Consider the following 57,671-nt stretch of genomic DNA (forward strand, 5'->3'; position numbering starts at 1 on the left):
TCCTCACGCGGCATTTTTCTCTTGTAAGGAAGATTACAAAAGAGATATTCCGGGAAGGATCATCGGGGTTTCTCAGGATATGTACGGAAAACGTGCATTGAGAATGGCTTTACAAACGAGAGAGCAGCATATTAAAAGAGAAAGAGCAACTTCAAACATCTGTACTGCTCAGGTTCTTTTAGCAGTTATGGCCGGAATGTACGCTGTTTATCACGGTCCGAAAGGATTAAACTATATCGCTGACCAGATTCACTTTAAAGCAAATGCACTAAAAGGCGGATTGAAAGCTTTAGGTTATCAAACCGTTGAAGAGCCAATCTTTGATACGGTAAAAATCGTGATGGCAGAAGATGAGAAAGCAAGATTGATGAGAATGATGCTTGATCACAAATTAAACCTAAACTATTTCACAGAAGGGGTAATCAGCATTGCGATTAACGAAAGTACAACGTTGGAAAAACTGAATGTTTTGATGGCTTCTTTCGCTCAGTTCAAAGACAAGCAGACTTTCAAATTAGAAATAAAAGAAGGATACAGCATTCCTGAAGAAAATCTTAGAAAAGATGAGATTTTGACGGAAGAAGTATTCAACAAATACCATACAGAGACAGAATTGATGCGTTACATCAAACGTCTTGAAAGAAAAGATTTATCATTAACTCATTCGATGATTTCTCTTGGTTCTTGTACAATGAAACTGAACGCTGCGACTCAAATGTTGCCCCTGTCTTGGGATAATTGGGGAGCTGTTCATCCATTTGTACCTGTAAATCAGGCAGGAGGTTATCAGGAAATGATCAAAGAATTAGAGAAAGATCTTTCTGAAATTACTGGTTTTGCAGGAACTTCTCTTCAGCCAAACTCTGGCGCGCAGGGAGAATATGCAGGATTGATGGTGATCAGAGAATATCACATCTCAAGAGGTGAAGGTCACAGAAATGTGGTGTTGATTCCTCAGTCTGCACACGGAACCAACCCGGCTTCTGCAGCAATGGCAGGAATGAAAATTGTTGTCGTTAAAAACCTTGAAAGCGGAGAAATTGATTTCGAAGACTTCAAAGCGAAAACTGAACAGCATTCTGAAAACCTTTCTTGTGTAATGATCACTTATCCGTCAACTTACGGATTCTTTGATGCTAACATTAAAGAAATCACGCAATTGGTTCACGATCACGGCGGACAGGTTTACATGGACGGTGCAAACATGAACGCTCAGGTAGGATATACAAGTCCTGGAAACATCGGAGCAGACGTTTGTCACCTGAATCTTCACAAAACTTTCGCTATTCCTCACGGAGGTGGAGGTCCTGGAGTTGGTCCGATCTGTGTTGCGAAACACTTAGTTCCTTTCTTGCCTACCAATGCTAACATTAAAGTAGGTTCTAAAGAAGCTATTGAAGGAATTTCTGCAGCGCCTTACGGTTCTGGATTGATCTTAAATATTTCTTACGCTTACATCAAAATGTTGGGAACTTCAGGTTTGAAAAAAGCTACTGAGCACGCAATTTTAAATGCAAACTATTTAAAAGAAATCTTAGCAGAACATTTCCCTATTTTATATTCAAATACGGAAGGTAGAGTAGCGCACGAGTGTATCGTAGACTTCCGTCAGTTCAAATCTTTAGGAATTGAAGTGGCTGATGTTGCAAAGAGATTGATGGATTACGGTTTCCACGCACCTACGGTTTCTTTCCCGGTAGCAGGAACTTTGATGATTGAACCTACAGAATCTGAAAGCAAATCTGAAATCGACCGTTTTGCAGAAGCTCTTATCGCCATCAAACATGAGATTGATGAGATTGCTAACGGCGAAGCAGATCAGGCAAATAACGTATTGAAAAACGCTCCTCACACTGAACAATTGGTAATTTCTGATTCTTGGGATAAACCGTACAGCAGAGAGAAAGCAGCTTATCCTCTACATTGGGTAAGAGATCACAAATTCTTTGCTTCAGTTTCAAGAGTTGATGAAGCTTACGGAGACAGAAACTTGGTTTGTACTTGTGAGCCGATTGAAGCTTATATGTAATTAAAAGTTTTTTTATATAATTAATCCCTTTCAGTTTTGAGAGGGATTTTTTTATTATTAGGATCAGCTTTTAATATAGATTTTATAGGTAAGTTTTTAAATTAAAACGTTGAAATTCTGCTTAAGCATGCAACTAATTCTGGTAAACTGTATACGCCATCATTTATAAGAATACATTTATCTTTATTTCCAAATGAGTTAGCAGTGTATATTTTTTGATTATCAATGATAAATAGTACTTTGTTTTTGTTTCCGAAAGAATTTGCAGAATAAACTTTTTGACCATCTATAACAAGCACTATTTTGTCTTTATTTCCAAAAGAATTTGCAGAATAGACCTTTTGACCATCAATAATAAGTATCATCTTGTTATTGTTTCCGAAAGAATTAGCGGTATATATTTTTTGATTATCAATAATAAGTACTACTTTGTCTTTATTTCCAAAGGAATTTACAGAATAAATTTTTTGATTATCTATTATAAAAATTACTTTATCCTTGTTTCCAAAAGAATTTGCAATATAAATTTTAGTCATATTTATTTATTTTAATTAATTTTTGGTTTCAGTTGATAAAATATTGGAAGTTACTTGTAAAATATTTTCAATGTTTTTTCTGTTTTTACCCATGTCGAAAGCACCGCCAAACATCATACCTGTTTTTGGAGAAGATGTTATTGATACTTTCGTTAAGCTATCAGAAATTATTGTAAGCTGGATTGGAATATTTTCTCCCCAGCTGAATAGACTTACTCCTGCTTTTACTAGGATTCGTCCAGATAATTTGTCTGCGTTCTCAATTTTCATTCCATTAATTTTAGGAATGGCTTTGCATAGTGCATCAAATACTTTTTCTTTATTAAATGGAAATTCACTTTCTCCATTATGATCTAAAAATGCCATAATTTATTATTTAAATATTTTCGTAAATATGATTACTAAATATTTAAATTCCTTACGGGAATCCATAAAAACATTTAGATATAATAAATCCCTTTCAGTTTTGAGAGGGATTTTTTTGGGTAGAAATTGTTTTGAGTTGTGTTTAAGGTTTGGAACTTTGCGAAAGTGGGGCAATGGGGGGTATATATTTTCAATTTTGCGTAAAATGTTGAACCAAAGAACAAACGTTGAACTTTGCAGTTTAGCCTCACTATTATAGCGGAAGTAGTTTTATTTCCCACTCATATTTTGCTCATAAAAATCTGTAAATTTGTTTATAAGTTCATCTAAATTTTCTCTGTTAAATTCTCCAAAACCTAAAGTCATAATGTGTCCTTCGGTATTATTTGATAAAATACGGTTGAAATTTTCGATATAAGTATGAGCGTGTCCTTGCGATTGTAATTCCGCATTTATCATTTTCATCCAATATTTTTCGTCTTTTTCGTCTATCGAGTAAGTTAAATAGGGTAGAATAAAAGGAACAAATTTATCATATTGCTTATTTTTGTGTGGATTTAAATTGTCATTTGGCCAAACCCTGAAATTTTCATGTAAGTTTAAATTTTCAGATTTAACAATTGTAGCTGTTTCATTTTTCGCAATTTCTGAAATAATTTCCCCCTTATTTTGAGCATATAACCAAAACCAAGCTAAATCCCAAGCTGTTGCACCTTTGTGATTTATTAAGTTATAAGGATGAAATATTGAGTCTATTGCAACATAACCTTTTCCATTTCCGACTGTGTTTCTAATAATTTCTATTAAATCATCGTGATTGGAAATTTTTTGCATCGGATTTCCATTTATAAAGCCATAAATATAATTTGATGTCCAATTTGAAGGTTTATAATATTTGTTGTTACTGATATCTTCGTTATTTTTTTCAGATCGTGAACTCAATTTTTCATTCTCGTTTAATTCATTCTCTTTTTGCTGTTTGGTTTTGAAAAAGTCAAAAATTCCCATATTTGTCGATTGTTGGTTTACTATTTCTGCTAAGATTTGTCTTCACGCAGTGCATAAATCCAAACTATAATCAAATATAAAAAAAAAAAGTCTTCCGAAAACGGTTAATTTGTTATAATCAATTTTAATTAATTCGAACATGAAACAAAAAGCATGAGAAAGGCAACTTAAATTAGATATGTTTTTCTCCTATTAATCGTACTAACAATCTGGTTGATTAAACAAAAATTTTACCCTTTTGTCTGATGTTTTATCGTAATTGATTGATTTATAGTGTTCAGCAGGATGGTGCAGGATGCTCATTTTTCTTGATGTGGGTAGTTTAGTTTAAACAAAATTAATATTACATGAACAAGAAAACTTTACTCATTAAGCAAGCTTTTAAATCTTTATTGCTTTGTGGAATTACCTTATCGACTGCAGGTATAGATGCGCAGACACTGGCATTTCCGGAAGCTACCGGTTTTGGTAGATATACTACAGGAGCAAGAGGAGCAGCAAACCCTCAAATCTATTTAGTTACCAATCTTAATGATAGCGGTGCAGGTTCTTTCCGTGATGCGGTGAGCCAGCCGGGAAGATTTGTCATCTTTAAAGTGGGAGGAATTGTTAATTTACAATCGGTTGTAGCTGTTGCTGCCAATACTACGATTGCGGGACAAACCGCTCCGGGAGAAGGGATTTTGTTTTTAGGACCTAGAGTATCATTTTCAGGATCGAGTAATACCATTGCCAGATATATGCGTATCCGTTATGGCGGAACGTCGCAAAATCAGGATGCATCGGGAATTTCCAACGGTGCGAATATCATTTTGGATCACATGACGTTTACCTGGGGAACAGATGAGGTTTTCTCTATCAACTGGGATAATAATGGCACTAGTCCTGATAATATTACCATTCAAAATTCAATTATCGGACAGGGATTACATCGTCATAATCATTCTGCGGGAGGTTTGATGCAACCGTCTGCCGGAGGGAAAATCAGTTTAATCGGAAATTTATATATCTGTAATAAAACTCGAAATAATAAAGTAAAAGGAATCAACGAGTTTGTAAACAATGTAGTTTACAATTGGGGGAATTATGGAAATACATACGGGCACACTCAGTCTGGAGAAGCGTACATTATGGGCGGTGATTCTGCGGGAAGTTCTTTTGTAAATATCATCAACAATTATTTTATTGGGGGTCCGAATACGAACGGCGCAGTAACTACGCCTTTCAGTGTAGGAAATGCCAACTTTAATTTATATGGTTCAGGAAATTATTTTGATAATAATAAAAACGGAGTTTTAGATGGAGCACTCGTTCCTTCTGATTTAACTGGATTTCCTGTTGGAGATATAACGGCAATACAGTCGACTTCTTATGATTATCCGATGAAGAACCCGACACTAACGGCTCAGGGAGCATTTGATAATATCATTGCAGGCGTGGGAGCATCTTATCCGAAACGTGATCAGGTAGATGGTCTGATGATTTCAGATCTTCAGTCGAAAGGAACAACTGCTGCGTATGTGTATGTGCAAACTGATTTAACCACTCAATTTGGGTTTACCAATGGTGGTGCAGGTCATATTTACGGTGCTCCGGCTCCGTTAGATACAGACAATGATGGGATGCCCGATGCATGGGAAACTGCAAACGGATTGAATCCAAATGTTGCAGATGCATTAAACGTAAGCACAACAAATGCTCCTTATCTGAATATTGAGGTTTACATTAACGGTTTACCTAATACACCTGCTCCGGATTTTGTTATCCCACCATCAGGGGTGAATTTTACGAATGCTTTGACATCGGGAACTCCAGCTACTAGTTCTTTAACTGTAAATTGGAGTGATAATGCAACGAATGAAACCAATTATGTATTAGAACGTTCTCCGAATGGAACTACGTTTACAACCATTGCAACATTGCCTGCGAATACAACAAGTTATAATGAAACAGGTTTAACACCGAATACTCAGTATTATTACAGAGTCAAAGCGACCAATGCTACCGATTCTTCGGTTTATACAGCAAATGCGTCCATCACTACACCACCAGTTCCATCAGCTCCTACAAAAGCAACCACTCCAACACCGACAAATGGCTTTAATGATGTGCAGTTGACGAATGGAAATTTATTGTTAAAATGGACGGGCAGTACCAATACCACCAACTACACCGTTCATTTTGGAACAGATCCACAGAATTTAACAAATGTTGCAACAGTACCTTATTCCGCGACACCATCATATCAGTTAACTAATTTAAATACATCTACCAATTATTACTGGAGAATTGATTCTTCAAATGCATTAGGTTCTATAACGGGAGATGTCTGGAGTTTCCGTGCATTGACGCCGAGTCTTGTCGGAAACTGGCCATTCTCAGAAATTCCTTCTTCTGGTGAACAAATTGCAGACGTTACTTCTTACGCCAATAACGGAACCTTAAATGTTGCTTACGATAATGCGAATGTAAGAGTACCGGGAAAAGAAAACTATGCCCTTGATTTGGCAACATCCCCGAACACGCCTTACATAGCGAGTATTCCGCATCAGGATCAGATTTTATTTAATACGAATTCATTTACGGTTTCTTACTGGATGAAAGCTCCGGCAAGTATGATTCCGTCTTCTTCGGCAACCAGTCTTTATGTTTTGTGCAAAGGTTCATTTACAAAGAATCTTACGACAGGAGCAACAGGTAAACGTTTTAATGTAGAAATCAAAGGCGGTCAGTTGAGATATGCGATTGATGATGACGTTACCAAAAAGGAAATCACCTCGCCAATTGCCAATTATTTTACCAACAATTGGGTACACGTAGTGATCCAAAGGGATATTACCGCTCATAAAATGAGAATTTACACCAACGGAGTTTTGAGTTCTGAAGGAGATGAAACTGCGGTTACCGGAATTGGTGAAGCAAGTGATTTAGTGATCGGGAATATCGGGGAACTTGAATTTTTGGCAAGTACCAATGCTCCGGCTCCTTACAGAGGTGCATTTGATGAGTTGAAAATGTACAATTATGCCTTATCTCCAACGGAAATTTCTGCTTTGTACAATCAGGCAGTATTGGGCAATGCAGAATTCAGCATCAGTAAAAATGTGGGAAGCGTATATCCGAATCCAGTAAAAGACCAACTGTTCATTAAACTTCCTGAATATAAAAAATTAAGCTTAACGGCAACCGTAATGGACATGACCGGAAAGGTGATCATCAAAGAAAAGTTGAATGCCAACGGAAACGGAACTTTCAACCTGAATATGGGTGGCAGAAAAGTATCGGGAAATTATATTCTGAATGTTTCAGGAGACAACCTTAACAGCAACTTTAAAATTATTGTTCAGTAAAAAATTAGAGCACACTTAGTTTATTTCATATTACATTAGAAGATCCTTTCATTTATTTGAAAGGATTTTTTTGTTTTTACGCTTTTGAAACCACCCGTCTTTCATTCTGAAAAATCCGCCCCTCCGTGGTAGGGGAATTGTTGCGGCGCATGGATAGAGTTAAAAATTCCCCTCCTTTGGAGAGGTGGCGAAAATTGGAAAAATTTTTGACGGGGTGGTTTTGCTTGCTGATATGATAAATCCGATACTTTTATTTCTCAAATTCATATTCGTTTAAGACATCGTTTTACCTGTTTTCTTGGATTAAAATTGTTTTTTTTGAGTTAAAAACCCTTTTCAAAGTACATTTCATTCTATTTATTGAATCTGCTTATATTTCAGAAACAGTTGTAAAGTGTTGAAATGTAGCAAATTGTACTTGATTGCCTCTTCCGTGTGGTTGATTGCTTCTTCGAAGTGGTTGATTGGCTCTTCGAAATGGTTGATTGTCTCTTCGGAATGGTTGATTGCCTCTACGAAATGATTGATTGTTTCTCCGAAGTGCTTGAACGTTCTTACGAACTGATTGATTGCCTTAACTGAAGGCTTGACTACTATTTCTAAACGGTTGAAGCGGTTATCGAACTACTTAAATGTTCTAACTTACAACTTTACCGGTTTTCAGATCAGCAATTTGTTTGATAAAGGTGAGATGTATTTTGGATTTGTTGTTTGTGGAATCTTGCACATTAGCTGCATGATTGTTTTTAAATATCATCATTTTGTTTTTCTTAGGGCAGATAAGAGAATGTTTTTGAATGGAAGGGGACTGGAGTTTTTTTTAAATGACAAAACCTCGCTAGGGCGAGGTTGCTTATGTTAAAAAGTTTTTCATTTATTGCAACATGAGCTAGACGCTCGTATTAGCTGAGGAAAAGCTTATAAGTAAATGTTATTTAATCTCCTCTTTTTTTAATCTTATCATATTCACCATAAGTATCAACTTCTTGTGCATGAACTCTGATTGAATTTAAGTTTGAATTTATTCCTTTTTCCTCATAAAATTGCTCTAATGTTTCTATCGTAATCCATCTGCTTCCAGCTATATTATTAACAAAAAGTTCTTCAAAAATACTACCTTTTATACTTTTGTCTTTGATAGATTTCCGAGTTAATTTCCCATCCCTATCAAGTAATGCTAATGTTTGACATAATGGAATATGGTAACCAGATGTTATTAGTTTACTATCGCTATGCTGCAGTTTTGCTGTTGGTCTTAAGAATGCCGCACAGTATGGAAATCTATATTCATCACGTCTTTCATCAGGCCCCTCGCAAAAACTAGAATCACAAATGTGATTTTTCATTTTTGTTAACTGTGAACGCATATTACTAGAAGCTGATTCATATAAAGTATTATTATTCCAAGCCTTATATTGCATATGTGCGAATCTAACGGTTTCATTTTCCATGTTAAAATGTTCATATACTAAATCCACACCTAAAATTGTTTCATCATTATCAGGATGTAAAAGCCGTAATCTTAATATTTTATCTTTTGTAATTGCATAGTCCTTGTAATGATCATTTTCATAAATAGGTTTTCCAAAAAAATCTTCTCTAGATCTTAGATAAAAATCATGATTCAGACTTTTATGTTCAGATTGAGTTCTTGGAGTAAAGTATTCTTTAGCGGCTACCAAACCAAACTTTCTTTTTTTAAGAAAAGTATTGTTTTCGATTTTGGTTTTTAATATTTTTTCGAGATTATCTAATTCTTGTTGGATTAGTATAATTGGATCTATAGTTTGCTCTTCATCTGAAATAGCTTCTGCCATTTCCTTGTAGTATTTTACTATTTCATTTTCATTTTTTGAGACTAACAGACTGATTATTGAGTCATATAAATTTGGATCTAAATCATGTATTATGCTAAAAGCAAATTCATATGTTATTGGTATAGTAGCATTTTTAGCAAGAGTGACTGATTCTCTTATAGCGTTTACAGTTTGAAATGCTAAGTCTCTCCTTTCGTCTTCGGGAATTTCTTGATTTGAAAAATAGTCGTTTGACATATCATATGTTTTTGAAGTTACTCTTAGAAATATTGTATACTTTAATCAATATAAATTTCTCAGTTTAATAAAACAAAAGTGTCATGTCAAATCTGCTTTAGAAATAACAAATCTAATATAGGCGACACTTTAAATATTTCATTAACAGAATTTATAGTTTAATCCTAGAACTCTATGTTACTTTTAGAAAATTCTTTTAATTTAAAAAAGGATCTATTTTTAATCTTGCCTCAATAAGTTTTGGTAATTTCTCTTTTGCTAAACTCAATTTTTCATCTGATACTACTTGGTTGTTAGATTTTTTATAAAGTTTAGCAAGATTATATTCTCCTATTCCAATGCTGCTATTTGCCATATTGGCATAGATTATTAAATTTTCTATTAAATCAATAGTTTTAGAAACTAAATTTATATCATTTGATGTTATCGCAATTGCTGTTAATCTATCCATTTCGGACCAATACGATGTGATATTTGGAAGTGTCAAATACCTTTCAACTTGATTATTAAGACCATAAATCCCACATAGATAAGCAATAACTTCATTTTGATCTCCAAAATGTTTATCATTATCATCCTCAATTTTTGTCACTTTACGTCTAACCATCAATGTTAAAATAGAAGTCAATGAAGCTATTAGTATTAGCTCCTTATTGTTTTTTAAGATAGATCCAAAATTATCATCTGTAATAGTGTTTTTTTCTCTTCTCCAAGTACTCCTTTTCCTCGCAACTTAACAATAGGTCTATCGGGAAAGATATATTTAGAGGAAGCCAAAATTGATACTCGGTAGCTTTCTTCAGGATTCAAAGAATTTGTTTTTAAATCTATCTCTTGTTTTAATATACTATCCCTTATAGATATGGGAGATTCAGAATTAACTCTATATTCTTTAATAGATGCTGGATTAACATTAATTTTACAAACTACATCCTCAGCGATTTCATTTCCTGTGTTTTCAATAGTAATATGATAAATATTTAATTTCTCAGTTTGACTTTCGAACGGTAATATTTTTTCAACTGAATATTGAATTTTGGGTTTTTTATTTTGTATATAATATAAAATAATTCCTCCAATAACTGTAACGGCAATTGATATCAGAGCGGTTATAAATCCTGTTTTAAGGTTTTTTAAATCCATGGTTATAGTTTGATTATGAATTGAATATCATATAAATTTGCATCTTTGCTTTTAACTATATGATATTTTGTTAAAAATAAATAAATATTCAATCAAAAGCAATTTATTTCAAACCCAAATGAAAAAAGCCAAAGTTCTCACTTCAGCTTCAATCATAAAATCATTATGTTTCTATCCCGTAATTTTCAAAGATTGTATCAACCCATCACGAAACTCAAAATGATATTTCAAAACGAGAGGGCTTCCGGGAAATGTTCCTGAGATCTCTGCTGATAGGATGTTTTCGCTATAGTCTAATGACTTCATAGTGGCTTTGTATTCTTTATTGGCTTTATCAATCCAGTTTTCAATTTCAGCTTTTCCAATGTGGGTTTTGCCTTCATCAAATACCTTCGCATTTTCAGTAAAACAATTTGCGTAAGCTGCACTGTCAAATTCGTTTTGTGCTTTCACTAATTCTGAGATAATGTTGGGTAAATTCATTTTGTTTGTTTTAAATTGTTGTTTTTTATTTTTAACGCAAGGATAGACAAGGTTTTTTGATCTGTTTTGTGTTTTTAAGATAGACCAGGGCGTAAACTTATTGAAGAAATACGATGATTTATCAATTTATTATTGTGATTGATATTTTAAAAGTCTGTTTAGAAAAATTCATCAAAATTAATTTCCCCATCCCTAAAGGGTGTAGTTTTGATGAATTTTACAGAAATTTTCCACCATTTAGGGTTCGGGAAAGAAAATTTATTTTCTATTGTAAGGGTAGACACAGCTTCTAATTAGTGAGTAGTCTTTTAATCACGGATTCTCGATACATTTTTCTTCGAAAAACACTCGAATTGACGAAGGTTTCAAATGTTGTAATTTTCAACCATCAACCATCAACCATCAACCATCAACCATCAAACGGTTGGCACGGTTCCGCCGTCGATTACAAATTCAGTTCCGGTTAAATAGCTGGCTCTTGGTGAAACAAGAAAACCTACCAGTTCGGCAACTTCTTCAGGTTTTGCGGGTCTTCCGAAAGGAATTCCGCCAAGGGCAGTCATGACGCTTTGGGTGGCTTCTTCGATCGTGGAGTTGCTGCTTTCAGCGATGCGTTCCATCATTCTTTCGGATGCGGAGGTCAGAATCCATCCGGGTGAAACAGTTAAGACACGGACGCCTTTTGGAGCAACTTCGTTGGATAGGCTTTTGCTGTAATTGAGCAAACCTGCTTTGGCGGCGGCGTAGGGAAGTGTGCTGTCGTATAATGGTAATCTTGCCTGAATGGAGGAGACGTGAATGATCACACCTGTTTTCCTTTCAATCATTTGTGGGAGAAAGCCACGGTCTAAACGGACTGGTGACATGAGGTTAGTTTGAAATGATTTTAGCCAGTCATCATCTGTGAGTACAGAAAATCCGCCGCCTTTGGTTTCCGAACCACCGAGGTTGTTGACGAGAATATCGAGCTTCCCGAATTGTTGAAGGACTTCATCAACTACTTTCTGAGTTCCCTGAGCGGTGCTGAGGTCTGCGGAGATAAAATGAAGGTTTGATTTTTCTTTTTCGGGTCGATTTCTTGCGGTGATGATGACGGTTGCTCCTGCGTTAAGCAGTCTTTCTGCGATGGCCTTTCCGGCTCCTTTTGTGCCGCCAGTGACAAGAGCCATTTTGCCTTTCAGTTCGTTGTTGAAATTAAATTGGTTTTCCATTTTGTTAATTCTTTGGTACAAATTTCTGAAGTATCACCCAATCAGGCAATAACGGAAAATCGAATGGCATAGGGATAATTTTTCCCCCTATTGTACATTTTCGAACATTGGGCTAATTTTACAGTATGCATGAGAGAAAAATTCCCCTGAACTTAAACTGCGGTCTCGACCTGATTGGCGAGGTGCTTTACGGTAAATGGAAAATCCGTTTGCTATGGTTTATCAATGAAGGTCATCTGCGCCCCAGCGAACTGCAGCGTAAAATTCCCGATGCCTCAAGGCGTGTTTTGAATATTCAGCTGAAAGAACTTGAGGAACATGAGCTGGTTTCGAAGAAGATTTATGCACAGGTTCCGCCGAAAGTAGAATATTTTCTTACTGATTTTGGTAAAACGCTGATTCCAGTAATTTCTGTGCTGGGAAATTGGGGAGATCAAAATGAGGAGAGATTGCGGGAGGTGATTTTGGGGAGAATGGGGAAGGGGAGTGAGTAAGAGCTTGCAAGCTTGTATTGGCTTATTATTTTCTCTGTTTTAAATAGTTTAACAGATCAATAATATGCTGCTGGGTGTGACCAGAAAAAATAAATTGAAAATACCAAAGTCCGTCATCAAGGCTATTGTTTTCTATTCTCCATTTTATTTGTAATAGATCAAGGATAATATCTGATAGATCGTCTATTGCATCACCGATTGCAATGTTATCTTCTTTATCAGTAATCATTAAATCAAGAGCAATATTGTAAAAACCAAAGTCTGGAAAATTACTTTCAATATTCTTTCTTATATCAGCATATTTGTGTCCATTGTATTCGAAATAATCAGTATTGTCATGTTCATAGTTAATGTTAAAGTATAAACTGTAAATAGTTATCAGAGATTTTTCCAAAGATAGATCTCTTTCATTTTTATTAATTGTTAAATCTGGCTCTAGTCCAAATTTTACGATTTGGTCTATCGTATGAATCAGTTTTGTTATCATTATTATTTCTTCTGATTTAGAATTTTTAACTAAATATCAATTCCATTTAATTTAAAAAATGCTTCGTCATGAAATATTTTTACACCTAAATCTGAATCAAGATTAACTGAAAAATAGGCATTCTTTTCATCGTCTTTAATGAAGAGTATATTATCAGTTAAAGTAACATGAAGTTTTCTACACAGATATAACTCAGTAGCTTTCAGATCTTTTGTATTCAAACTGTAAAGTCTCTGATAATGTTTATCCTGATATGCAACAATAAGTATGTTTTTGTAAAATTTTAAATATTTACAGCCGAGAGACATTCCCATATTATTAAGTGGTGGTTGCCATGACACGAGAAAATTATCTTGTGTGAACATTACCAGATCTTTGCCTACACTGTTAAATTTCCACCAAGCAAGATTATCTAAATATCTGTCACAAAAATTTATGATAATTTCGTTTTCTGTTCCGAAATTATCTTTCCACTCAATTTTATCTGAAGTAATTTCTGCATCAATATTCTGGTGAAATAATTCATCGTCAATTAAATTTAGTATTTCATTCATTTCAATTAAACTTATTTTGGATAGTGAAAACATTATAATGTTTACAATAAATTAAAAAATCACTCTTTTATTTCCCTTCATCCCAATAATAAGAATCCGGATAAATTCTCGCTCCAAAAACCGCAGTTCCTACTCTCACAATTGTTGCTCCTTCTTCAATCGCAGTTTCTAGATCACCACTCATTCCCATGGAAAGCTCTTTCATTTCTACATTCGGAATATTTTGTTGGATGATTTCCTGCTGTAAATTTTTCAGGATTTTAAAACATGGTCTTACTTTTTCAGTTTCTGCACTGAAGAGTCCGATCGTCATCAGACCCTTGATTTTTAAACTATGAAATTTAGAAACTTTTTCAACCAGATCAATGGCAGAATCAGGATGAATCCCGAATTTACTTTCTTCATCAGAGGTATTTACCTGTATTAAAACATTCATCGTTTTTCCTTCCGCCGAAAGCTTTTGATGAAGTTTCATGGCGAGTTCAAAGCGGTCGAGAGATTGCAGACAACTTACGTCACACTTTAAAATATCTTTAATTTTATTGGTTTGAAGATGCCCTATAAAGTGATTTTCATGCGGAATATTTCTTAAATCTTCATGCTTTTCTTTCAGTTCCTGGACTTTATTTTCGGCAATTAATGTCTGCCCGTTTTCTAAAGCTATTTTTATTCTTTCTGCCGAAACAGTTTTGGTTGCCAGTGACAATTTCACTTCATCAACGTTTCGACCAGCTTTTTCACAGGCGTTTTTTATTCTGTTGTTGATGATTTCTAAGTTGTGTAGAATATCTTCTTTCATTTTAGACTTTGTGTTTAGCTTCCAATTTGTTAATCAATGCTGATTTGATTAAGGTAAAAGTATAATCCTTAGCTTCAGCAAATGAAATTTCATATCTCCTATCAATATTACTTAAATCTTCCGGAAATTTTGCGAGAAGACTGTCGTAAAAAGAATCCAGAAATTCTTGTGAAGGCATTTCGTATTTTATCTTCAGTTGAAAACGTCTGATAATAGCGGTATCAATGATTTCAGCGTGATTGGTGGCGCAAAGTAATAATGCATTTTCGGGATAATAATCAATCAGCTGAATTAAAGTATTCACCAATCTTCTCATTTCACCCACATCTTTATCATCACTTCCCCTCGCTTTCCCGATCTGGTCGAGCTCATCAAGGAAGAGAACGGAGCGTTCTCTTGCAGCTTTATCGAAAATCATTTTGATGTTTTGTGAAGTTTCACCGATTCTTGAAGAGACGATATTACTAAGGTTGAGGATGATGATATTTTTGCCCAAAGCATTTGCAATCGCCTTTGCAGTCATGGTTTTTCCGCAGCCTGAACTGCCTTCGAGAAGAATTTTATTGTTAACGGGAAGTCCGTATTCCTGCAATTCTTTAGCGTAGGTTTGTTCTTTGATGAGCTGTACAAACTGCTCTTTATTTTTAGGTTCAAGGAAAACATCATTGAGCGTTACTTCTTCTTTGTCTTGAATAATAAGATTGTACAGATTCATATTTTGCTTTGTTTAAACTTTTGTTGTGACAAAGATAATTCTTTAGAATATTTTGGTTGATAGGTGTTTTTTTTAAATATTGTCACTTCGAGTAGATTTTGAAAAAATCGTATCGAGAATTTTTCGATTTTATGATTGTAATTCTTTCACTGGTTCTTAATAGATTTTTCATTATTTTATAATGAAAAACACTCAAACTGACGGAGTTTTCCAAGAAAATCATTATCCGAAAAATTAAAGAAAAAATCCTTTTGCCAATCCTGAGTTTTAGTGGCTTGTTTGTTTTCGGGAGCATTCCAAGTTGGATAAACTCTGAAACCTCGCTTTCCATCTTTAGAAAGGGTAGTGAGAATGTTTTTTTGAATAAGAATTTCCTTTGAGAAGAAGAAGAATCCGGATTGGTCATCATTATCACAGAAGATAATGTAAAAATCAAAAGGATCTTCGGAAGTGAATGGTTCGGTTTGTTTGCTTTCAGGATTTCTTTTCCATAAAGTCACAAATTGTCCGATTTTCTTAGGAGTGATTTTAGCCTTTCTGAATTTAATGCTGAATTGATTTAATTGGAAACTGTGACCAAAATATTCTTCACATTCAGAATCTGGCTGGAGATGAGAAATGATTAAGTTGAGCTTAGAAAAAACTGAATTTTGAAGTTGCTCGAGTTCTGTAATCATTTTGTTATGTTTTTTTGCGCTGCTTTACTCCGGTTGAGTAAAACAGCGGGCAGTCATTGAGACTGCAAACATAAATAATACTAACTAATAAATTTGCTTTATAAGCTACTATTTTTTAGTTAATAATTATTGATTTTCTTTCTTTACAGTTGCGATGTAAGATGAAACTAATACTGCACATGTTGTTAATCCGATAATTGCGATCATAATTTTTGAATTTTTATTTATTTAAATATTTATTGCGAATTCTATAATGCAATATTACAGCTTTCGATTTGAATGTCAAATAAAAATATTATGATGTATATCAGTGTTTTATGTATGTTTAAATGCGTTTTTGGATGATTTTGCTATTGTTGTTTTGGATGGTTCTAGTGTGATATATTATGTATTTTAATTATTTAATTCGTAAAAAAATGTGAATATGTTAATGTTTATGTATTTGTTGTTTTCAGGTTGACAATATCAAGGAAATGAAATGTAAAGCATATTAAATGTTTGAAACATTAAAAGCACCAATTTTTTAACATCAATTTTCACTACTTAACTCTTGGTTTTCCAAATGGGTTGTAAGAAATTCCCACATTGAAATAGAAAGACGGTTTGGCATTGGCATCAAAAATAAAATCTCTCGGAGATTCATTCTTTTCAAAAATTCTTGATGATGGCGTGGCTCGGATTCCTGTTTTTAAAGTTCCGATAAAGTTTCCTCCTAAATTGTGTTCATAGATCGCTCCGGAATTGATTTCCAATTGTCTGAATTCATAAGTTTTCCCTGATTGATAAAGGTAAAACGAAGTATTATCCATCTCAGTTCCAAAAGAAATTCTGCCGTTTGAAAAAATGTCTTTTCTCACTAAAATTTTCTTAGGCAAGATAATATCCGCAACCCAACCGTTGTCAAATTTATGTTCGTAGGTGAAAATCGGAAGTGCTGGAATTGGAGTGCTTGGATCAACAAAAATTGCAACTCCCAAAGTCATTTTAGTTTTTGCATTGGCTTTTAAAACCAAACTTCCGGTCACCATTCCTCTGATTCTTTCAAAATGCTGATCGCTTCCGTCAATCGATGCAGTGGCAGAAAAAATGGCGATTTTATTAAATAATTTGGTGAAATGCGTCACATTTACGGCTTCAGAATGATAATGGAAATTTCCTTTGCTGACATTTTCCTCAGAAAACAAATTGATATTATTTTCTGCATTGATGGACGTAAATCGATAATTTAATGATGCACTCAACAGCCATTTTCTGTTTTTAATAAAATAAACATTGGCATTTGCTTTTACCTGCTGAAAAGATTTGAATTTGTTTTCGGGCAAATCATTTCCATAGAGTTCAGGAGAAAATTTGTAAGGCGTAACTTGTGTAAATTCAATATTTAAATCTCTCGCTTGCGGAAATTTATCGGTTACAAAAGCAATTACTTTATTAGGGATACTGTCTTTTTTCTGAGCCGAAACCATCGTTGCAGCAGGAATAAGAGCGAAAGTGATTAGATTTTTTTTTAAGGTTGTCATAGAAATTTACTTGATTGCGTTGATGGTAGATTGGAAAAAATTGAACATGAATATTCTGTCGTAAAATGTTTCTATGGCATTGAGTTGAATGAAATTAACATACTTTTCAACTTGTGAAACACTTTCTTCTTCCACAAAAACAAACCATAGTTCTTGAATTTGGTGATGGTTTTTAAAAAGTTCAGATTCATAAATATCTAAAGCATGAGAATGCTTCATGTCATAAAATAAAATCCCTTTTTTAACTCCGTTTTCCTCGATGATATTGATCGGATGGTGGATATAATCAATCACTTTCAGGCTTTGATTATAAGACTCTATAAAATGATGAAGGTCGATCAACTGGATGACTTTTTCTTCCTGCTGAGAATCGGTCATAAAATAACACTCTTGTGTTATTTGCTCTGTGAGTTTCTGAAAAACGTTTAATTCCATGTCTTTAATAAATTTTACAGGACAAAGGAATAGAGAAAACGCTTTGGTAATCGGTTTTTTATACCAACTGCCTTACAAATTCTACCAAATACCACATATTAAAATTTAGTATAATAAAGTGAAGGGTTCGTATAATAATAAGCGATTTAAAGCCGTTATTAGTTATTTTTGCTATTCAGTGAAAATGTAATCTTGAACACATGAAATTGTACTCTAAAGATTTAAAAAATAATTTTGTGATTGATTTTTTAGTGGAAGATCGGTTCAGATTTTTGCGGCATCTGTCTTTTATTATTTTCTTTTTTATTTTACTCTACTTTGCTCAGTTTTGGCAGTTTTATGTAGATTCGGTTCACTATTATATATTGGGAACAGTTTACATTTCATTGTTGACGATGGCGTATATTAATATGTATGTGCTGGTTCCAAGGTTTTTCTTCCGTACTTATTACATTCTGTATTTTGTGTTATTAATCTTAATGGGGGTTGTGGGACTGAACATTATTTCATACGTGATGAGTTTTTTTGTTGATTTTAAAGTTGATGAATACGATGATAAGAGAGGTGGCTTGTATGAAGGTGTTTTGATGTGTATTTCCATTATTTTGGTGACCACAACAGTGAAATTGCTCCAAAAATGGATTAGAGACAGTGTAAGAATTGCTGAACTGAACAGCCTCACCTTGAATATGGAGCTCAATGAGCTTCGTAATCAGATTAATCCGCATTTTTTGTTTAATATGCTGAATAATGTGAAGGCTTTGATAAGAACCGACCCGGAAAAAGCAACTACCGTTATTATGAAATTGTCTGAATTTCTTCGATATCAACTCTATGAAAACAATGAAGAAAAAACAATGCTGACTTCAGAAATCGATTTTTTGTCTAATTTCCTGAATCTTGAAAAAATAAGGCGAGAAAATTTTGAGGTTACTATTGAAAGCCCTAACGATAAAAGAATTTTAAATTCTACATTTATTCCACCCAACTTGTTTACCACATTTGTTGAAAACGCTGTAAAACATAGTGTTGACATCAGCGGAAAAGAATCGTATGTGAAAGTGAATATCGAAATTAAAGATAAAAATCTTCATTTTGAATGTCGAAATTCTCAAAATTCAGACTTCCCGATTCCTGAATCCAATTACAGCGGACTAGGATTGGCAAACATCAAAAGAAGATTGGAGCTGCTTTATCAAAACACTTTTACGCTGGATATTAATTCCACAAAAAATGAATATATTGTAAATCTAACCATTCCTGTATGAATTGTATTATTGTAGATGATGAGCCTCTGGCAAGAGCAGAAATGCAGTCACTGATTCTTGAAGTTTCAAAAATTAATATTTTGGGATCATTTTCCAATGCCCCTGCAGCTTTAGAATTTTTAAAAACGAATGTTGTTAATCTTATTTTTCTGGATATAGAAATGCCTTTGGTGACCGGTTTAGAATTTGCCAAAATGCTTCCCAAGGATTGCTTGATTATTTTCACAACCGCTTATTCTCAGTACGCTTTAAAAAGTTATGAGCTAGATGCGATCGATTATTTATTAAAGCCAATTGAAAAGCCCCGTCTCGAAAAAGCAATCAAAAAAGCTGTACTTTATCACCAATTACTTTCACAAGAGACTACAAAAAATACGGTTGAATCGAACACCAAAGAATTTCTATTCATCAAAGCAGACAGAAGATTTTATAAATTAAATTTTGATGAGATTAAATTTATTGAAGGTTTAAAAGATTATGTCGTCATTCATACAAAAAATCAAAAGTTAATTACGGCTATGAATCTTAAAACCATTCATCAGAAACTTCCTGCAGGAATTTTTTGCAGAGTGAGCAAATCTTTTGTGGTTAATTTAAATTGTATCGATTCTTTTGATAATCATAGTATTTATATCGATGAATCTGAAATTCCTTTGGGAGAAGTGTATAGGTCTGCATTTTTCACCACATATTCAGGAGGTTCGTTGAATTTAGATGTTTAAAATATCTTACTTTTTCTTTCCCAGAAATCGGATTACTGAAGCTGTACCATTATGAAAAATACCTTCACTAAGCTCAATTTCTGTTTCTACTAATTCAATAATATCATAATCTGGAAAATCAGATTTTATTTCATCGATTGAGAATAGAGATTCTATATCTTTTGGACCTCCAACTTTTTCGTTTTTTAAAACAAATTCAAGATGCTTTTTACTGAAAGCTTCAAAAATAATAAAACCATCTTTACGCAGATATTGGTCAAGCATTGTATGAAGAGAAGATTTTATATCCGCAGGAAAATGAGCATAGATCAATGCTATAACGTCAAACTGTTCTTTCTTAAAGTTCAAATTTTGCAATTCACCAACCTGATAATCTATTTTTACATTGTTGTTTTCTGCAAGCAATAGAGCTTTGTTTTTTCCTTCAGTACTAATGTCAAATGCAGAAACATTCCATCCGAGCTGTGCTGCAAAAACGGCATTTCGGCCTTCACCTTCAGCTGGAAATAGGATAGAACCTGTTTCTAATTTTTGGAGTTGATCTTTTAAATAGTTGTTGGGTTGTGTACCGTAGGCAAATTCATCGTTGCTGTATCTTTCATCCCATCGGTCAAGCCATTTGTTATTGGTCATTTCATTGTAATTTAGCTTTGATAAAATTAGGATTTTTTATATTCTTAAAAACATGATTTTAATACAGTTTCTGATCATTTTCACAGAAAAAACTGGTTCGTTTACTTTTTCCGGTATCTTTTTTAATGACTTCTGCACCACAAATAGGACAGTTTTTCTGATGATAAATCTGAAAGTGCTTGCTGAGAACATTGGTTTTTTTCCATTTCTTAAAATCAAAACCGTAGTTTCTTGCTTCTGCGATAATTTCTTTTAATTTTTTTGGAGGTAAATTTCCAATCAGACTTTCCGGATGAATACCAATTCTGAATAATGCTTCATTTTTAATAATGTTCCCAACGCCGGAGAAAATATCCTGATTCATCAACGCATCACAAATCATCATTTTAGGAGCTGCTTTTAAAGTTTGCTCAGTTTTTTCGGGATTCCATTTGTCGCTCATGATATCGGCCTCCCAATCAATTTTTAATAGAAAACTTTCGTCAACGACTTTTACCACGCAGGTATAAAAATACATTCCGCCATCTTTAAAAGTCAATCCTAATCGAAGCGTGTCAATATCTTTTCTTTTATATAAACTATAAGAACCGAACATCATCAGGTGAATTTTAAAAATAATGGTATCAAAAATCAGATAAGTCTGTTTTCCAAAAGTTTTGATCTCACGGAGGATTTCTCCTTTGATTTCGGAATTTTTAGGAACTTCACTTCCACTCACTTCAGTTACCTTTTCACCTACAAATTTTTGCAGATCATCTTTCATAAGAACAATTGTTGGACCTTCAGGCATAACTTTGTTTTTAAAGAAAAACTCAAATATTGTTCCTTTAAAAGTAAAAATTGAATTAATTTTGGAAAATGATGAATTTGAATCAGATTTTTACGAATCAGCGCACAGGAAATAATCCACATACCAAAGCTTCACGAACAGATTTTCAGAGAGATTTTGACAGAATTATCTTCTCTTCTGCGTTCAGAAGATTACAGAATAAAACCCAGGTTTTTCCGCTTCCGGGAAGTGTTTTTGTGCACAACCGTCTGACGCATTCTTTGGAAGTTTCTTCTGTGGGAAGGAGTTTAGGAAGTCTTATCGGAGAATTTATTCACGATAATTATCAAAGTGACTTGACGGATGATTCTAAAAGTTTTTACCTTCATAATTTAGGAAATGTAATCGCGGCAGCCTGTCTTTGTCATGATGTTGGAAATCCGGCTTTCGGACATTCGGGAGAAGATGCCATTGCAAGTTATTTTGACCGAAATGAAAATGATCTTAAACCTAAATTCAACGAAAAAGAATGGGCTGATCTGGTTAATTTTGAAGGAAATGCCAATGCAATCAGAGTTTTGGCTCAACAACAGCAAGGAAAAGATGCTGGAGGAACTCAGTTAACGTTTGCCACATTGGCGAGTATTGCAAAGTATCCGTGTGAAGCGATCGCAAGAGATAAGAAAATTATTCACAGAAAGAAATTCGGTTTTTTTCAAAATGAAAAGGATATTTTTCTTGAGATTGCAAAAGGAACAAATTTAATATCAGAAAGCGAAGAACCACATATTTTCAAGCGACATCCGTTTGTTTGGTTAGTAGAAGCTGCAGATGATATCTGCTACAATATTATCGATATGGAAGATGCCCACAGATTGGGTATCGTATCAACTGCAGACTGTCAAAATCTGTTTTTTGAGCTGGTAAAATCCGAAACTGATGATGTAGAAAGAGTTAAAAGAAAGCTTGATTCTATTGGAAATGACAACGAAAAAATTTCATATTTACGAGCTAAAGTTATTAATGCTTTAATTAATAAATCGATTTCAATGTACAAACAGAACTTTGATAAAATTCTTGAAGGAAATCTTGACAAAGCTCTGCTTGATATGTATAAAGGTGAAAATAAAGCATTACAGGATATTGCAAGCTTTTCTGTTGAGAAAATTTACAACCATAAAGCAGTGGTGGAAATTGAAAATGCCGGCTATAATGTAATGTATGAATTGTTGGATCATTTTATTCCTTCAATTTTAAAATCAGAAGAAAAAATTAAATCGTACGATATAAAAGCGTTGAAATTAATCCCAAAACAGTTCATCTACGAAAACGGAACTGATTACCAAAAAGTTCTCGGCGTGATCGATTTTGTTTCGGGAATGACAGACAATTACGCAACTGATCTTTACAGAAAAATCAAAGGAATTGACATTGGAATGACCATGTAATCAATTCTATTTATTCAATATTTCAGAAGCATCTTCTATTAATGATTTCATTAATGTTGATGCTTTTTTATGTTTTAAAATGGGAGCGATTTGTCCTGACCAGAAGAAAACCAATTCGTGCTTCTTTTGTTCCAACGCTGCTTTTCTCATGGATGAAATGAAAGTTGTCTGCAGAGGAAATGGCAGGGTTTTATCTGTTGCTGTCAAGAGTTTTCTTGTGATTTCTGTCGTAATTCCGCGTCCTAATCTTCCGGTGTACGCTCTGGAAAGGGTAGTCGATTTTGCTGCGTCTGAAAACAAAAATTCTTTGTGAATCGGTAATGCTCCGGATTCGTCGGTCGCTAAAAATGCAGTTCCGATTTGTGCGGCTTCTGCTCCTAAAGTCATTGCAGCAGCGATTCCGCGACCGTTAGCGATTCCGCCTGCGGCTACAATTGGAGTTTTCACTTTATCTTTAACCAATTGAATTAAAGCAAAAGTTCCCGTCGTTGAAAGTTCGGCTTTGTCCAAAAACGAAGGTCTGTGACCGCCACTTTCAAAACCTGATGCAACAATAACGTCTACACCGATGTTTTCCAAAGCGATGGCTTCGTCTACCGTTGTGGCATTTCCGGCAACGATCGTTCCCTGGTTTTTCAATCTTTCAATGATATCCTGATCCAAAAGCCCGAACATAAAGCTGAAAACTTTAGGTTTAATATCAAAAACAACCTGCAACTGATTCTGAAATCTCGACTCAAAAGAGGGTGGAAGCGCAGGAACTTCAATATCTAAGCTATCATAATAAGGTTTGAAAATTTCAACCGTCTTTTTATATTGATTTTCTGTGTGTTCCTGATCAATAATATCATGATCGTTTACCCAAAGATTGAGATTGTAAGGTTTGTCTGTTTTTAATTTTATCTGTTTATCAATTTCATAAATTTCATCGGGAGACGATGTGTAAGCTCCGAAACCGCCCAATCCGCCGAGATTACTGACTGTAGAGGTCAACTCGACAGTTGATAATCCGCCACCAAAAGGTCCCTGAAAAATGGGATATTCTATTCCCAATAAATCTGTTATTCTGTTTTTATTCCACATGATTTTGATGATTTTGGTTTAAAATTTAAAATTAAAGTTCTACATCAGTTAATGTTTTATTGACAATGAGCCATTTACCATCAATTTTATGGAAAGTTATAAAATTATAGTAATTAAAATCATACATTTTTACATTTAATTTTGCTGTGGCAATCGTGTTTATCACGTCGATAGAGATGATTGTCGGCTTAAAATCTTTACCCGATTTTTGGGGACTTACTCTGCTTCCGACACCTTCAATATATTGTGTGGCGGTTTTGTAGTAAGGAACTCCTTTTATATCTCCGAAAAGTAGGGCATCTTTATGAAAAACCTGTTTCAAAAGCTCGGTATTTCCTTCATAAATTCCTTTAAAATAATATTGCTCGATGGCATTTCTTATTTCTGTTTCTTGTACTGTCTCTGTTTTCATGACTTTGATTTTTTGAGCAAAGCTGTTTACCGGAAAGATAAACAGCCATGCAAATAATAGTAGGACTTTCATTTTTACAATTGATGACCGGCGCCCATTCCTCCGTCTACATTAATGATGGCGCCTGAGATAAATGTATTCTTAGCAATAGCATGAACCATTTGAGCGACCTCTTCCGGTTCTCCGATGCGGTTAAGTAGGTGAATTCCTGCATTGTTATCGATACTTTCATCGTGCATCGGCGTTCTGATGAGTCCTGGTGCAACGACATTTACCCTGATATTATCTTTCCCGAATTCTGCTGCCAATTGCAGTGTCAAAGCGTGGATGGCTCCTTTGCTTGAAATCGGTGCAGTTGACGGAGATTGTGCGATCGCGTGATACACAAGCGGAGTTCCAATATTGATAATAACTCCATCTTTTTGTTTCTGCATTTGAGGAATTACGGATTGCGTTGTGAAGAATGTTCCTTTTAAATTGGTATTTAAAAATTTATCTAAATAGTCTTCCGTAACTTCTAAAAACGGCTTGTTTTCGTAAATTCCTGCATTGTTGATTAACACATCTATCGAACCGAATCTTTCAATTGCCGTTTTTGCTAATTTTTCTCCAACGGTTTTATCTGCAACACTTCCTGCGACCATCGCAAGGTTTTCGCCTGCTCCCAATTCGTTGTAAACCTGTTGTAATTTTGATTCTGTTTGTGAATTAATTACTACATTATCTCCTCTGTTAAGAAAATAACGGGCAATTTCCAAACCGATTCCTGATGACGCACCTGTAACGATCACTGTTTGTTTTTTCATGTCTGATTTATTGTTTTTCAGTTGAAAATCCTTGTTCTTTCAGCAAGGTAACCTGTTCTCCGGCGTATCCCCAGTTGTCGTCTTCAATTTCATTGATCACGATGTGTGTCAAATGTGGATCTTTATTCAAAACTGTTGTTACAGCTTTATTGAGTTCTCTGATTAATTGTTGTTTTTTTTCGCGATTAAGATCTTCGCGCAAAACATCTACTTTTATGAATGGCATGATGTTAAATTTTAATTGTTGTTAATAAACTACTGTGCGTCTGCAACTAAGTGAACATTCAAGTCGAAATTGTTGTAGATCAAAGTATCTCCAAGATTGCTGAAGAAATTTGATGATCTGAATTTGATGTTGAATTTTGTTCTGTCAATGACAATTTTAGTGTCTAAAACTGCAACGTTGTCTGTCTTCACGATCTGTAAAGTCGTTTCCAATGAATGTGTAATTCCTTTGATAGTAAGGTCTCCGGTTATGTGGTGAAAATTGTTTTCACCTGGTTCTGCGTGTCTGATCTCGAAAACGGCATCAGGAAACTGATCTGAGTTAAAGAAATCATCAGAAGCCAAATGATTGGCAAATTGTGCATTTGTTTCAGGATCATCGATATCAAGAATTTTAATTGATCTTGTGTTGATGACAAATTTTCCTGAAGAAAGGATGTTGTTTTCAAAAGTGAAATTTCCTTCTTTTACTTCGATTGTTCCGTTGTGAGCTCCGGTTACTTTTCTTCCGATCCATTCAACTAAACTGTTTTCGATGTTTACTTTAAAATTTTTTGTATCCATTTTGATTTGTTTTAAATGATGATACAAATGTCAGCCGATTGAAGGAAAAAGTTACGTGATGTAGATCACGAAATATGAGGAGTTTAAAGCTAAGGTTAAGGTTGGAGAACTACTGATGAAGTCTGCTTAAAGTCTCTCTCGTGACTCCCAAATACGCTGCGATCAGATGTTTAGGAACTAAATTGTACAATTGAGGATATAATGCTAAAAGCTCTTCATACCTGAATTTCGCATCGTTATTCATAAAAGAAAGAAGGCGTTTTTGAGCTGCAACATAACCTTTATTCGTTCGCCACCTGAAAAAATGCTCAATTTCATGGATTTCTTTGCAAATTTTCTCTCGGTCTTCATTAGAAATTGATAAAATATTGGCGTTGGTGATGCTGTCAACGTTGATGGTTGCTCTGTTTTTGCTGTAAAGTGCGTCAAAATCCGTTACCCACCAATTCGGCATGGCAAACTGTAGGATAAACATTTTCATACTGTCATTAAGGTAGAATGCTTTCAGGCAACCGTCGACAACGAAATACTCGTAATCCACAAAATCTCCTTCCGTGATCAGCATTTGTCCTTTTTTTAATTTGATTATATTAAAATGTGAAAAAACATATTCGAACTGCTCGTTACTAAGGGAAGCATATTTTAAGATGTGTTCTTTTAATATTTCTTTAGCATCAACCATAATGATAATTAATGTTCAAAATTAAGTTTTTTATTAAAATGTTTTTCTATGAGCCAATAGAATAATAGTCGACTTTTGACATTATGAGAAAGGTTTTGATTTTCATTACATTAAATAAAATTATTTTACCTATTTTTGAAGATATGGGCTTTTTAAATAGTTCTGATGATAAAACACAAATAACTTCTACATTTAAAAATTAAAACTATGATATACTTAGGTATCTTGGTCTTTTTCGGACTGATCACATTATTTGCATCTTTTTTCACGGTCAAGCAGGAATCTGCGGCGGTTGTAGAAAGATTAGGCAAATTCTTAAAAGTAAGCCACGCCGGTTTGCACTTGAAAATTCCTTTTTTGGATCAGATTTCAAAGCGTCTGAATCTTAGAATTCAGCAATTGGATGTTATTATTGACACGAAAACATTGGATAACGTTTTTATTAAAATGAAAGTTTCTGTGCAATATCAGGTGATCAGAGAAAACGTAAAAGACGCTTATTATCGTTTAGAAAATCCTGAAAATCAGATTACCTCTTACGTTTTTGATGTTGTGCGTGCAGAAGTTCCAAAAACTAAATTAGATGATGTTTTCGTAAGGAAAGATGACATTGCAGTTGCTGTAAAAAGTGAATTGCAGGAGGCGATGCAAAGTTATGGTTATGATATTATTAAAGCTTTGGTAACTGATATCGATCCGGATGAGCAGGTAAAACACGCCATGAACAGAATCAACGCTGCAGAACGTGAAAAAACTGCTGCAGAATACGAATCTGAAGCACAAAGAATCAGAATTGTTGCGGTTGCAAAAGCAGAAGCAGAATCTAAAAAACTTCAGGGGCAGGGTATTGCAGATCAAAGAAGAGAAATTGCAAAAGGTCTTGAAGAGTCTGTGAAAATGCTGAATGCTGCAGGAATCAATGCACAAGAAGCTTCGGCATTAATTGTAGTGACGCAGCATTATGATACTCTACATTCCATCGGAGCAAATAACAGAAGTAATTTGGTGTTATTGCCCAATTCGCCACAAGCGGCAAGCTCTATGCTGAATGAATTGGTTGTTTCTATGGCTGCAACGCAGAAAATGGATGAAGCCAATAAAGCGCAATTACCCGAACCTCCGAGAAATCATGAGCATTAAGATAATTTGCTGAAAATATAAATCCCTTTCAATACATATTGAAAGGGATTTTTTTATTTCTTGGTTTTAGAAACCTGCTTTACCAAAGTGTATTTTATGGATGAAGCATCCATTGGAGGATTTTCAATTTTCTCTGTTTTTACTTTTAAAACATATTCAAATCCGGGTTCATAGGTGAAGCCTTCGATGTTGCTGTAGAAATTTCCCCAGCTGTCAGATTCTTTTTCTTTTACCTGAAGGCATTTCATTGGTGCCACTCCAGTGCAGTCGACGGTTTGAGAAGCAATGATGAAGGTTTTTTCATCTGTTGATGATCCTGAATTCGGCATTGGTTTGCATTGCGTCATTACGAGCATTGATGCCATTGGAAGAATGATGGAAAGAGATTTTAGAATATTTTTCATAATAAATATTTAAGGGTAGTCAAAGTTAAGCTTTTTCTTGAGTTCTGAATTTCTGCCTGCCAATCAACAGTTCAAAGAATAATTTAAAATCAGAAAGCAACGACCAAAGCGGATATTTAAAAGTTGCGGGTTTATTTCTTTCAATAAATGCATGACTCAGCCACGCAAAACCATACCCAACAATCGGAATGTACCAAAGAAATCTTTCTTTTCCGGTGTAAATTACAAAACCGATGACGAGAAAAATAAATAGAATTCCAAGAAAATGAAAAATTCTTGTTCCTAATTTCTTGTGTTCGTCGAGATAAAACTCATAGAACTCTTGGTATGTTTTGATTCTTTCAGACATGGCGGTATAGTTTAAAGTTCTTAAGAAACTTTAGCAATTATTTCGCCAATTATTTTTTTAACCTGAAATGTTGCGTTTTTTAGATATAAATATTAGTAGTTCAGAGTTCCAATCATAAATGTTTTGGAAGCGTTCAGTGCCTGTGAAGTTGTAGTTAATTCCTTTACCACACCTTTGTTTTTGATGTAGCTGGAATGAATAAAATAAGTGTCTTTATTTTCTCTCGTTACAAACCCAGTATGAAAGTCAAGCCCGACAATGTATACTTGGTTTTTATCTTTGCTTAAAATATATTTTTCTAAATCTTGTCTTTTGCTGAAATATTTGATGTCTTTGCAAAGCTTTTTAATCATCACAGAAGAAGCTTGTTGCGCCAGATACGTTCTGTTGATGTCGAAACCAAAGTCAGTCAGCGTATTGGTTACAAAATATCCGCAGGCGATGGTACTTTTCTGAGGTTCTCTCGATGTTCCATTGAATGACCAAGGCGTACCCATCCAATAATTGGGAACATCGTAGTTAATAAATTTAAACAGATAATTTTTCTTTTCTTCCGCAGTCTTTTTGTTGATTGAAATCAAAAATTCTTTGTAAGGAATTTTCTTTTCTTCTGAATTCCCTAAAGTTAAATCATTGCCCGATTCAACTTTAGATTTGCTGTATCCGATAATGATTAAACATAGCAGACAGAAAAGGTATTTCATCTTTTAATTCGCATTTCTCAGCTTGCTGTTCTGATATCCGTAACAGAAATAAATCACCAAACCTACGGCAAACCATAATCCGAAATAAAACCAGTTTTCGTGGCTCATTCCTGTCAATAAATATAAACAAGAACTTAAACCGATTAATGGAATCAGCGATAAATTTTTAATAAATGTCAAAACGCAAAGTCCTAAATTAATTAAGATAAAAAAGAAAATAGAAGCTCGGAATTCTCCGTTTTTAGGATCATTCCATTCCATTAAATGATCAAAAAAATCAGGTTGGAAATAATGAAATCCTACCAAAGCTCCGATAAAAATTACTGGGAAAATAATCTTTCCGTTAATATATGGAAGGTGGAATCTGCCTTTGATCTTTTCTTTCGGAGGAAGCATTAAAACTCCGGCACAAACCAAAACGAAGGCAAAAATAGTCCCAATACTTGTAAAATCTAAAATGAAACTTTTGTCTGTGAAAAGAATAGGAACTCCCACCACAATACCCGTAACAATCGTTGCGAATGAAGGGGTTTTATATTTTGGGTGAACTGTCTGGAATTTTTTCGGCATCAAACCGTCACGGCTCATGGCATACCAAATTCTCGGTTGCCCCATCTGAAATACCAATAAAACTGTGGTAATCGCTACAATTGCGACAAATGAAACCGTCAGTTCCATCCAGGCAACATTAGCGTTTGTTTTTTCAAATATAAAAGAGAGTGGATCTCCAACTCCATCGAATTTTCTGTAGTCGACCATTCCGGTTAAAACCAAAGTCAGACAGATGTAAATAACGGTACACAGTGCCAACGAAATAATCATTCCTTTTGGTAATGTTTTTTGTGGATCTTTTGTTTCTTCTGAAAGTACACTCAAAGCATCAAATCCTATATACGCAAAGAAAACTCCTGAAACGGCACTCATTACTCCTGCAAAACCATTCGGCATAAATGAACGTGTTCCAGTTTCTATGCTTACTGGCGTCCAGTTATCGGTATTGATGTATGAAAAACCAACCAAGATCACCAAAACGATGACAGCTAATTTTAAAATTACTAAAGAATTGTTGAAGTTTTTACTTTCTTTTACTCCACGGTAACACAGCCACGTAATCAATCCGTTAATCACTAATGCCGGAATATCGACGATGAGCTTTAAACCACCCAATAAAGGTGCTGAAGTCCATGCATTGATTAATTCTTTGTTTTCAGAACCATTTAAAAAAGCTTTTTTCGCTTCGGTATAACTACAAGTCAAGTAATCAGGAATGTGCATTCCGAGGCGCTCGAGGAAACTTGTAAAATAATCTGACCAGGAGAAAGCAACGTAAATATTTCCGAAAGAGTATTCCATAATCAAAGCCCAGCCAATTACCCAAGCTATTAATTCACCAAAACTGGCATAAGCATATGTGTAAGCCGAACCTGCTGTAGGAATTCTGCTGGCAAATTCTGCGTAGCATAAAGCAGTGAAACCACATGCAAAACCACAAATCAGATAGAGTAGGATAACACCCGGACCGCCCCTGAAAACGGCCTCACCCAAACTGCTGAAACTTCCGGCTCCGATGATGGCGGCAATTCCAAAAAAAACGATATCCCAAGTTCCTAAAACCCGCAAAAGATTGGTGGAAGTATCTGTTGCTGAATAGTTTTTCCTTCTGAAAAGTTGATTCATTTAATAGCTATATAAAAGTTGAAAAAAACAAATGTAATTATTTCTGATAAATAATTAAGATTTTCTTAATATTTCTTGTTGAAAAGTTAATTAGTATTAAAAAATAATCCACATACTAACAATATGTTAAAAGGCTTGTTTATACAATATCTTTTCGATATTTTCGTTGATAATTTGTGGATAAAATCTTATCTTAAAATTAAAATATTTGGTCTCATTTTTGAAGGCCTTTCCATTTTAAAATTTGATGTTAATGAAATCAAAAAAAATACTTTTAGCGGCTGCTGTTTTCTATTTCGGGGTTTCCGAAGCTCAACAGTCTCAATACTTTACCCAAAAGGAAAACTATAGGTTTAATCTTGCTCAGAATCTTTATCAGACCAAAATATACAACGCTTCTCAATACGAATATGCACGTCAATATTTCTACAATCAGAATCTGGAGCAATCGAGAAAAGAAGCTGCCCAGTTTTTTGATAACGTGATAGGAGTGATTCTTCAGAAAAATCATGCGGAAGAAGGATTGACGGCTTTTATGAAAGAATATCCGAATTCTGCATATTTTGCTCAGGCAAATTTACCTTTGGCGGATTATTATTTGGCTAAAAAAGATTTTAAGGAAGCTTTAAAAACTTTAAAAAAGGTTAATCAATACCAACTGACCAAAGAAGAAAATACCCAGTATATTTTGAAATTGGGGTACGCTAAATTTATGATGGGCGATTCTAAAGGGGCAATTGATGCACTGGAAGAAGCTCACAAAACGGCTGATGAATCTCAGAAAGGTGATATTGCCTACATGTTGGGCCATTTGTATTATTCAAATAAGCAGAATGATCAGGCATTTCAGTATTTTGATTCCATAAAAGATCAGCCTAAATTCTCAAAACTGGTGCGTCCGTATTATGTGCAGATGCATTACAACGATAAAGATTACGATAAAGCGATTTCAGAAGGAAATGTTTTGCTGAATGAAGATATTTCTGCGTCTTACAAAGCGGAGGTTCATAAAATCATCGGTGAATCTTATTTCATGAAGAATGATTATGAATCAGCTTATCCACATTTAAAAGATTATCTGAGCGTTCAGCAAAATCCTTCAGAAAATGATCTGTATGAAATGGGATTTGTGGCGGCTCAGCTTAAAAAATATGATGAAGCGGTTTCTTATTACAACCAATTGATTAACAGTAATTCGGCTTTGGCTCAGAATGCATATTATCAGTTAGGAAATGCGTATTTGGCGGTTGATAAAAAGCAGGAAGCACTTTCGGCGTTCCGTTCGTCTTATCAGATGGATTATGATGCGAGTGTAAAACAGCTGGCTCACGAACAGTATGCAAAATTGGGTTACGATATCGGAAACCCGTTTGAAAGCCCGACAACTGTGATTCAAAATTACATTACGGCAAATCCAAGCGGTGCTAAGAATGCAGAAATGAGATCGCTTTTGGTGAAATCTTATCTGTATTCCGGAAACTTTAAAGAGACTTTAAATGCAATCGATAAATTGCCAAACTCAACTCCCGAAACCGATAAAGTAGATCAGGAAGTTTCTTATTTATTGGGAACAGAGGAATTCAATAAAGGTAATTTCGATGAAGCGGAAAGATATTTCTTGAGAAGTTTAGAATTTAATATCAACAAAGAATTCAACAGCAGAGCTTTGTATTGGCTAGGACAGGTGTATTATCAGAAAGGAAATTATCCTTCTGCGATTGCCCGTTACGAAAAACTAACCAACGAAACCTTCCCTGAAAAACAGCAGTTGCCTTACGATTTGGGATATGCTTATTTTAAATCTAAAAAATTCGATCAGGCGGAAGTGTATTTTACACAATATTTAAAAAATCCAAAACCTGAATTTAAAAATGATGCTGAGCTTCGTTTAGCGGATATTAATTATGCCAACAACGACTTGGATCAGGCGATTGCGATTTACGATAAAAACGAGGATGCTACCGATTATACTTTATACCAAAAAGCTTTGGCTTTAGGATTTAAAAATGATAACGTTGCAAAAATCACCAACTTAAAATCATTAATTTCAAAATATCCCGGATCTGAATATATTGATGATGCACAATATGAAATTGGTGTTGCTTACGCAGCTCAGGATGATTTTACCAACTCTAATGATTTCTTTGGAAAAGTGATTAAATCTTCTTCCGATAAAGACTTGGTCGCAAATGCTTCCATTTACAGAGCGCAGAATTATATTGACCAGAATCAAAATGACAAAGCACTTTCTGAATTAAAATCTCTTGGAGAGCAATATAAAAATACGGCTTACGCACAGAAAATTGTTCAGGCTGCTAAACCTATTTTCACCAAAAACGGTGATGTTTCAGGATATGCTGATTTTGCAAGAAATATAGGAGTTAATATCGACGCTTCTGAAATCGACGAAATCAATTTATCAACAGGTAAGCAGTTTTTCACGAAGAAAGATTATAAAAATGCAATTTCTTATTACGAGAAATATTTAACGCAAAATCCAACCGGAGAAGGTCTTTATCAGGCTAAATATGAGTTGGGTGAAAGTTATTACCAGACGAATAATCCTACAAAAGCATTATTGGTTTTACAGGAAATTGCCAATATTCAGAATGATTATCAGGACGACGCAGCAACGAGAGTTTCTCAAATTTATATTGCCCAAGGAAATTCTGCTGAAGCTAAAAAGTATTTAGAAAACATTAAAAATTCATCTAACATCAACGTTAAAAATTATGCTAATGTTGAATTGATGAAGATGTATGCGGAAGAAAAGAATTTTTCTGAAGCTGAAAAATTAGCGAATGCTGTTATTGCCAACAATAAAAACTCAGCAGCAGTTATTGAAACAGCGAAAGTAATCAAGGCGAGAAGTCTGATGAACTCAGGGAAAGATAAAGATGCTCAAACAGCTTATACTTCGCTTGAAAAATCTTCAAACACAGAAGTTGCGGCAGAAGCTCTTTACGTAAAAGCATTCTATCAGAACAAAGGAAAAGCATTCAAATCTTCTAATGAAACCATCTTTAAATTGGCTAACAATTATGCATCAGAAGATTATTGGGGAGCAAAAGCATTGGTTTTGATGGCGAAAAATTATATTGGTCTGAAAGATAATTATCAAGCGAGTTATACTTGCGATCAGATCATTTCAAACTATGCAGATTTCCCGGAAATTGTGGCAGAAGCGAAGGAAGTTAAAAAGCAGATTAAAAAGTAAGTTAAATAATGAAGTTTAAAGTTTTGATATATTCTTTACTCTCATCTGCTTCACTTTGTAGCTGTATACCTTCATACAGTGTTGCGAAAGAATACAGAAACGTGAAACCTAATTTTCCAAAGCAGAACGTTTTTGTAGTGAATAAAGATTTAAAAAAAGAATATGAAATTTTAAAGCATTCAAATATCTACGAAATCGTTGAAGACAGTACAAACGTTGCAAAACTTGAATTGCTACCAATGAAAACTTACACTCCATCATGCGGAAATGCTATGATTGGTAGTATGATAACATTCGGACTTTTGCCTTCAGGTTTTCCGTACAGCATTTCGTATGATTATAATTTGACAGAACATAATATCAAGAAAAATCATCAGTACAAATTAGAAGTTTATCAAAGCCTTTGGCTGTTTAATATATTCAGACTGGGCAAAACTTATAACAAACAAGCCGGGAAAGCTTTATTGGGTAATCATCTTACCTTAAATAAATGATCCCCGTTTTATATTTCTCAAACAAAGAAAGTATGAACAAGAAAATTCAAATATTATCTATATTATTCCTAGGAATTTCGTCGGTGGCGTTTTCTCAGATAAAAGAGGAAAAACTGATTCTTAATAAAAAAAGAGAACCGGAAGTAAAGAAAATTGAGAAGAAGAAAACCTCAGTAGAAATCATAAAAAATTATCCGCCGGAAGAGAAGTCTGCCAATCCTGTGAAATACAATATTACAGATGTTCCTGCGGTTTCAGATTTTAAAACTTCTACCATTCAGGGGGAAGATGTTGCCCCAAAATTTGACGGAACGGCTCAGGATAACTATTTCCAGTTTGGAATGGGGAATTACGGAAAGATTTTAGCGGACGCTAATATTTCTAAAACTCTTGAGAATAAAATTGAAGTGGGAGCGGACGTTCATGTGCTTTCTACCAACGGTTTGAAGAAAGTTTACGATTGGGATTCTAATCAGAGTTCGGCAACTTTGGGAGCTTTCTTAAATTCTTATGGGGAAAAAGGAAAAATCAATGTGAATGCTGAATACGGTTTAGATAATTACAACTATTACGGAATTTATGCATTGACACCTTCCGCAGATGTAGATTTGAAGCAGAAAGTGAATCAGTTTAAGGTGAATGGTTATTATGATTTTTATTCAAATGAAATTTTAAATGATGTAAGAGTAAAATCTTCATTCTTAAGCGATCATTTTGATGCAAAAGAAAATCAGGCTTCCATCTTAGCTAACCTTTCGAAACACGCTGTTGAATTAGGGAAAAGCGGAGTTGTTTTGAATGCTGATTTAGGCTTAGGTTTAGAAACGGTAAAAACAGATTTTGCTTTATTAAATAAAAACTCGTCAACATTCTTCAATGCAGATATTGCTCCGAAAGTAACGTTTGCAAAAGGTGAATCTTATTTGATGTTGGGTTCTTCATTTTCATTTTTAAATGCGAGAAATTCAAATTTAATCTTGGCTGAAGAATTAAAAAACAATAAAACATATTGGTTTCCGCAAGCTGAGTTTCAGGTAGCAGCTGCTAAAGAATTTAAATTCTATGGTGGAGTTGACGGTGGTTTGAAACTGAATACGTACAGCGAATTATTGCAGACAAACCCGTTCTTGGTTTCGGACCAAATGTTGAGACCAACGGAGACTCAATATCATTTTTATGCGGGTTTAAGAGGTGATATCGACGAAACTTTTAAATACGATGTTTCTGCAGGATTCGGAAAAATGAGAAACATTATGTTCTTCCAGGGAAATAATTTGTTTGACAATACATTTACTTTAGACCGTCCGGGTTACGATTTTGCTAATACATTTTCTGCAGTTTACGATGACGGAAATGTAAGCGATATCAAAGGAAGTTTGCAATATTTCCCGCTTGAAAACCTAATTGTTGATGCTGATGTTAGATTTTTAAAGTATGATTTAAAGAATTATGACAATATTTACAACGTTCCTTTAGTTACAGGAAGCATCGGTGCAAAATATACAATGTTCGAGAAAAAACTGTCATTAGGTTTCAAAGGAATTTTTGCGACAGACAGAACTACAAACTCGTATATGCTTGAAGGCGTGGGAAGTCCGTCGTTGATTTTCCAATCTACAGAAGATACGAATGATAAAGTTGGGGGCTATGCAGATTTAAACTTGTCTGCAGAGTATAAAATTCACAAAAATTTCAGTATTTTCGCACTCGGAAACAATCTTCTAAGCTCAAAATACCAAACGTACAAAGGCTATAAAGTTCTTGGTGCGCAGGTTGTGGGAGGTGTGAAGATTACATTCTAAAATAATTATTGATAAATGATAATTGATGCATGATTGTCATATCACTTATAAATTATCATTTATCAATAATAAAAAACGGCTTCGTAGTTCAACTGGATAGAATATTGGATTTCGGCTCCAAGGGTTGGGGGTTCGAATCCCTTCGAAGTCACAGATTTTTAAAGCACTTTTAGGAGTGCTTTTTTTTGTTTTATAAGAGGTTGTTAATTAGTAAGATAGAAGATAATCAGAATTGATTTGGGTTGTTCGAAAAACAGTTTCATCAAATTCGAGTTTTTGAGTAAAAATCGAACACATTCAAGTTTTGTTCTGATATCGGTATTTTTGCGAGTCAGCTTTTGATTATTATTTTTATAATTTTTTTCATTTTAAAAAGACTTAGATTCTGGATTTTATTTCCGATAAAGAATTCACGGCTTCTTTTAGCTAATTGCTCGAGAAGGTTTTTAATTTTTTGTAATTGATTTTCCTAAAGTAAGTATTGTTCAATATAAGAGTTTTCTTGAGTGCTTACTTGTTGACAATCTCTCAAAGAGGTAGTTAAAACTGATTGCCCAAAATCACCTAAAAGCTAATAACTCTATCATAGAAGATTGAAACTTTTAAAACAATGGATAATTTAAATAAATGATTTTATAGAATTTTCACGTTTTTAGATAAAATATCAATGCTTTTCTCCATTTCTTCCATACTTAAATTTCCAAAGCCTAATCGCATTGCAGTAAGATTTTTATTTTGGTAAAGTAATGTTTTAGGAATAAAAAGATTGTCTTTAGTACACTGGTAACTGAGTTGCATCAGATTCACAGGAGTTTTCCATCTCATCCAGACTGCCAAACCTCCTGAAGGTTTTTTAAAATCAAGATATTCACCTAACCGTTGTCCCAAAAGCGTGGTGAAATAATCTCTGCGTTCCTTATATATTTTCAGAGATTTTTTTAGGTATCTGTTGATTTCGCCTTCTGCTATCATTTCACCCAAAACATATTCCATAAGAACATCACCCTGACGATCTATAATCCCTAAGTACTTTCGCATTTCGTTCATCAAATTTTCAGGGACAACGATAAATCCGGTTCTGAATCCTGGTACCAAAGATTTGCCGAAAGATCCGATATAAATGACCATTCCATTGGTGTCGGCACTCGCTAAAGGAAGAATAGGGCTTTTGTCGTAATTGAAATCATAGTCATAATCATCTTCAAGGATGATGAAGCCGTACTCTTGGGAAAGTTTCAGTAATTCTAATCTTCGTTGTGCGCTTAACGTTACCGTGGTAGGATAGTGGTGATGCGGTGTAAGATAAAGCATTCTGATTTTCTGTTTCTTGCATATTTTTCTTACTTCTTCCACATCTATCCCTTCATCGTCAATCGGTATTGTCTGAATATTAACTTTAGATTTCTGAAAAATCATATTCACTGAAAAATAGCTTAATTCACCAACCAAAACAGTATCTCCAGCTGAAAGTAAAATTTCAGAAACAATATAAATACTCATTTCTGTGCTTCTTGTAATGAGTAGATTGTTTTTTGAAATGGGTAAACCTCTTGATATATTTAAATAATGTGAAAGATTTTTCTTAAAAAACTCGCTGCCGTCGTTATTGTAATGGCCTACCTTATGTGCTTTTCGCTTCAGTGTGGAACTGTAAATTCTTGAATGATGATCTATCTGCGTAAGTCGGACATCAGGAGTGCCGTCATCAAAAACAAATTCGCAATCTGAATGCTCAAAAGGATTGTCAAGAATATTTGATGTTTTAAAGGTGAAACCGGTAGATTTTGGATAATTTAAGAGTTGTTTCTTTTCAAAACTTAAAATATTTACGGGTTTTTCGTTCTCTTTTCCGATAACAAATGTTCCTTTATTGGGTAGGCTTTCAACCCAACCCTGAGAAAATAATTCATCATAAACTGCTACAATCGTATTTCTGTGAACTTTTAAATTGATACTTAAAACCCGGGTTCCGGGAAGCTTGGTTCCGAATGGAAGAACACCTCTTTGAATAGCATTGATTAATTGAGTTGAAATCTGCATGTAGATAGAAACATCAGAACTTCTATCTATTTTGATAAAACTCTCATAAGGAAATTCAACCGGACTACTCATAATGTGAAAACTGGCACTAATGAACCATCCGGCAATATACTACTTTTGAACCAAATCAAAAATAAATGGAATTTTACGAACTTCTTGAGAAAATAGTGCTGGATTATCACACCCATGCAAAATGGCTTAATACACTTTCTTTCATGGAAAATGCAGGAGCCAGAAAAATTTCTGCCTGTGAGCATCCTACTAAAGTAAACTTGCTTCAGCTGAAGCATGCATGTGAAGAACATCGCCATGCATATTATCTCAAAAAACAAATTGCAAAAATAGATTCAGAATCTTGCAAAACTTATGAAAATGAAGAGCTTTTAGCGCCTATCGCAACACGTCAGTATCTTCATTCTTTGGATATTAAAGCCTGCAAATATCTTTACAACAATTTTAATCTTACAAAAGATGAATTGAAATACGCAGCGTATCTTTTTGTAACCTATGCCATTGAAGTTCGTGCCGATGAATTGTATCCTGTTTATCAGGATATTCTTACCAAAACATCTTCAAAAATTATGGTGAAATCTATTATTCTCGAAGAAGAAGGTCATTTGGAAGAAATGATTAATCAATTGGATGAATTTTCTGGAAATTGGAAATCACACGCTGAAAATATTTTAAAAATCGAACATGAACTTCATGATCAATGGATCGATGCCATCATTGAGGAAGTTGGCAAGTTTAATTATGCTTAAAAATTTTCATTATTTTCAAGAAGCTCTTGACAAAAGAGAGGAAGAGGGAACTTTGAGGGTGTTAAAACCACAATCAGTAGGAATAGATTTTTATTCTAATGATTATTTAGGATTTGCACAAAACAAAGAATTCCAAAATTTATTAGTGCAGCAGGTTATGGATAATCCTCATCTGTTATCGGGAAGTACAGGTTCAAGGCTAATCAGCGGAAATAGTTCTGAAGTGGTTAAGACAGAAAAATTGATTGCAAAAGAACATCAGTATTCTGACGCACTCCTTTTTTCTTCGGGATACAATGCTAACCTGGCATTATTCTCAACGCTTCCGACTCGGCATGACACGATTATAATTGATGAGAAAATTCATCGTTCTGTGCATGATGCCTGCAAAATGTCTCATGCGAAGAAAATAAAGTTCAGTCATAATCATGTTGGAGATCTGGAGCGTATTTTAAAAAAACAAAACGGAAAATCGTACATCGCCATAGAAAGCCTTTATTCTATGGATGGAGACTTTGCGCCGATTCAGGAAATTGCTGAAGTTGCTGAGAAATACGATGCGTACTTAATTGTTGATGAAGCACATTCTTTTGGAGTTTTTGGGAATGGTTTAGTTGATGAATTTCAACTTCAGAAGAAAGTATTAGCCACTGTTATCACTTATGGGAAAGCATTAGGCTCACACGGAGCAGCGATTCTATGTAATGATGTGGTTAAATCTTATCTCGTCAATTTTGCATCTCCATTCATTTATTCAACCTCGGCTCAGGATATCCAATGGAGAAGTATAAAAATAGGGTATGAATTTTTGAAAGAGAAAGAGAATGAAAGAATCAAATTACAGCGAAATATTGAATTTTTTCGTCAACAGAATTTGAAAATGCTTTCTTCTGCAAAAAGTCCGATTCAGGCAATCTTAATTCCTGATCATGACCGACTGAATAAGGCGAAGCAAGTTTTATCGGATGAAGGATTTTTAACCTACGCTGTTTTTAGTCCGGCGGTAAAACATGGGGCCGAACGCCTCCGGATTTGTCTTCACAGTTTTAATACTGAGGAGGAAATCATTGGATTGACTAAAATTATTAAAGAATTTATTTAAATAAAAACAGAAGGTACTTATGAAATTATTCGTAACTGGAATAGGAACGGAAGTGGGGAAAACTGTTTGCTCTGCAATTTTAGTTCAATATTTTAAAGCTGATTACTGGAAACCAATACAGTCGGGAGATCTGCATTTTTCAGACAGTATGAAAATTAGAGATTGGGTAAGTGAAAGTATCGTTATTCATCCGGAAACATATCGTTTAAAGCTTGCAGCATCGCCTCACCAATCGGCTGCAGAAGAAGGAATCTCAATTAATATCAAAGATTTTAAACTTCCTGAAACTCAAAATAATTTAATCGTAGAAGGAGCGGGAGGTCTTATGGTTCCGTTATCAGATAGCGAATTTATGATTGATTTAATTGAAAAATTAGATATTCCGGTTGCGCTTGTAGTGAGAAATTATTTAGGCTGTATTAATCACAGTTTATTGTCGATCATGGCTTTAAACCAAAGAAAAATCAATCTGAAATATTTGATTCTTAATGGAGATTTCCCAATAGATACAGAACGGATTATCAGAAAAAATATTCAACCGGAAACGGAAATTATCAGAATTCCAAACATCGAAAATTTAACAAAAGAAAACATAGAAAGTGTTACAAAACAATTAACAAAAATAGGATAATGAATAGAACAAAATTGAGAAATAACTGGACAAAAGAAGAAATAGAAGAAATTTACAATTTACCATTACTCGAACTTATTTATAAGGCAGCCACCGTTCATCGTGAATGGCATAATCCCGAAGAAGTTCAGATGTCGACATTACTTTCAATAAAAACGGGTGGTTGTACAGAAGACTGTTCCTATTGCGGACAGGCGGCTCGCTATCATACCAATATCAAAGTTCAGGCTTTGCTTCCAACAGAAAAAGTTATAGAGCACGCCCAAAAAGCAAAAGACAGCGGCTCATCACGTTTCTGTATGGCTGCAGCATGGAGAGAGGTGAGAAATAACCGTGATTTTGACCGTGTGATTGATATGGTAAAAGGGGTAAATGAACTCGGACTTGAAGTTTGCTGTACCCTTGGAATGCTGACCGAAGAACAGGCAATCCGCCTTCAGGAAGCAGGTTTGTACGCCTATAATCACAATCTGGATACTTCGGAACAATATTATGAAGAAATTATTTCTACGAGAACTTTTGACAATAGGATTAATACGATAAACAATGTCAGAAAAGCAGGAATTACCGTTTGTTCAGGAGGAATTATTGGTTTGGGGGAAACGCATACAGACAGAGTTTCCATGCTGCTCACCTTAGCAACCATGCCTAAACACCCGGAATCTGTTCCTATTAATGCATTGGCAAGAGTAGCCGGAACTCCGCTTGAAAACAATGAAAAAACGGATACGTGGGAAATGGTAAGGATGATTGCTACCGCAAGAATTGTAATGCCTTCATCAATGGTTCGTCTGAGTGCAGGAAGAATTGAAATGACAGAATTTGAGCAGGGTTGGTGTTTTATGGCCGGAGCAAATTCAATTTTTACCGGAGAAAGAGAAACTTTATTGGTGACGCCCAACCCTGGAGTTTCAGAAGATATACAAATGCTGCAGACTTTAGGATTAAAACCGATGAAAAGACAAGCAGAAAAAGTGATGGATCACTTTGAAACCTGGAAAACTAACGCCTAGTCTAATTCCTGAAAATTATGAATTTACAAGAACGCGACAGAGCTGTCAATTGGCATCCTTACACCCAAATGAAAACTGCGGATGATATCATTCCCATTATTAAAGGAAGGGGAGTTTATCTTTTTGACGATAGAGGTAATAAATATATTGATGCCGTTTCTTCATGGTGGGTGACCCTGCATGGTCATGCGCATCCGTATATTGCAAAGAGGGTTTCGGAACAGTTGAATACCTTGGAACAGGTTATTTTTGCTGGTTTTACGCATGAACCGGCCATACAGCTCTCTGAGAATTTATTAAAACTTTTACCCATCAATCAGAATAAAGTTTTTTATTCTGATAATGGTTCAACAGCGGTGGAAGTTGCTTTGAAAATGTGTATTCAACACGCCTATAATCAGGGAAAAGAAAAGACGAAGATTTTAGCTTTTAAAAATGCTTATCATGGTGATACTTTCGGGGCAATGTCTGTGAGCGGAAGAAGTGTATGGACAAAACCTTTCGGTGAAATGCTCTTTGAAGTTATTTTCATTGATACTCCTAATTCTGGGAATTTGGAAAATTTAAAAAAACAAATCCGAAATCATGCGAATGAAATTGCATATTTTATTTATGAGCCACTTATTCAAGGTGCAGCGGGAATGTTGATGTATGATGCTGAAGATTTAGATGAATTAATGAAATTCTGCCGGGAGCAGGAAATTTTAATGATTCAGGATGAAGTTTTTACAGGTTTTGGACGAACAGGAAAGCTTTTTGCCGCCAATCATCTCTCGGAAAAACCGGATGTCATGTGCTTTTCAAAAGGTTTAACTGGTGGGACTATGCCAATGGGAATTACGACTTGTTCGAACGAGATTTACAATGCTTTTTTGTCAGATGAAAAATATATGGCATTATTTCATGGACATTCTTTCACTGCAAATCCGTTAGCTTGCACCGCGGCTTTGGCAAGTATGGAGTTGTTATTAAATGATGAAACTCAAGAAAATATTCTGAGAATTTCAGAACAGCATTATAAATTTTCAAAAATATTAAAACAACATCCACACGTTGAAAATGTCCGACAGACAGGAACTATTTTGGCCTGGGAAATTAAAAATGATCAAGAAACCTCATATTTTAATGAGATTGGAAAAAAACTTTATGATGACTTTCTATCACGGGGAATCATTATGCGTCCATTAGGAAATGTAATGTATCTGGTGCCACCTTATTGCATTTCTGCAAAAGAATTGAATTTTATTTATGAAAATATTTTAGAAGTATTGAATTACGTTTAAAAATTTTTCATTCTTTGTGATATATTGAGCTTTACATTAAAGGATATTACAACGGAAAAGTTTATTGTTAAGTGGCGTATAGCGTATTTAACAAGCGTAATCGTAAAAATTTATGAATATTTACGTCATAATTGAATATTATTTAAAAATATACTTTAAATTAACTTAAAACATTTTATCTTTGAAATTGTAAATAAGAATACATTCTTTACATTCTGTCATCAAAAAAGATTATAAATATTATTCAAAGAAAAATGAGAGTTTCTAATGATAGCATCGTGAAAATTACGGCATACAGTCTTTTAATTTTAACAATAGTAATGCTGCTTTGTTTAGTAGTAATCAATCAAAGTATTTTAGAGAGCTTATTTTTTGCTGCAATTACTTTACTGATCGTGATATTAACAAAAATAAGGATTGTTACTTATGAATTTTCAGGTGGATGTGTAACCATTCGAAAGATACATCCATTTACCTTCAAAAGGTTTATTTCTCCGGCGGTCGAATTTCCGCAAAATTATATCTGTGATTATAGTGTTAACCATAATGTCGTTTCAGGGTCTTTAGTATTAAAAATAAATTCTAAAAGAAATAAAAAATATGCGGTGAAAATTAAGCTTTTCGGATTCACCTATGCTCAGCGACAAAAAATATCATCTTCATTGGTTTCTATTGTATCTCAAAATAATTTTTAATTATCCTCACAAATTAGAAAGTTATTCGTAAGCGAAAGGCTTTTCTAAAAATTGACACCCAAATCATCATTATATTAAGAAATCTCCATAGTTTTATGTTAAACTGGAGATTTTTTTTTGGAATTCAATCAATTTTTTAATCTAAATTTTTCACCTTGGTTTGCTGTTTTATCTACCAAGACTATATCTGATTGTGCCAACTTTTATTCGTCCATATTGAAAAAGGTAAGGAGCTGATTTAGTGATAATTTGTATAGAAAGAACGTATATCACATAACGTAAAGCCGTTTATAAGCTGTAATTTTTTGTCTATCGTAGTTTTTTAATGATTATTTCAGTTACTAAGGAAGGCTAGATATTTTATGCAGCTTTAAAATTTGAAGTAATGAAAAACAGTTTATGAATTTTAATCTTTTTTACATCTGTGTTGACATAATTTTTATATAATTATTTAGTTATAACCAATGAACTTTGTAAATAATTTACATTTTATTAGTTTATGTCATATATATATACTATATTTGTAAAATAATAAGGCAGTAGTTTATACTAAAAGGTGATTTTAAATATATTCCCAAAATATAACAGCCGCTCAATTTTGTCATTAATATTTTAGGTGCTCTACCTTTTAAGAAGTTCGATTTTCACTCTTAAATTCTATTCATCCATATTTTTTTCTCAAAAGTTATTATCGTTTTGGTTTAGACCAAGGCACAGGGATAATTGATCCTATAAAACAGAATACAATAATTTTTAATACATAATACAATGCAACAAGGAACAGTAAAATTCTTTAACGAAACTAAAGGATTTGGTTTTATTACTCCATCTACAGGTGGTCAAGACGTTTTCGTACATACTTCAGGTTTGGTAGATAACATTCGTGAAAATGATGTCGTAACATTCGATTTACAAAATGGAAACAAAGGTGTTAATGCAGTTAACGTTAAAATAGCGTAACTCCAATAAATAACCTTATACGTTATACAAAGAGCAGATAATTTATTTTATCTGCTCTTTTATTTTTGGTATGAGTATTTTAATGTTCATGGTTTTTGACCTCTAAAAAATTATAGATAAACAATCAATATTAAATTAATATCATGATTTAAAATCTTAAGCGTTTATAATCTGTATGAGTTCCTATAATTTATTGAGTTTATTGACAAGGTAACTAATCATCTGTGCAACACTTTCGGCAGGTTGGGCAAAATCATTTTCAACCCAGTTTTTGATGACAGCAATGCTTCCTTTTTCACCGAATTGATAGGCCATTTCCAGAAAAGGCTGCGTTTCCGGGGTGAGTTCGATTTGATTTTCCACCGGAAAATGATTTCTAACACTGGTCAGGATGCGAGATAAAATTCCGCTTCCGTCACCTTTGCTGAAAACTATTTTGCTCATCTCTTTGTCATTTTCCAGCAGCTGGCAGCTAAGCAATATGACCTCGTCCATTTTGTAGCTTTTACGGAGCACAGCCGATAATTTTTCAAAAACTTCTTCTTCCAGCTCCAGCAATATATCCATTGGAATTGTATAATGCCGATAAAATGAATTTCTATTGACATCCGCTGTTTTACATAATTCTGTTATGGAGATTTGGCTCAATTCTTTGTCCTTCAATAAGTCAAACAATGCTTCTCGTAATACTTTTTTGGTATATTGTACACGTCGGTCTTTTCTTAATTCCATCTTAATTTTTTTTATTTACGCTACAAAATCACTGATTTTTGTTTCCTATTAAACAGAATTCATCAGTCTGCAACGCTAATCTAATCTCTAAGTAATAGCTTTACAATGTGATCGTAATCAAGCATTATGTTAGATAATGAACAAAATGTATAACAAATATATACTTTATTTCTTGCGGTTACGATTGAATAAACAAATCATTTAATCTGAAACAATGAAAGATACAATAGTTACTACAAAAAAGAGAATTCTTCTCACTGGTGCATCGGGAACAGTTGGCTTCGAAACTTTGAAGCATTTGATGAAAAATCCCAATTATGAAATTACTGTTTTTGATGTGAAAACTCGAAAATCCGTTAAAAAATTAGCTCCTTTTCGTAACCGTGTGGAGATTGTTTATGGTGATATCTGCAGTGCTTCAGCGGTGGAACAAGTGAGTCAAAATAAGGATGTTGTTATTCATTTGGCGGCAATTATTCCGCCTCTTGCAGATATAAATCCCAAATTGGCTTACAAAGTCAATGTGCAGGGAACGGAAAATCTCATTCACGCTTTGGAAAAAAAATCACCTCAATGTTATTTGCTCTTCAGCTCTAGTATTTCTGTTTATGGTGATCGCATCAATAATCCCGAAATCTCAGTGAATGACCCTTTGAAACCTAGCCCGGGTGATCAATATGGTGAAACTAAGGTATTATGTGAGAAGGCAATCGTAAAATCGAATTTATCTTGGTCTATTTTTCGTTTGGCTGCTATTATGGGTAATCATAAAATCTCAAAACTGATGTTTCATATGCCGCTCGATACGCCGATGGAAATCTGTACACCTGAGGATACAGGACGGGCTTTTGCCAATGCAATTGCTTTTCAAGATCAGCTTGAAAAACGGATTTTTAACTTAGGTGGGGGAGAAGACTGCGTTATTTCCTACCGTTCCTTCCTTATGAAAATGTTTGATGCATTTGGACTTGGTAAGGCCAATTTTCCTGAAAAAGCATTTGCGGAGAAGAATTTTCATTGTGGAATACTATTTGACGGTGATCAACTGGAAGAAATTATCCATTTTCGTCGACAGAGTTTAGCTGATTATTTCGAGATGGTTCATCAACAGGTTAATCCTTTTCAGAAAAAAATAACTATTCTTTTTAGAAACTTTATTAAACGTTGGTTGCTTTCAAAATCGGAACCTTATCAGGCTTACCGAAACGGAAATGAAGCAGAAATGGAACATTTTTTTAACAAAAATGAAAAGAAAGTTATAGAATCAGCTTATCAATAAACTTAAAAAAACAAAATATATGTTACAGAAAATAATAGGCGTAATAATCCTGATTACCATCAATACAACTCTTTTTGCTCAACATCATTTTACGGTGGAAGTATCTGATTTAGTCCCTGATAAAGGCTCTGTCTATTTTGGTCTTTACAATAAGAAGGGAGATTTTTTGAAGGAAGACGTTGCCTTTGCCAATGCTAAAGTAAAGGTTGCTGGAAATAAAGTGAGCTACATATTTAAAAACCTGCCTGTCGGAGAATACGCCGTTGCAGTTTACCAAGATGTGAATGACAACGGAAAATGCGACCGAAATATGATCGGATATCCAACCGAAGGATTTGGTTTTTCAAAAAATTACAGACCCAAACTTTCCGCTCCCGCATTTGATGATGTGAAAATTGCAGTCAAGCAATCTACTAAAGCTACTATTGCTTTGATTGGGAATTAAATAGGTTTACTAAGTTATTATTTAAGTAGAGGAATTATTTTTTTTTCAATCATCTTTTTAGAATTTTTCCAATCCTTATCATAGTCTTTGTAATTAGTGACATACAAAATCTGCCCAGAACGGTCAACTAGTATAAACTTTCCGAAGTCATCGATTACTTTGTTTCCATTGGGAGTAACTTCTGTAGCCAACTTTGTATTTCTTTTACCTACTTTAAAGCCGTATTTTTCATCATTCAGTACGCCAAATTGTACATTCTCAGATTTTGACTTGATAAAACTGATGGCATTTTTTATTTTCGGGTCTCTTTCTGCTTCCACCAATACTACAAAAAGATTAACTTTTCCTGTTTTTTCCAAGTCCAAAGCATCAGGAAAATGTATTCTGCATGGCTCACACCACGATGCCAATGTATAGAATACCGTATACGGCTTGTCTGAATTTTTTGCGATACATATTAAAGCTTCTTTGTCGAGTTTTCGGGCTGCAATAGCTTCAGAATTCTGAATATTACAATTGTCTAAGTTCTGTGAAATACAGTTTAATGAAAAGATGAAAGCAAAAATAAAAAAGGTTTTCTTTAGAAATGCTTGAGTAATTGTATGGATCATTGGATGCTGTTAAATAGTTTTATCAAATATAGACAAACTGATGCAGGATAATATGAACTAATTCTATATAATTTTCACCGATTATATAGTTGTTATTTCATGCATAGTAATTGGGGAAATGTCAGTGGTGATAGGTGTTTGTTAATATTTGTGTAATATTATATTTATCGTATTTTTTTTTAATTATGATATAATTTATTGTATTTTAAGTGGTAAAATATTGCTTATTTAATAAAAATAATTAAATTTGTCCATTACCAAATTACTACTCTTATGAAAACATGCTCTACTTTTTTAGAGTTCCGTCATTCTTTTGACGATGATATTCCTTGAAATTTTCATTTCTACAGATAAAATCACTACACCATTTCAAAAATATTTTAATTCAGAACATTGTAAATATGAATAAAGTTTTACTTACGATAATCTTCTTCTTAGCGTTCATCGCTAAAATTACAGCACAGTGTACGCCTGTTCCTGTGCCTTTTTTACAATCCTTCAGCACCGGAGCACTGCCTGCTTGCTGGATTAGTCAAAATCCTACCACAACATCAACAAGTACTTATGTTAAATGGATGTTTTCTGGATCCGCAGGATATGGCGCAACAGGAAATGGCGGACGACCTGCAGGAACATTTGCATGGGTAGACGCAAGTTCGCCTTACGCCAACGAACATACCGTAGAATTGCTTTCTCCTCAAATAAACCTTACAGGCTTGACAAATCCGTATGTAAAGTTTGAATGGTTTAAAAATCATTTAACATCACTTACCGGAACTGTTCCTAATTATGAACACAATCAGCTGAAGCTTGAGATAAACAGTGGAGCAGGATGGGTACAGATTTGGGCAAGCAACACAAACGATCCTGCCTGGAGAACTGTTGGTGTTCCTTTGGCTGCAACATATGTGGGAGCAACAGTTCAGCTTAAATTTACTGTTGATAAAGACGTAGCCGGAAACGGATATTTCTACGATGATGTTTTATTGGATGAGGTTCAGGTAATACAGGCTCCTACCTGTTTTGAGCCGACAACTCTTCCGGTAACGAACGTTACTCCTACTTCAGGAACAATCAATTGGACAGCACCTTTAGCCCCAGCTCCGGCTCCAGCAAACGGATACGAATATTATTATTCTCCTACCAATACTCCTCCCGTTGCAGCTACTGTAGGAACGGCAACCCCGGGGATGACGGCTAATATAACTCCGTTGGTTTCGGGAACTACATATTATTGGTGGGTAAGATCGGTTTGTTCTGCTACCGATAAATCTCCTTGGGTAGCAGGTACTCCTTTTACACCGGGTCAGATTGGTGGCGGAACTGCCACGCATGCTTACTTGCCTGTCTATTCTTGTTCAGGATTTAATTACTCCCAGCAAATATATACAGCATCAGAAGTTGCAGGAGCTGTGGGGACTAACACTTATATTACTTCTATTAAATTCTATGTTTCTACAACTGGAACTACACAGGCAAACTACAATCAATGGGTGGTTTATATGGGAAATACGGCTCAGACTGATTTTGCAACAACTACAAGTTGGGTTCCTTCTTCATCTTTAACGCAGGTTTATACCGGTACTTTACCGGCAATGACTGCCGGAACTTGGGTTACAATTCCGTTGAGTACACCTTTCTTATGGGATGGAACAAGCAATGTGGTAATCGCTGTAGATGAAAATGTTACAGGAACTTCTTGTACTGCCAACTGGGGAAGTTATACTGCTGGAACGAATAAAGGAATGCTGTATTATAACACAACCACAAATCCTAATCCTGCAACTCCGCCTACAGCTACAAGCAGATATTCTGTAATTCCGATTGTCCAGATGGTAGGGACAGCTTTGGTACCTTGTACAAATACTCCTCCTGTCAATATTGCAATCAGTAATGTATCGGCAACTTCTGCGAATGTTTCGTGGACACCTGCTGCCGGAGCGACTTATGTTTTAAGATACAGATCGCTTCCCGGTGGAACCTGGATCACGGTCAACCTTACAACACCTTTGACGAACACCTATACCATAGATGGTTTATTGGAATTTACTCAATACGAAGTTGAAATAGCGACTGTTTGTAATGCAAGTCCTGCGGGAGCATTTTCTACTCCAGTCATCTTTACAACACCCGGAGTTTCATGGTGTCCTCATGCTGCACAATATACCAGTGCAACTTATGGATGGATATCTAATGTAACAGTAAATCCTGTAGGATCTACATCATTAAACAATACATCTGCACAATCTCAGTATACTGATTATTCTACCAACCCTGCTTTAGATCTTACGCTTGTAAGAGGTACTCAAAATAACATTATTTCTGTAGGGAAAACATGGCCGGGAACTCAATATGCAAACTATACTAATGTATGGATCGATTTTGACAGAGATGGTATTTTCGATACAAGCGAATTGATATACAGCAGCGGAGCCAGCACTTCGTCACCTGTTTCTGGAACGTTTAATGTTCCGACAGTAACCTATAATGGTGCTAATGCAACAAGAATGAGAGTTGTGGTTTCCTACGCCGCTGCCGCTGGTGCATGTTCCGGAAACACCTATGGAGAAGTTGAAGATTATGCTGTCAGATTTATTGATCCTGTACCTTGTACAAGTGCTGCACCTACTAATTTAACGGCGACAAATCTTACTCCTGTGAGTGCTGTTTTATCATGGATGCCTGCACAAGGTGCAACATCTTATATTGTACAATGGAGAGTTGTAACTACACCTGCTTCAGTTTGGATTCCGGTAACGCCAAATCCGGCAGTGAGTACTCATACGCTTACAGGGTTAAACGAGCAAGTGCAATACGAGTTTAGAGTAGCTTATATCTGTAATGGTGTACAAGGTAACTTTTCGGCGCCTGTACAGTTTACAACACCCGCAATTTCCTGGTGTCCTCATGCTGCACAATATACCAGTGCAACATATGGATGGATATCTAATGTCAATGTGAACCCTGTAGGATCTACAATATTAAATAATACTTCTGCACAATCTCAGTACACTGATTACTCTGCCAATCCGGCTTTGGAGCTTACCCTTGTAAGAAATACTCAAAATAACTCTATTTCTATTGGAAAAACGTGGTCAGGTACTCAATATGCAAATTATACTAATGTATGGATTGATTTTGACAGAAATGGTATTTTCGATACAAGTGAGTTGATATATACTAGTGGCTCTAATGCTTCATCACCTGTTTCAGGAACGTTCAATGTTCCGGCCGTAACTTATAATGGTCCTAATGCGACAAGAATGAGAGTTGTCGTTTCCTATGCCGCCGCCGCTGGAGCGTGTTCTGGAAATACATACGGAGAAGTTGAAGATTATGCAGTTAAGTTTATAGATTTACAACCTTGTAGTACAACGGCTCCGGTACCTACAGTCTCTAATATGACATCTTCCACAGCGTATGTGTCTTGGATTCCCACTGCTAATGCTACCTACAGAATCAGATGGAGACAAGGAACTACGGGAGTTTGGCAGTTGCAACCTTTAGGGTATGTAGAATTGGCTGCCGGACAAAGTTTTTATAATATTACTAATCTTTTAGAGCAGACGGCTTATCAGGTACAGATTCAGGCAAAATGTGGAACTACTTGGGGCGCATTCGGTGCTTCAGTCAATTTTACAACTCCTTCATTGACATATTGCAATATGATAGGTACGGGAACTAACGATTATATTTCTAATGTGAAAGTAACACCGGTGAATTTTCCTTTAATGGATAATACATCTCTTCAGACTAATTATATCAGTTATACCACTCCGGCAACATTAATCAATTTAGAAGTGGGATCTACCGGAAACCAGCTTTCAGTTTCTAAAGCTTGGGAGGGTACTACTTATGCCGATGCTGTTTATGCATGGATTGATTGGAATAGAGATGGTGTTTTTGCAGATTCTGAAAGAATAATGACTTCAGCATCAAGTACAACTAGTCCTGTAACGGCTACATTTGATGTTCCATCAGCAGGAATCTACACAGGACAATACACAACCACAATGAGAGTTGCTTTGAAACGTGGAAGTGCTCCTGTAATCTGTGTTGACCCGGTAAATGGTGAAGTGGAAGATTACGCTGTAAAATTGAGACCTTGTAGTAATAATACCCCAACCAGTTTAAATATTAATCCTGTCACTCATAATTCAGCTACAGTCAACTGGACGCCAGCGGCAAATAACAATGCTTTTGTTCTGGAATACAGAGCGGTGACAACACCTGCTTCCAATTGGATCGTGATCAATGCATCTGTTTTTGGGGGTAACCCTCCGGTACAGCTTACAGGGTTAACTCCGGCTACAACTTACGAAGTAAGAGTGGCTGCGGTCTGTGGTAGTGGAGGTAATGGTAGCTATACACCAGTACAGACATTCACAACAAGATGTGATCCTACACCTCCGAATGTAACGGTGACAAACATCACTTCAACATCAGCAGTTGTAACGTGGAATCCATTGGTTCCTAATGCGACTTACATTATCCGATACAGACCGGTAGGTACTACAACATGGATTACGCCTACTGCACCGCTTCCGCCAGCTAATTCTTATACTATTACAGGATTAACATCTTTTGTAATGTATGAAGTACAGGTAGCAAATATTTGTTTTGGTGAAACGGTTCCAAACCCATGGTCAAATCCTCAGGTATTTACAACAGTAAGAGTTTGTGAAATACCCCCTCCGGGATTAACAATTACTACATTAACGCCAACAAGTGCAGAGGTAGTTTGGGATGCCTATACCGGGGCTGGAGCTACAGGTAGTTATGTTTTAAGATATAGAAAAGTAGGGGTTCCTAGCTGGACGAATATTTCGGTGAATGTCAATACCTATACAATTACAGGCCTATTAGAATTGACCAAATATGAAATGCAGGTTGCAAATGTTTGTAGCGGAACACCGGGTAATTTTACCCCGCTCTACTATTTTACAACACCTACAGTCGTGTATTGTCAAATGTCATCTGCTAATTCAGCAACAGAGTTTATCTCTAAGGTTACCACGAAACCTACAGGTAAACCTGAAATGATCAACGAATCTTTGGGATCTAATTACACAGATTATACAGGAGACCCAACGAAACATATTGAGTTGGTACAGGGTTCTGCAGGAAATCAATTAATCATTGATAAAACCTTAAGCAATGGTGACAAAGCAGGAGTAGCAGTCTGGATTGACTTCGACAGAAACGGATATTTTGATCTTCATGAAAGGATTCTTGCTGACGGACCAAATACAAACCCAACGGCGAACGCAACATTCAATGTTCCTGCAGATGCGTTTGTAAGCATGACAAATTACAAATATGTAGTAATGAGAGTGGCGATGCAAAAAGATGGAATTCCGGTGAATTGTCTTAATTTCCCTAACGGTGAGGTAGAAGATTATACCGTGAGAATCTCTAAGGTACCTGTTGTCAATTCGTTAAATCAGGATGAAATTCTAATCTACCCTAATCCGGTAAGTACGATCTTAAATATTAAAAACATTAGTGCAAAAGCTAATTATAAAATTTACAGTGCTTCCGGAAGATTAGTGTCATCGGGTCTGATTGTAAATAACGCAATTGACGTAAGAAGCCTGATAAACGGACTTTACATCATCGATATAGAAGATGTAAAAGGTTCGGTGAAGAAGAAATTTATTAAAGAATAATATAAACTTAGTCTGTGTTGTAAAAAGATGCAGCTATAGTTTAAAACAATAAATAAATCCTCTCAATCATTTTGAGAGGATTTGTTGTTTTTACAATGTTACAATGGTGTCGGTGTCGGATTTTCCGGCAGACCGCTTGGCGTGTTGTAGATGATGTAATCGTTATATTTGGCTTCATTGGTTTCATAGAAAATATCCTGTCCGATGCCTGCATATTTGGTGAGTAATCTGTAGAGCCTGTTCAGCGCTTCGATGCGTCCTTCCGTTGCAAGATCGCGGTCAGATATGCCTTTTGCCTGAGCATCAATGGCTGCATCCAAAGTTTCACGTTGGGTAGTGAGCGTAGTGATTTTATCCTCGGTGAGCCCTTCTTCAGCGAGTTCCGTCAGATATTTCGTGGCGGTTGCGGTCATGGTTTTGGCTATACGCACCAGTTCAGAATCACTTTGCTGGCTTACTGCTGCATTGCCAAATTCCTTGTACCTCGCACCAAACTGTCCGAAAGTATTCTCTGCCATATTGAAAATGCTGCGCATGGTTTTTTCCAAGGCGTTTCTTGCGGCATCTTTTTGGGCCGTCAGATCCATTTTAATGGCTTCCAGCTGCTCATCATTCGGGTAATTTTCCACGGCGGTGCGTGCTTCAATAAGCTCTGTTTTCTTTGCAGTACTGTAGCCACGATCTGTGAACTCGGTGATGTCTCTGTCTATCAAATTGATCAACTCATCTGCTTTCTGTTTCAATACAGAATCTGCAATGATGAAATCTCTTTTTACCTGATCTTTTTTCATAATGAAATTTTTTGTTTGTGTTTATAAATTGAACTTAAAAATCGTCTACAATAACTGGTATTTCGTTATTTGTATCTTTTTAAAGGGAGCTGTAAAGTGTTGATATGTAATAAATTGTACTTGATTTCCTCAACTAAGTGCTTGAACGCTTCAACTAAATACTTGATTGTCCCAACTAAACGGTTGAACGCCTTAACTAAATAGTTGATCGTCTCAACTAAACGGTTGAATGCTCTGGCGAAGCGGTTGAAAACCTTGACTAAAGAGTTGAAGGTGTTAACTAAACGCTTGTCTGCAGCTTCTTACTAGTTTTTCGGGTGTACGAACTTATAATTTGAAGTGAGTTGAAAATTGAGGAGCCGGCAAAGATTCTTGCGCGCGCGGAAGGGTAAATTGTGGTAATCATCATTTTGTTTTTTTGTGTGTTCTGATCACAAATATAAAATTAATATTGAAAAGATAGGTTTATCCGATAAAATATTTCTAAAAAAAGTTATAGTGGTTGATATCATACGAAACCCCCGCTTTTGGGCGGGGGTTTTTGTTTGTATTCTGATGGCGCAAGCATCTTGCTCGTGCCCGTTTGTTTTTTTAGTGGAAGCATGAGCTAGCATGGGGGCTTAAATTGTAATCACATTATGATAGAAATTCTTTAAACATTTTTGTACTTATTTGATAATCTTCTGTATGATTTAAATAATACTTTTCGTCATCATCTAGATTATCTGCGATTTCCTTTTCAAAACATAAAATAGTTATTCCTTCTCTTGATTCAGTCTTATCAATATCGATATAATTAGCCAATTGCTTCAAAGAAATTCTAAAATTCTTATCTGTACAAAACTTTTTTATTATTTCATTGTAATTTTCCGTAAAGTCTTTCTGAACATTATTCAAATCAAAAATAGAACTTTCTCTTAATAAATTTAAAATATGAATAAAACTGAATGGAATCAAAAGACTTTTTTTGAATGTAGGTCTTTCATATTCTAATCTACTCATGAATTCTATTGCAAATTGAGGGTTTAAATTTTCTATATTAAATAAATCAAATACTAGTTTAAAAAAATAATTGTCAGGTTGAGAGGATAATGAAACTGCGATTGCAAGCTCATTCGAAATATTTGTGTCGTATATTAATCCAACTGGAATTGCTGGCATTTTAACAATATATTCTGCAGCTAAATATTCCTGCATTGATTTGTGAACAAATTCATAAGAATCATAGCTTGATTTAATTATTATACCATTATGTTCTTCAATTTCTTTTATCACCTTTAAATTCTCATTTTTAGGAAGTTCAAATGATTTGTAAATCCTTTCGTAGGTTTTTTTAAAATCATCTTCAGAATAAATCTTATTAGAGTATGAAATGGTGAGATCATATGCGAAGTGAGCTAAAAAATCAAACTTTCTATCATTATCAAAATCAGCATAAATAGACTCTCTTAGTATTCTTCTTTGTTCATCCCATTCCTCTATTAGTAGACGAACTAATTTTTTATAAATTGATTTTGGTTTATCATAAAATTTTCTGGTTTTTTCAAAAATTGCGCACAAATGGGCAAGTGTTAAAGGACGTAATGATAAATCTAAAAATTTAGATGTATATAACTTCTCTTTAAAGATTTCAGCATCTTCAGGTAAAGTGAACCATTTATCAATAAATTCGTTTATCTGGTTTTCATTGAGTTCACAGATTTCATATTCGACTGAATTTTCTATGTGGTAGTTATATGATGCGCTTCTAGAGGTTAATACAACAAGACTAGAAGTAAGATTTAGCATTAAAGATTTAATTTCATTGTAGAAATTATCCAATCTTCTTGGCTTTACTTCATCAAGACCATCTAATATTATTATACAATTAAATGAGTTAATATATGTATTTACATATTTTTCTCGCAAAGAGACATTTTCTAATGAATTTATTTTTTTTTCATCCTTAGTTGCAATTTCAATTCCAAAAATACTTTTTAATTTTGAGTATATTGACTCTCCATCTGTAATATCCCTCAGATAAATTAAAATTGGAAATTGATATTTAATCTCAATTTGGTCGGTCAATAAAATTTGACATATATGTTTGATAGTTGTTGTTTTACCAGCCCCTGGATCACCTAATATAATGATGTGGCTATCATCATCATTATTTGTAAGAATATTTTTAATTGTTGACTTTTCACTGATTTGATCTTTGAATTTTACACTCTTTCGCTGTAATTCAATATCAAGATCTATATATACGTCATTAATATTTCTATTTTTACTAAGTTCTTTAAAACTTATTTGCTTTGTAGAATTTATTACAAAATTATTATGGTTTTCAAAAGCATTTTCTAAATCTTCATAAGATGTGATAAGTTCAATCTTATTATTTTTTAGTAATTTTTTTAATAAAGAAATTCCTTCAGAAACTCCTTGTTTAATTAATAAACTTTTTATCATTATTCTTAACAAATTTATTTGTGATCAATCAAATTAAGCATATTGCAACAATAATAGCTTAATTTTCGTAAATATAAATTATTTGCAATTAGTATATTGATAAAAGTTTGATTTACAGATTAGTTTCATTTTACGATATTTATTTAACGAACTAATATTTCAGCCAAATATTTATCACTGATAAACTCCTCATTATATACCTAAGGTCAAAAAACATCCCGTAACAATTTGTTAACACTAAATAAAAATATTGCCTTCTTAAAAGATGTAATTTTACTGTATGGGAAAGAAGAAAAAAAAGGTAACGAAAGAGCAGCTGGATGAACTGAAAGGTTTAAGAAAGCATCTGACGCCACAGTTATCTATTGACAATAAAATCAATACTTTGATTCAGGTAAGTCAGGTACTGAGAACGATAAATTTGACGAGTACTTTTGCAAGCAATATCTCTACAGAATTTACCGGATTGGAAGTTTTTGGGGAACGCTATAACAATTTCCCGAGAATAACTTCTGTGATTGATGATGCTATTCTTTATTACGACGAGCAGCTTAAGGCTTTTTAAATCAAATAATAAGTAAGTCATTAAGACTTTAATAAAATAGAGATTTGCCCAGCCGGCAGATCTCTTTTTGTTTTTTGCATAAAAAATCAGAGTTTCATGATTAATTAAACTAGTTAAATGTGCAAGGTTTTTTATTGCCATAAATTTGCCAGATAAAATTAAAAATAGGCGAGAATTCAAACATAAATACATATGAAAACATTAAATTTTTTGGTCATCGGAAAAAATCAGGAAATTCTTGAAACGTTAAAAAGAATCATCGAAAATAATGAAGGTTGGGAAGCTGAGGTTCAAAGCGATGAAAATATCTGTTATAATTACATCAAAGAAAATCACATAGATATCGTTCTTTTGAGTTCAGGTTTAGAAGAGAAATTTGAAAATGA

54 protein-coding genes and 1 tRNA gene (2 of these 55 only partly in view) are annotated in these 57,671 nt (G+C 34.6%); 23 read left to right on the plus strand and 32 right to left on the minus strand.

Annotation, left to right across the window (positions count from 1 at the left end; genetic code table 11):
* Nucleotides 1–2,029, plus strand: partial view of an aminomethyl-transferring glycine dehydrogenase gene (gene gcvP / locus MQX03_RS00980; protein WP_242800688.1) — the 3' portion only. Its footprint begins 830 nt before the window's first position; 2,029 of the gene's 2,859 nt are visible here — the last part of the coding sequence; its start codon lies off the left edge, out of view; its stop codon occupies nucleotides 2,027–2,029.
* Nucleotides 2,030–2,130: 101 nt separating this feature from the next.
* On the opposite strand, the gene MQX03_RS00985 is transcribed toward gcvP, so the two are convergent.
* The 3 genes from MQX03_RS00985 to MQX03_RS00995 all read right to left on the minus strand — a co-directional run bounded on the left by MQX03_RS00985 (nucleotide 2,131) and on the right by MQX03_RS00995 (nucleotide 3,939).
* Nucleotides 2,131–2,565 (minus strand): YncE family protein, encoded by a 435-nt coding sequence (locus MQX03_RS00985; protein WP_242800690.1) that lies wholly within the window; start codon nucleotides 2,563–2,565, stop codon nucleotides 2,131–2,133.
* Between the two features lie 15 nt (nucleotides 2,566–2,580).
* The gene (locus MQX03_RS00990; RefSeq protein ID WP_242800692.1) at nucleotides 2,581–2,931 is read right to left on the minus strand and encodes a hypothetical protein; all 351 of its coding nucleotides are present in this window, start codon (nucleotides 2,929–2,931) and stop codon (nucleotides 2,581–2,583) included.
* A gap of 270 nt (nucleotides 2,932–3,201) precedes the next feature.
* Nucleotides 3,202–3,939 carry a hypothetical protein gene (locus tag MQX03_RS00995; RefSeq protein WP_242800694.1) on the minus strand — a complete coding sequence of 246 codons (738 nt, stop codon included), beginning with the start codon at nucleotides 3,937–3,939 and terminating at the stop codon, nucleotides 3,202–3,204.
* A gap of 347 nt (nucleotides 3,940–4,286) precedes the next feature.
* Here MQX03_RS00995 and MQX03_RS01000 point away from each other — a divergent pair, with 347 nt between their 5' ends.
* Nucleotides 4,287–7,289, plus strand: coding sequence for a LamG-like jellyroll fold domain-containing protein (locus tag MQX03_RS01000; protein WP_242800696.1), 3,003 nt, complete (start codon nucleotides 4,287–4,289; stop codon nucleotides 7,287–7,289).
* 935 nt (nucleotides 7,290–8,224) lie between these two features.
* Here the strand turns inward: MQX03_RS01000 and MQX03_RS01005 are convergent.
* The 5 genes from MQX03_RS01005 to MQX03_RS01025 form a co-directional block, all read right to left on the minus strand.
* Nucleotides 8,225–9,343 (minus strand): hypothetical protein, encoded by a 1,119-nt coding sequence (locus MQX03_RS01005; RefSeq protein WP_242800698.1) that lies wholly within the window; start codon nucleotides 9,341–9,343, stop codon nucleotides 8,225–8,227.
* A 196-nt stretch (nucleotides 9,344–9,539) separates the two neighbouring features.
* On the minus strand, nucleotides 9,540–9,950 hold the full coding sequence (locus MQX03_RS01010; protein ID WP_242800700.1) for a hypothetical protein: 411 nt from the start codon (nucleotides 9,948–9,950) through the stop codon (nucleotides 9,540–9,542).
* Between the two features lie 53 nt (nucleotides 9,951–10,003).
* A complete protein-coding gene (locus MQX03_RS01015; protein ID WP_242800702.1) occupies nucleotides 10,004–10,486 on the minus strand; it encodes a hypothetical protein in 483 nt (160 codons plus the stop codon).
* Nucleotides 10,487–10,657: 171 nt separating this feature from the next.
* Complete coding sequence (locus MQX03_RS01020) at nucleotides 10,658–10,969, minus strand: nuclear transport factor 2-like protein (protein ID WP_242800704.1); 312 nt, start codon at nucleotides 10,967–10,969, stop codon at nucleotides 10,658–10,660.
* A gap of 416 nt (nucleotides 10,970–11,385) precedes the next feature.
* Complete coding sequence (locus tag MQX03_RS01025) at nucleotides 11,386–12,180, minus strand: SDR family oxidoreductase (RefSeq protein ID WP_242800706.1); 795 nt, start codon at nucleotides 12,178–12,180, stop codon at nucleotides 11,386–11,388.
* A 125-nt stretch (nucleotides 12,181–12,305) separates the two neighbouring features.
* On the opposite strand from MQX03_RS01025, the gene MQX03_RS01030 reads away from it, so the two are divergent.
* On the plus strand, nucleotides 12,306–12,674 hold the full coding sequence (locus MQX03_RS01030; RefSeq protein WP_242800708.1) for a winged helix-turn-helix transcriptional regulator: 369 nt from the start codon (nucleotides 12,306–12,308) through the stop codon (nucleotides 12,672–12,674).
* 25 nt (nucleotides 12,675–12,699) lie between these two features.
* Here the strand turns inward: MQX03_RS01030 and MQX03_RS01035 are convergent, their stop codons facing one another.
* From MQX03_RS01035 to MQX03_RS01065, 7 genes are all read right to left on the minus strand, one after another.
* On the minus strand, nucleotides 12,700–13,161 hold the full coding sequence (locus tag MQX03_RS01035; RefSeq protein ID WP_242800710.1) for a DUF5063 domain-containing protein: 462 nt from the start codon (nucleotides 13,159–13,161) through the stop codon (nucleotides 12,700–12,702).
* Nucleotides 13,162–13,190: 29 nt separating this feature from the next.
* Nucleotides 13,191–13,715, minus strand: coding sequence for a hypothetical protein (locus MQX03_RS01040; protein ID WP_242800712.1), 525 nt, complete (start codon nucleotides 13,713–13,715; stop codon nucleotides 13,191–13,193).
* A gap of 67 nt (nucleotides 13,716–13,782) precedes the next feature.
* Complete coding sequence (locus tag MQX03_RS01045) at nucleotides 13,783–14,514, minus strand: YggS family pyridoxal phosphate-dependent enzyme (RefSeq protein ID WP_242800714.1); 732 nt, start codon at nucleotides 14,512–14,514, stop codon at nucleotides 13,783–13,785.
* A 1-nt stretch (nucleotide 14,515) separates the two neighbouring features.
* A complete protein-coding gene (locus tag MQX03_RS01050) occupies nucleotides 14,516–15,229 on the minus strand; it encodes an AAA family ATPase (protein ID WP_242800716.1) in 714 nt (237 codons plus the stop codon).
* A gap of 176 nt (nucleotides 15,230–15,405) precedes the next feature.
* Nucleotides 15,406–15,906 (minus strand): MepB family protein, encoded by a 501-nt coding sequence (locus tag MQX03_RS01055; RefSeq protein ID WP_242800718.1) that lies wholly within the window; start codon nucleotides 15,904–15,906, stop codon nucleotides 15,406–15,408.
* 539 nt (nucleotides 15,907–16,445) lie between these two features.
* Nucleotides 16,446–17,426 (minus strand): DUF6268 family outer membrane beta-barrel protein, encoded by a 981-nt coding sequence (locus MQX03_RS01060; protein ID WP_242800720.1) that lies wholly within the window; start codon nucleotides 17,424–17,426, stop codon nucleotides 16,446–16,448.
* A 6-nt stretch (nucleotides 17,427–17,432) separates the two neighbouring features.
* Nucleotides 17,433–17,861, minus strand: coding sequence for a hypothetical protein (locus MQX03_RS01065; RefSeq protein ID WP_242800722.1), 429 nt, complete (start codon nucleotides 17,859–17,861; stop codon nucleotides 17,433–17,435).
* Between the two features lie 200 nt (nucleotides 17,862–18,061).
* Here MQX03_RS01065 and MQX03_RS01070 point away from each other — a divergent pair, with 200 nt between their 5' ends.
* Entirely contained in the window at nucleotides 18,062–19,129 is a 1,068-nt protein-coding gene (locus MQX03_RS01070; protein ID WP_242800724.1) for a sensor histidine kinase, read from the plus strand.
* Nucleotides 19,126–19,851: a LytR/AlgR family response regulator transcription factor gene (locus MQX03_RS01075; RefSeq protein ID WP_242800726.1), complete on the plus strand. Its 726-nt coding sequence runs from the start codon at nucleotides 19,126–19,128 to the stop codon at nucleotides 19,849–19,851. Before MQX03_RS01070 ends, MQX03_RS01075 begins: the two co-directional genes overlap by 4 nt.
* Before the next feature lie 6 nt (nucleotides 19,852–19,857).
* On the opposite strand, the gene MQX03_RS01080 is transcribed toward MQX03_RS01075, so the two are convergent.
* Both MQX03_RS01080 and MQX03_RS01085 read right to left on the minus strand, forming a co-directional pair.
* On the minus strand, nucleotides 19,858–20,484 hold the full coding sequence (locus MQX03_RS01080; protein WP_242800727.1) for a class I SAM-dependent methyltransferase: 627 nt from the start codon (nucleotides 20,482–20,484) through the stop codon (nucleotides 19,858–19,860).
* A 58-nt stretch (nucleotides 20,485–20,542) separates the two neighbouring features.
* Entirely contained in the window at nucleotides 20,543–21,274 is a 732-nt protein-coding gene (locus MQX03_RS01085) for a DNA-formamidopyrimidine glycosylase family protein (RefSeq protein ID WP_242800729.1), read from the minus strand.
* A gap of 71 nt (nucleotides 21,275–21,345) precedes the next feature.
* On the opposite strand from MQX03_RS01085, the gene MQX03_RS01090 reads away from it, so the two are divergent.
* On the plus strand, nucleotides 21,346–22,701 hold the full coding sequence (locus MQX03_RS01090; protein ID WP_242801134.1) for a deoxyguanosinetriphosphate triphosphohydrolase: 1,356 nt from the start codon (nucleotides 21,346–21,348) through the stop codon (nucleotides 22,699–22,701).
* Nucleotides 22,702–22,707: 6 nt separating this feature from the next.
* On the opposite strand, the gene MQX03_RS01095 is transcribed toward MQX03_RS01090, so the two are convergent.
* The 6 genes from MQX03_RS01095 to MQX03_RS01120 form a co-directional block, all read right to left on the minus strand.
* Complete coding sequence (locus MQX03_RS01095) at nucleotides 22,708–23,784, minus strand: NAD(P)H-dependent flavin oxidoreductase (RefSeq protein WP_242800731.1); 1,077 nt, start codon at nucleotides 23,782–23,784, stop codon at nucleotides 22,708–22,710.
* A 31-nt stretch (nucleotides 23,785–23,815) separates the two neighbouring features.
* Nucleotides 23,816–24,196 carry a nuclear transport factor 2 family protein gene (locus MQX03_RS01100; protein WP_242800733.1) on the minus strand — a complete coding sequence of 127 codons (381 nt, stop codon included), beginning with the start codon at nucleotides 24,194–24,196 and terminating at the stop codon, nucleotides 23,816–23,818.
* Between the two features lie 74 nt (nucleotides 24,197–24,270).
* Nucleotides 24,271–25,002 (minus strand): SDR family NAD(P)-dependent oxidoreductase, encoded by a 732-nt coding sequence (locus MQX03_RS01105; RefSeq protein ID WP_242800735.1) that lies wholly within the window; start codon nucleotides 25,000–25,002, stop codon nucleotides 24,271–24,273.
* 7 nt (nucleotides 25,003–25,009) lie between these two features.
* Nucleotides 25,010–25,228 (minus strand): tautomerase family protein, encoded by a 219-nt coding sequence (locus MQX03_RS01110; RefSeq protein WP_242800737.1) that lies wholly within the window; start codon nucleotides 25,226–25,228, stop codon nucleotides 25,010–25,012.
* 29 nt (nucleotides 25,229–25,257) lie between these two features.
* Nucleotides 25,258–25,791: a YceI family protein gene (locus tag MQX03_RS01115; protein WP_242800739.1), complete on the minus strand. Its 534-nt coding sequence runs from the start codon at nucleotides 25,789–25,791 to the stop codon at nucleotides 25,258–25,260.
* Nucleotides 25,792–25,900: 109 nt separating this feature from the next.
* Nucleotides 25,901–26,356 carry a Crp/Fnr family transcriptional regulator gene (locus MQX03_RS01120; RefSeq protein ID WP_242800741.1) on the minus strand — a complete coding sequence of 152 codons (456 nt, stop codon included), beginning with the start codon at nucleotides 26,354–26,356 and terminating at the stop codon, nucleotides 25,901–25,903.
* A 324-nt stretch (nucleotides 26,357–26,680) separates the two neighbouring features.
* Here MQX03_RS01120 and MQX03_RS01125 point away from each other — a divergent pair, with 324 nt between their 5' ends.
* The gene (locus tag MQX03_RS01125) at nucleotides 26,681–27,613 is read left to right on the plus strand and encodes an SPFH domain-containing protein (RefSeq protein WP_129536721.1); all 933 of its coding nucleotides are present in this window, start codon (nucleotides 26,681–26,683) and stop codon (nucleotides 27,611–27,613) included.
* Between the two features lie 53 nt (nucleotides 27,614–27,666).
* On the opposite strand, the gene MQX03_RS01130 is transcribed toward MQX03_RS01125, so the two are convergent.
* From MQX03_RS01130 to MQX03_RS01145, 4 genes are all read right to left on the minus strand, one after another.
* On the minus strand, nucleotides 27,667–28,017 hold the full coding sequence (locus MQX03_RS01130) for a DUF4377 domain-containing protein (protein WP_242800743.1): 351 nt from the start codon (nucleotides 28,015–28,017) through the stop codon (nucleotides 27,667–27,669).
* Nucleotides 28,018–28,042: 25 nt separating this feature from the next.
* On the minus strand, nucleotides 28,043–28,366 hold the full coding sequence (locus tag MQX03_RS01135) for a DUF962 domain-containing protein (protein WP_242800745.1): 324 nt from the start codon (nucleotides 28,364–28,366) through the stop codon (nucleotides 28,043–28,045).
* A gap of 92 nt (nucleotides 28,367–28,458) precedes the next feature.
* Entirely contained in the window at nucleotides 28,459–29,070 is a 612-nt protein-coding gene (locus tag MQX03_RS01140; protein WP_242800747.1) for a hypothetical protein, read from the minus strand.
* A 3-nt stretch (nucleotides 29,071–29,073) separates the two neighbouring features.
* Entirely contained in the window at nucleotides 29,074–30,747 is a 1,674-nt protein-coding gene (locus MQX03_RS01145) for an APC family permease (protein WP_242800749.1), read from the minus strand.
* 253 nt (nucleotides 30,748–31,000) lie between these two features.
* On the opposite strand from MQX03_RS01145, the gene MQX03_RS01150 reads away from it, so the two are divergent.
* The 4 genes from MQX03_RS01150 (at nucleotide 31,001) to MQX03_RS01165 (ending at nucleotide 36,411) form a co-directional block, all read left to right on the plus strand.
* Nucleotides 31,001–33,964 (plus strand): tetratricopeptide repeat protein, encoded by a 2,964-nt coding sequence (locus MQX03_RS01150; protein WP_242800751.1) that lies wholly within the window; start codon nucleotides 31,001–31,003, stop codon nucleotides 33,962–33,964.
* An 8-nt stretch (nucleotides 33,965–33,972) separates the two neighbouring features.
* Nucleotides 33,973–34,458 carry a hypothetical protein gene (locus MQX03_RS01155; protein WP_242800753.1) on the plus strand — a complete coding sequence of 162 codons (486 nt, stop codon included), beginning with the start codon at nucleotides 33,973–33,975 and terminating at the stop codon, nucleotides 34,456–34,458.
* A 32-nt stretch (nucleotides 34,459–34,490) separates the two neighbouring features.
* Entirely contained in the window at nucleotides 34,491–36,260 is a 1,770-nt protein-coding gene (locus MQX03_RS01160; RefSeq protein ID WP_242800755.1) for a porin family protein, read from the plus strand.
* Between the two features lie 77 nt (nucleotides 36,261–36,337).
* Nucleotides 36,338–36,411 (plus strand) — tRNA-Arg (locus MQX03_RS01165).
* Nucleotides 36,412–36,893: 482 nt separating this feature from the next.
* On the opposite strand, the gene MQX03_RS01170 is transcribed toward MQX03_RS01165, so the two are convergent.
* Nucleotides 36,894–38,372 (minus strand): aminotransferase-like domain-containing protein, encoded by a 1,479-nt coding sequence (locus MQX03_RS01170; protein WP_242800757.1) that lies wholly within the window; start codon nucleotides 38,370–38,372, stop codon nucleotides 36,894–36,896.
* A gap of 65 nt (nucleotides 38,373–38,437) precedes the next feature.
* Between MQX03_RS01170 and MQX03_RS01175 the strand changes: the two genes are divergently transcribed.
* The 7 genes from MQX03_RS01175 (at nucleotide 38,438) to MQX03_RS01205 (ending at nucleotide 44,745) form a co-directional block, all read left to right on the plus strand.
* Nucleotides 38,438–39,061, plus strand: a complete 624-nt coding sequence (locus tag MQX03_RS01175; protein WP_242800759.1) for a hypothetical protein — start codon at nucleotides 38,438–38,440, stop codon at nucleotides 39,059–39,061.
* Nucleotides 38,997–40,163: an aminotransferase class I/II-fold pyridoxal phosphate-dependent enzyme gene (locus MQX03_RS01180; protein WP_242800761.1), complete on the plus strand. Its 1,167-nt coding sequence runs from the start codon at nucleotides 38,997–38,999 to the stop codon at nucleotides 40,161–40,163. Before MQX03_RS01175 ends, MQX03_RS01180 begins: the two co-directional genes overlap by 65 nt.
* A gap of 19 nt (nucleotides 40,164–40,182) precedes the next feature.
* Nucleotides 40,183–40,794 (plus strand): dethiobiotin synthase, encoded by a 612-nt coding sequence (gene bioD, locus MQX03_RS01185; protein ID WP_242800763.1) that lies wholly within the window; start codon nucleotides 40,183–40,185, stop codon nucleotides 40,792–40,794.
* Nucleotides 40,794–41,807, plus strand: coding sequence for a biotin synthase BioB (bioB, locus tag MQX03_RS01190; RefSeq protein ID WP_242800765.1), 1,014 nt, complete (start codon nucleotides 40,794–40,796; stop codon nucleotides 41,805–41,807). Before bioD ends, bioB begins: the two co-directional genes overlap by 1 nt.
* 17 nt (nucleotides 41,808–41,824) lie before the next feature.
* Nucleotides 41,825–43,090: an adenosylmethionine--8-amino-7-oxononanoate transaminase gene (gene bioA / locus MQX03_RS01195; protein WP_242800767.1), complete on the plus strand. Its 1,266-nt coding sequence runs from the start codon at nucleotides 41,825–41,827 to the stop codon at nucleotides 43,088–43,090.
* A gap of 254 nt (nucleotides 43,091–43,344) precedes the next feature.
* A complete protein-coding gene (locus MQX03_RS01200; protein ID WP_242800768.1) occupies nucleotides 43,345–43,785 on the plus strand; it encodes a hypothetical protein in 441 nt (146 codons plus the stop codon).
* Between the two features lie 768 nt (nucleotides 43,786–44,553).
* On the plus strand, nucleotides 44,554–44,745 hold the full coding sequence (locus tag MQX03_RS01205; protein WP_129536735.1) for a cold-shock protein: 192 nt from the start codon (nucleotides 44,554–44,556) through the stop codon (nucleotides 44,743–44,745).
* Nucleotides 44,746–44,928: 183 nt separating this feature from the next.
* Here the strand turns inward: MQX03_RS01205 and MQX03_RS01210 are convergent, their stop codons facing one another.
* A complete protein-coding gene (locus MQX03_RS01210; RefSeq protein ID WP_242800770.1) occupies nucleotides 44,929–45,477 on the minus strand; it encodes a TetR/AcrR family transcriptional regulator in 549 nt (182 codons plus the stop codon).
* Nucleotides 45,478–45,691: 214 nt separating this feature from the next.
* On the opposite strand from MQX03_RS01210, the gene MQX03_RS01215 reads away from it, so the two are divergent.
* Together MQX03_RS01215 and MQX03_RS01220 are read left to right on the plus strand one after the other, a co-directional pair.
* Nucleotides 45,692–46,756: an NAD-dependent epimerase/dehydratase family protein gene (locus MQX03_RS01215; protein WP_242800772.1), complete on the plus strand. Its 1,065-nt coding sequence runs from the start codon at nucleotides 45,692–45,694 to the stop codon at nucleotides 46,754–46,756.
* Nucleotides 46,757–46,775: 19 nt separating this feature from the next.
* Nucleotides 46,776–47,201 carry a DUF2141 domain-containing protein gene (locus MQX03_RS01220; protein ID WP_242800775.1) on the plus strand — a complete coding sequence of 142 codons (426 nt, stop codon included), beginning with the start codon at nucleotides 46,776–46,778 and terminating at the stop codon, nucleotides 47,199–47,201.
* 17 nt (nucleotides 47,202–47,218) lie between these two features.
* Here MQX03_RS01220 and MQX03_RS01225 read toward each other — a convergent pair whose 3' ends face one another.
* Nucleotides 47,219–47,812 (minus strand): thioredoxin domain-containing protein, encoded by a 594-nt coding sequence (locus MQX03_RS01225; protein WP_242800777.1) that lies wholly within the window; start codon nucleotides 47,810–47,812, stop codon nucleotides 47,219–47,221.
* A 401-nt stretch (nucleotides 47,813–48,213) separates the two neighbouring features.
* Here MQX03_RS01225 and MQX03_RS01230 point away from each other — a divergent pair, with 401 nt between their 5' ends.
* Nucleotides 48,214–53,481 carry a GEVED domain-containing protein gene (locus MQX03_RS01230; protein WP_242800779.1) on the plus strand — a complete coding sequence of 1,756 codons (5,268 nt, stop codon included), beginning with the start codon at nucleotides 48,214–48,216 and terminating at the stop codon, nucleotides 53,479–53,481.
* A gap of 98 nt (nucleotides 53,482–53,579) precedes the next feature.
* Here the strand turns inward: MQX03_RS01230 and MQX03_RS01235 are convergent, their stop codons facing one another.
* Both MQX03_RS01235 and MQX03_RS01240 read right to left on the minus strand, forming a co-directional pair.
* On the minus strand, nucleotides 53,580–54,272 hold the full coding sequence (locus tag MQX03_RS01235; protein ID WP_242800781.1) for a hypothetical protein: 693 nt from the start codon (nucleotides 54,270–54,272) through the stop codon (nucleotides 53,580–53,582).
* Nucleotides 54,273–54,908: 636 nt separating this feature from the next.
* A complete protein-coding gene (locus MQX03_RS01240) occupies nucleotides 54,909–56,720 on the minus strand; it encodes an NACHT domain-containing protein (protein ID WP_242800783.1) in 1,812 nt (603 codons plus the stop codon).
* A gap of 280 nt (nucleotides 56,721–57,000) precedes the next feature.
* Here MQX03_RS01240 and MQX03_RS01245 point away from each other — a divergent pair, with 280 nt between their 5' ends.
* Nucleotides 57,001–57,285, plus strand: coding sequence for a hypothetical protein (locus MQX03_RS01245; RefSeq protein ID WP_242800785.1), 285 nt, complete (start codon nucleotides 57,001–57,003; stop codon nucleotides 57,283–57,285).
* 192 nt (nucleotides 57,286–57,477) lie between these two features.
* On the plus strand, nucleotides 57,478–57,671 hold the 5' portion of the coding sequence (locus MQX03_RS01250; protein WP_242800787.1) for a hypothetical protein. It continues 118 nt past the right edge of the window; the window shows 194 of its 312 coding nt (coding positions 1–194); the start codon lies at nucleotides 57,478–57,480; its stop codon lies off the right edge, out of view.

Source organism: Chryseobacterium aahli (assembly GCF_022699665.1).
GTDB lineage: Bacteria > Bacteroidota > Bacteroidia > Flavobacteriales > Weeksellaceae > Chryseobacterium > Chryseobacterium aahli.

Coding starts and splice junctions, on each gene's coding strand:
- MQX03_RS01080 (WP_242800727.1), bottom strand. CDS start 20,484: ATGACCAATAACAAATGGCTTGACCGATGGGATGAAAGATACAGCAAC.
- MQX03_RS01245 (WP_242800785.1), top strand. CDS start 57,001: ATGGGAAAGAAGAAAAAAAAGGTAACGAAAGAGCAGCTGGATGAACTG.
- MQX03_RS00985 (WP_242800690.1), bottom strand. CDS start 2,565: ATGACTAAAATTTATATTGCAAATTCTTTTGGAAACAAGGATAAAGTA.
- MQX03_RS01220 (WP_242800775.1), top strand. CDS start 46,776: ATGTTACAGAAAATAATAGGCGTAATAATCCTGATTACCATCAATACA.
- MQX03_RS00990 (WP_242800692.1), bottom strand. CDS start 2,931: ATGGCATTTTTAGATCATAATGGAGAAAGTGAATTTCCATTTAATAAA.
- MQX03_RS01055 (WP_242800718.1), bottom strand. CDS start 15,906: ATGATTACAGAACTCGAGCAACTTCAAAATTCAGTTTTTTCTAAGCTC.
- MQX03_RS01095 (WP_242800731.1), bottom strand. CDS start 23,784: ATGTGGAATAAAAACAGAATAACAGATTTATTGGGAATAGAATATCCC.
- MQX03_RS01100 (WP_242800733.1), bottom strand. CDS start 24,196: ATGAAAACAGAGACAGTACAAGAAACAGAAATAAGAAATGCCATCGAG.
- MQX03_RS00995 (WP_242800694.1), bottom strand. CDS start 3,939: ATGGGAATTTTTGACTTTTTCAAAACCAAACAGCAAAAAGAGAATGAA.
- MQX03_RS01010 (WP_242800700.1), bottom strand. CDS start 9,950: ATGGTTAGACGTAAAGTGACAAAAATTGAGGATGATAATGATAAACAT.
- MQX03_RS01205 (WP_129536735.1), top strand. CDS start 44,554: ATGCAACAAGGAACAGTAAAATTCTTTAACGAAACTAAAGGATTTGGT.
- MQX03_RS01240 (WP_242800783.1), bottom strand. CDS start 56,720: ATGATAAAAAGTTTATTAATTAAACAAGGAGTTTCTGAAGGAATTTCT.
- MQX03_RS01150 (WP_242800751.1), top strand. CDS start 31,001: ATGAAATCAAAAAAAATACTTTTAGCGGCTGCTGTTTTCTATTTCGGG.
- MQX03_RS01175 (WP_242800759.1), top strand. CDS start 38,438: ATGGAATTTTACGAACTTCTTGAGAAAATAGTGCTGGATTATCACACC.
- MQX03_RS01070 (WP_242800724.1), top strand. CDS start 18,062: ATGAAATTGTACTCTAAAGATTTAAAAAATAATTTTGTGATTGATTTT.
- bioB (WP_242800765.1), top strand. CDS start 40,794: ATGAATAGAACAAAATTGAGAAATAACTGGACAAAAGAAGAAATAGAA.
- MQX03_RS01135 (WP_242800745.1), bottom strand. CDS start 28,366: ATGTCTGAAAGAATCAAAACATACCAAGAGTTCTATGAGTTTTATCTC.
- MQX03_RS01130 (WP_242800743.1), bottom strand. CDS start 28,017: ATGAAAAATATTCTAAAATCTCTTTCCATCATTCTTCCAATGGCATCA.
- MQX03_RS01075 (WP_242800726.1), top strand. CDS start 19,126: ATGAATTGTATTATTGTAGATGATGAGCCTCTGGCAAGAGCAGAAATG.
- MQX03_RS01030 (WP_242800708.1), top strand. CDS start 12,306: ATGCATGAGAGAAAAATTCCCCTGAACTTAAACTGCGGTCTCGACCTG.
- MQX03_RS01160 (WP_242800755.1), top strand. CDS start 34,491: ATGAACAAGAAAATTCAAATATTATCTATATTATTCCTAGGAATTTCG.
- MQX03_RS01235 (WP_242800781.1), bottom strand. CDS start 54,272: ATGAAAAAAGATCAGGTAAAAAGAGATTTCATCATTGCAGATTCTGTA.
- MQX03_RS01015 (WP_242800702.1), bottom strand. CDS start 10,486: ATGGATTTAAAAAACCTTAAAACAGGATTTATAACCGCTCTGATATCA.
- MQX03_RS01110 (WP_242800737.1), bottom strand. CDS start 25,228: ATGCCATTCATAAAAGTAGATGTTTTGCGCGAAGATCTTAATCGCGAA.
- MQX03_RS01210 (WP_242800770.1), bottom strand. CDS start 45,477: ATGGAATTAAGAAAAGACCGACGTGTACAATATACCAAAAAAGTATTA.
- MQX03_RS01115 (WP_242800739.1), bottom strand. CDS start 25,791: ATGGATACAAAAAATTTTAAAGTAAACATCGAAAACAGTTTAGTTGAA.
- MQX03_RS01105 (WP_242800735.1), bottom strand. CDS start 25,002: ATGAAAAAACAAACAGTGATCGTTACAGGTGCGTCATCAGGAATCGGT.
- MQX03_RS01230 (WP_242800779.1), top strand. CDS start 48,214: ATGAATAAAGTTTTACTTACGATAATCTTCTTCTTAGCGTTCATCGCT.
- MQX03_RS01000 (WP_242800696.1), top strand. CDS start 4,287: ATGAACAAGAAAACTTTACTCATTAAGCAAGCTTTTAAATCTTTATTG.
- MQX03_RS01140 (WP_242800747.1), bottom strand. CDS start 29,070: ATGAAATACCTTTTCTGTCTGCTATGTTTAATCATTATCGGATACAGC.
- MQX03_RS01155 (WP_242800753.1), top strand. CDS start 33,973: ATGAAGTTTAAAGTTTTGATATATTCTTTACTCTCATCTGCTTCACTT.
- bioD (WP_242800763.1), top strand. CDS start 40,183: ATGAAATTATTCGTAACTGGAATAGGAACGGAAGTGGGGAAAACTGTT.
- MQX03_RS01180 (WP_242800761.1), top strand. CDS start 38,997: ATGAACTTCATGATCAATGGATCGATGCCATCATTGAGGAAGTTGGCA.
- MQX03_RS01200 (WP_242800768.1), top strand. CDS start 43,345: ATGAGAGTTTCTAATGATAGCATCGTGAAAATTACGGCATACAGTCTT.
- MQX03_RS01225 (WP_242800777.1), bottom strand. CDS start 47,812: ATGATCCATACAATTACTCAAGCATTTCTAAAGAAAACCTTTTTTATT.
- MQX03_RS01045 (WP_242800714.1), bottom strand. CDS start 14,514: ATGAAAGAAGATATTCTACACAACTTAGAAATCATCAACAACAGAATA.
- MQX03_RS01090 (WP_242801134.1), top strand. CDS start 21,346: ATGAATTTGAATCAGATTTTTACGAATCAGCGCACAGGAAATAATCCA.
- MQX03_RS01065 (WP_242800722.1), bottom strand. CDS start 17,861: ATGGAATTAAACGTTTTTCAGAAACTCACAGAGCAAATAACACAAGAG.
- MQX03_RS01125 (WP_129536721.1), top strand. CDS start 26,681: ATGATATACTTAGGTATCTTGGTCTTTTTCGGACTGATCACATTATTT.
- MQX03_RS01060 (WP_242800720.1), bottom strand. CDS start 17,426: ATGACAACCTTAAAAAAAAATCTAATCACTTTCGCTCTTATTCCTGCT.
- bioA (WP_242800767.1), top strand. CDS start 41,825: ATGAATTTACAAGAACGCGACAGAGCTGTCAATTGGCATCCTTACACC.
- MQX03_RS01170 (WP_242800757.1), bottom strand. CDS start 38,372: ATGAGTAGTCCGGTTGAATTTCCTTATGAGAGTTTTATCAAAATAGAT.
- MQX03_RS01035 (WP_242800710.1), bottom strand. CDS start 13,161: ATGATAACAAAACTGATTCATACGATAGACCAAATCGTAAAATTTGGA.
- MQX03_RS01005 (WP_242800698.1), bottom strand. CDS start 9,343: ATGTCAAACGACTATTTTTCAAATCAAGAAATTCCCGAAGACGAAAGG.
- MQX03_RS01120 (WP_242800741.1), bottom strand. CDS start 26,356: ATGCTGATCACGGAAGGAGATTTTGTGGATTACGAGTATTTCGTTGTC.
- MQX03_RS01085 (WP_242800729.1), bottom strand. CDS start 21,274: ATGCCTGAAGGTCCAACAATTGTTCTTATGAAAGATGATCTGCAAAAA.
- MQX03_RS01040 (WP_242800712.1), bottom strand. CDS start 13,715: ATGAATGAAATACTAAATTTAATTGACGATGAATTATTTCACCAGAAT.
- MQX03_RS01215 (WP_242800772.1), top strand. CDS start 45,692: ATGAAAGATACAATAGTTACTACAAAAAAGAGAATTCTTCTCACTGGT.
- MQX03_RS01050 (WP_242800716.1), bottom strand. CDS start 15,229: ATGAATCTGTACAATCTTATTATTCAAGACAAAGAAGAAGTAACGCTC.
- MQX03_RS01025 (WP_242800706.1), bottom strand. CDS start 12,180: ATGGAAAACCAATTTAATTTCAACAACGAACTGAAAGGCAAAATGGCT.
- MQX03_RS01020 (WP_242800704.1), bottom strand. CDS start 10,969: ATGAATTTACCCAACATTATCTCAGAATTAGTGAAAGCACAAAACGAA.
- MQX03_RS01145 (WP_242800749.1), bottom strand. CDS start 30,747: ATGAATCAACTTTTCAGAAGGAAAAACTATTCAGCAACAGATACTTCC.